Annotated in this window: 59 protein-coding genes (2 of these 59 only partly in view); 31 read left to right on the top strand and 28 right to left on the bottom strand. The window is 70.4% G+C overall.

Going from position 1 to position 52,401, the window contains the following annotated elements; translation table 11 throughout:
- Nucleotides 1-295 carry the start of an FtsH protease activity modulator HflK gene (hflK, locus tag ACK4YQ_RS13685; RefSeq protein ID WP_409611974.1) on the bottom strand. 875 nt of this gene lie to the left of the window's left edge, so the window shows 295 of its 1,170 coding nt (coding positions 1-295); it begins with the start codon at nucleotides 293-295; its stop codon lies off the left edge, out of view.
- Nucleotides 296-427: 132 nt separating this feature from the next.
- On the opposite strand from hflK, the gene ACK4YQ_RS13680 reads away from it, so the two are divergent.
- Complete coding sequence (locus ACK4YQ_RS13680; protein WP_409611973.1) at nucleotides 428-1,546, top strand: P-loop NTPase; 1,119 nt, start codon at nucleotides 428-430, stop codon at nucleotides 1,544-1,546.
- Here the strand turns inward: ACK4YQ_RS13680 and ACK4YQ_RS13675 are convergent.
- From ACK4YQ_RS13675 to ACK4YQ_RS13645, 7 genes are all read right to left on the bottom strand, one after another.
- Nucleotides 1,543-3,000: an MFS transporter gene (locus ACK4YQ_RS13675; RefSeq protein ID WP_409611972.1), complete on the bottom strand. Its 1,458-nt coding sequence runs from the start codon at nucleotides 2,998-3,000 to the stop codon at nucleotides 1,543-1,545. The genes ACK4YQ_RS13680 and ACK4YQ_RS13675 overlap by 4 nt on opposite strands.
- A gap of 139 nt (nucleotides 3,001-3,139) precedes the next feature.
- Nucleotides 3,140-4,591: an MFS transporter gene (locus ACK4YQ_RS13670; RefSeq protein ID WP_409611971.1), complete on the bottom strand. Its 1,452-nt coding sequence runs from the start codon at nucleotides 4,589-4,591 to the stop codon at nucleotides 3,140-3,142.
- Between the two features lie 109 nt (nucleotides 4,592-4,700).
- Entirely contained in the window at nucleotides 4,701-5,462 is a 762-nt protein-coding gene (locus tag ACK4YQ_RS13665) for a carbon-nitrogen hydrolase family protein (protein WP_409611970.1), read from the bottom strand.
- Nucleotides 5,463-5,589: 127 nt separating this feature from the next.
- Entirely contained in the window at nucleotides 5,590-6,495 is a 906-nt protein-coding gene (locus tag ACK4YQ_RS13660; protein WP_409611969.1) for an SDR family NAD(P)-dependent oxidoreductase, read from the bottom strand.
- A gap of 68 nt (nucleotides 6,496-6,563) precedes the next feature.
- Nucleotides 6,564-7,538, bottom strand: a complete 975-nt coding sequence (locus tag ACK4YQ_RS13655; protein ID WP_409611968.1) for an efflux RND transporter periplasmic adaptor subunit — start codon at nucleotides 7,536-7,538, stop codon at nucleotides 6,564-6,566.
- A 5-nt stretch (nucleotides 7,539-7,543) separates the two neighbouring features.
- Complete coding sequence (locus tag ACK4YQ_RS13650) at nucleotides 7,544-8,296, bottom strand: ABC transporter ATP-binding protein (protein WP_409611967.1); 753 nt, start codon at nucleotides 8,294-8,296, stop codon at nucleotides 7,544-7,546.
- Nucleotides 8,293-9,435, bottom strand: a complete 1,143-nt coding sequence (locus tag ACK4YQ_RS13645) for an ABC transporter permease (protein ID WP_409611966.1) — start codon at nucleotides 9,433-9,435, stop codon at nucleotides 8,293-8,295. Before ACK4YQ_RS13645 ends, ACK4YQ_RS13650 begins: the two co-directional genes overlap by 4 nt.
- Before the next feature lie 208 nt (nucleotides 9,436-9,643).
- Between ACK4YQ_RS13645 and ACK4YQ_RS13640 the strand changes: the two genes are divergently transcribed.
- Nucleotides 9,644-11,719, top strand: a complete 2,076-nt coding sequence (locus tag ACK4YQ_RS13640; protein ID WP_409611965.1) for a S46 family peptidase — start codon at nucleotides 9,644-9,646, stop codon at nucleotides 11,717-11,719.
- A 15-nt stretch (nucleotides 11,720-11,734) separates the two neighbouring features.
- On the opposite strand, the gene ACK4YQ_RS13635 is transcribed toward ACK4YQ_RS13640, so the two are convergent.
- Nucleotides 11,735-12,151, bottom strand: coding sequence for a hypothetical protein (locus tag ACK4YQ_RS13635; protein ID WP_409611964.1), 417 nt, complete (start codon nucleotides 12,149-12,151; stop codon nucleotides 11,735-11,737).
- A 218-nt stretch (nucleotides 12,152-12,369) separates the two neighbouring features.
- Here ACK4YQ_RS13635 and ACK4YQ_RS13630 point away from each other — a divergent pair, with 218 nt between their 5' ends.
- Nucleotides 12,370-13,362: an aldo/keto reductase gene (locus ACK4YQ_RS13630; RefSeq protein WP_409611963.1), complete on the top strand. Its 993-nt coding sequence runs from the start codon at nucleotides 12,370-12,372 to the stop codon at nucleotides 13,360-13,362.
- Between the two features lie 115 nt (nucleotides 13,363-13,477).
- Nucleotides 13,478-14,257 (top strand): EAL domain-containing protein, encoded by a 780-nt coding sequence (locus ACK4YQ_RS13625; RefSeq protein ID WP_409611962.1) that lies wholly within the window; start codon nucleotides 13,478-13,480, stop codon nucleotides 14,255-14,257.
- 34 nt (nucleotides 14,258-14,291) lie between these two features.
- Here ACK4YQ_RS13625 and ACK4YQ_RS13620 read toward each other — a convergent pair whose 3' ends face one another.
- Together ACK4YQ_RS13620 and ACK4YQ_RS13615 are read right to left on the bottom strand one after the other, a co-directional pair.
- The gene (locus ACK4YQ_RS13620; RefSeq protein ID WP_409611993.1) at nucleotides 14,292-14,762 is read right to left on the bottom strand and encodes a MarR family winged helix-turn-helix transcriptional regulator; all 471 of its coding nucleotides are present in this window, start codon (nucleotides 14,760-14,762) and stop codon (nucleotides 14,292-14,294) included.
- Nucleotides 14,746-15,189, bottom strand: a complete 444-nt coding sequence (locus tag ACK4YQ_RS13615; RefSeq protein ID WP_409611961.1) for an organic hydroperoxide resistance protein — start codon at nucleotides 15,187-15,189, stop codon at nucleotides 14,746-14,748. The genes ACK4YQ_RS13620 and ACK4YQ_RS13615 overlap by 17 nt, the downstream gene beginning before the upstream one ends.
- Before the next feature lie 125 nt (nucleotides 15,190-15,314).
- Between ACK4YQ_RS13615 and ACK4YQ_RS13610 the strand changes: the two genes are divergently transcribed.
- From ACK4YQ_RS13610 to ACK4YQ_RS13590, 5 genes are all read left to right on the top strand, one after another.
- Nucleotides 15,315-15,725 carry a rhodanese-like domain-containing protein gene (locus ACK4YQ_RS13610; protein WP_409611960.1) on the top strand — a complete coding sequence of 137 codons (411 nt, stop codon included), beginning with the start codon at nucleotides 15,315-15,317 and terminating at the stop codon, nucleotides 15,723-15,725.
- A gap of 122 nt (nucleotides 15,726-15,847) precedes the next feature.
- A complete protein-coding gene (locus tag ACK4YQ_RS13605; protein ID WP_409611959.1) occupies nucleotides 15,848-17,125 on the top strand; it encodes a NupC/NupG family nucleoside CNT transporter in 1,278 nt (425 codons plus the stop codon).
- 55 nt (nucleotides 17,126-17,180) lie between these two features.
- Nucleotides 17,181-17,801, top strand: a complete 621-nt coding sequence (locus tag ACK4YQ_RS13600; RefSeq protein ID WP_409611958.1) for a glutathione S-transferase family protein — start codon at nucleotides 17,181-17,183, stop codon at nucleotides 17,799-17,801.
- Complete coding sequence (locus ACK4YQ_RS13595) at nucleotides 17,798-18,310, top strand: molybdopterin-dependent oxidoreductase (protein WP_409611957.1); 513 nt, start codon at nucleotides 17,798-17,800, stop codon at nucleotides 18,308-18,310. Before ACK4YQ_RS13600 ends, ACK4YQ_RS13595 begins: the two co-directional genes overlap by 4 nt.
- A 45-nt stretch (nucleotides 18,311-18,355) precedes the next feature.
- Complete coding sequence (locus tag ACK4YQ_RS13590) at nucleotides 18,356-18,643, top strand: hypothetical protein (RefSeq protein WP_409611956.1); 288 nt, start codon at nucleotides 18,356-18,358, stop codon at nucleotides 18,641-18,643.
- A gap of 1 nt (nucleotide 18,644) precedes the next feature.
- Here ACK4YQ_RS13590 and ACK4YQ_RS13585 read toward each other — a convergent pair whose 3' ends face one another.
- On the bottom strand, nucleotides 18,645-19,106 hold the full coding sequence (locus tag ACK4YQ_RS13585) for a PaaI family thioesterase (protein ID WP_409611955.1): 462 nt from the start codon (nucleotides 19,104-19,106) through the stop codon (nucleotides 18,645-18,647).
- A 183-nt stretch (nucleotides 19,107-19,289) separates the two neighbouring features.
- Between ACK4YQ_RS13585 and ACK4YQ_RS13580 the strand changes: the two genes are divergently transcribed.
- Nucleotides 19,290-20,438 carry an acyl-CoA dehydrogenase family protein gene (locus tag ACK4YQ_RS13580; protein ID WP_409611954.1) on the top strand — a complete coding sequence of 383 codons (1,149 nt, stop codon included), beginning with the start codon at nucleotides 19,290-19,292 and terminating at the stop codon, nucleotides 20,436-20,438.
- The gene (locus ACK4YQ_RS13575; protein ID WP_409611953.1) at nucleotides 20,438-20,701 is read left to right on the top strand and encodes a DUF3253 domain-containing protein; all 264 of its coding nucleotides are present in this window, start codon (nucleotides 20,438-20,440) and stop codon (nucleotides 20,699-20,701) included. The genes ACK4YQ_RS13580 and ACK4YQ_RS13575 overlap by 1 nt, the downstream gene beginning before the upstream one ends.
- On the opposite strand, the gene ACK4YQ_RS13570 is transcribed toward ACK4YQ_RS13575, so the two are convergent.
- On the bottom strand, nucleotides 20,674-21,324 hold the full coding sequence (locus ACK4YQ_RS13570; RefSeq protein WP_409611952.1) for a hypothetical protein: 651 nt from the start codon (nucleotides 21,322-21,324) through the stop codon (nucleotides 20,674-20,676). The two genes, ACK4YQ_RS13575 and ACK4YQ_RS13570, sit on opposite strands and share 28 nt — an antisense overlap.
- 108 nt (nucleotides 21,325-21,432) lie before the next feature.
- Between ACK4YQ_RS13570 and ACK4YQ_RS13565 the strand changes: the two genes are divergently transcribed.
- The 3 genes from ACK4YQ_RS13565 to ACK4YQ_RS13555 all read left to right on the top strand — a co-directional run bounded on the left by ACK4YQ_RS13565 (nucleotide 21,433) and on the right by ACK4YQ_RS13555 (nucleotide 24,207).
- Entirely contained in the window at nucleotides 21,433-22,041 is a 609-nt protein-coding gene (locus ACK4YQ_RS13565) for a uracil-DNA glycosylase family protein (protein ID WP_409611951.1), read from the top strand.
- Nucleotides 22,038-23,078, top strand: coding sequence for an alpha/beta fold hydrolase (locus tag ACK4YQ_RS13560; protein ID WP_409611950.1), 1,041 nt, complete (start codon nucleotides 22,038-22,040; stop codon nucleotides 23,076-23,078). Before ACK4YQ_RS13565 ends, ACK4YQ_RS13560 begins: the two co-directional genes overlap by 4 nt.
- A 64-nt stretch (nucleotides 23,079-23,142) precedes the next feature.
- The gene (locus ACK4YQ_RS13555) at nucleotides 23,143-24,207 is read left to right on the top strand and encodes a Glu/Leu/Phe/Val family dehydrogenase (RefSeq protein WP_409611949.1); all 1,065 of its coding nucleotides are present in this window, start codon (nucleotides 23,143-23,145) and stop codon (nucleotides 24,205-24,207) included.
- Here ACK4YQ_RS13555 and ACK4YQ_RS13550 read toward each other — a convergent pair.
- A complete protein-coding gene (locus tag ACK4YQ_RS13550; protein ID WP_409611948.1) occupies nucleotides 24,204-25,541 on the bottom strand; it encodes an MFS transporter in 1,338 nt (445 codons plus the stop codon). The two genes, ACK4YQ_RS13555 and ACK4YQ_RS13550, sit on opposite strands and share 4 nt — an antisense overlap.
- Nucleotides 25,542-25,815: 274 nt before the next feature.
- Here ACK4YQ_RS13550 and ACK4YQ_RS13545 point away from each other — a divergent pair, with 274 nt between their 5' ends.
- Nucleotides 25,816-27,168 carry a UdgX family uracil-DNA binding protein gene (locus tag ACK4YQ_RS13545; protein ID WP_409611947.1) on the top strand — a complete coding sequence of 451 codons (1,353 nt, stop codon included), beginning with the start codon at nucleotides 25,816-25,818 and terminating at the stop codon, nucleotides 27,166-27,168.
- Between the two features lie 31 nt (nucleotides 27,169-27,199).
- The gene (locus ACK4YQ_RS13540; RefSeq protein WP_409611946.1) at nucleotides 27,200-28,033 is read left to right on the top strand and encodes a TIGR00266 family protein; all 834 of its coding nucleotides are present in this window, start codon (nucleotides 27,200-27,202) and stop codon (nucleotides 28,031-28,033) included.
- Here the strand turns inward: ACK4YQ_RS13540 and ACK4YQ_RS13535 are convergent.
- Nucleotides 28,030-28,785, bottom strand: a complete 756-nt coding sequence (locus tag ACK4YQ_RS13535; protein WP_409611945.1) for a VOC family protein — start codon at nucleotides 28,783-28,785, stop codon at nucleotides 28,030-28,032. The genes ACK4YQ_RS13540 and ACK4YQ_RS13535 overlap by 4 nt on opposite strands.
- A 93-nt stretch (nucleotides 28,786-28,878) precedes the next feature.
- Here ACK4YQ_RS13535 and ACK4YQ_RS13530 point away from each other — a divergent pair, with 93 nt between their 5' ends.
- Nucleotides 28,879-29,700: an enoyl-CoA hydratase-related protein gene (locus ACK4YQ_RS13530; RefSeq protein ID WP_409611944.1), complete on the top strand. Its 822-nt coding sequence runs from the start codon at nucleotides 28,879-28,881 to the stop codon at nucleotides 29,698-29,700.
- Between the two features lie 12 nt (nucleotides 29,701-29,712).
- On the opposite strand, the gene ACK4YQ_RS13525 is transcribed toward ACK4YQ_RS13530, so the two are convergent.
- The 3 genes from ACK4YQ_RS13525 to ACK4YQ_RS13515 form a co-directional block, all read right to left on the bottom strand.
- On the bottom strand, nucleotides 29,713-30,369 hold the full coding sequence (locus ACK4YQ_RS13525) for a TetR/AcrR family transcriptional regulator (RefSeq protein ID WP_409611943.1): 657 nt from the start codon (nucleotides 30,367-30,369) through the stop codon (nucleotides 29,713-29,715).
- An 83-nt stretch (nucleotides 30,370-30,452) separates the two neighbouring features.
- Nucleotides 30,453-31,628, bottom strand: coding sequence for a vWA domain-containing protein (locus ACK4YQ_RS13520; protein ID WP_409611942.1), 1,176 nt, complete (start codon nucleotides 31,626-31,628; stop codon nucleotides 30,453-30,455).
- 92 nt (nucleotides 31,629-31,720) lie between these two features.
- Nucleotides 31,721-32,719, bottom strand: coding sequence for an aldo/keto reductase (locus ACK4YQ_RS13515; protein WP_409611941.1), 999 nt, complete (start codon nucleotides 32,717-32,719; stop codon nucleotides 31,721-31,723).
- A 108-nt stretch (nucleotides 32,720-32,827) separates the two neighbouring features.
- Here ACK4YQ_RS13515 and ACK4YQ_RS13510 point away from each other — a divergent pair, with 108 nt between their 5' ends.
- Complete coding sequence (locus ACK4YQ_RS13510) at nucleotides 32,828-33,715, top strand: LysR substrate-binding domain-containing protein (RefSeq protein ID WP_409611940.1); 888 nt, start codon at nucleotides 32,828-32,830, stop codon at nucleotides 33,713-33,715.
- 21 nt (nucleotides 33,716-33,736) lie between these two features.
- Here ACK4YQ_RS13510 and ACK4YQ_RS13505 read toward each other — a convergent pair whose 3' ends face one another.
- Together ACK4YQ_RS13505 and ACK4YQ_RS13500 are read right to left on the bottom strand one after the other, a co-directional pair.
- Complete coding sequence (locus ACK4YQ_RS13505) at nucleotides 33,737-34,237, bottom strand: recombinase family protein (RefSeq protein WP_409611939.1); 501 nt, start codon at nucleotides 34,235-34,237, stop codon at nucleotides 33,737-33,739.
- Between the two features lie 170 nt (nucleotides 34,238-34,407).
- On the bottom strand, nucleotides 34,408-34,929 hold the full coding sequence (locus ACK4YQ_RS13500) for an N-acetyltransferase family protein (RefSeq protein WP_409611938.1): 522 nt from the start codon (nucleotides 34,927-34,929) through the stop codon (nucleotides 34,408-34,410).
- Between the two features lie 47 nt (nucleotides 34,930-34,976).
- On the opposite strand from ACK4YQ_RS13500, the gene ACK4YQ_RS13495 reads away from it, so the two are divergent.
- From ACK4YQ_RS13495 to dxs, 5 genes are all read left to right on the top strand, one after another.
- On the top strand, nucleotides 34,977-35,906 hold the full coding sequence (locus ACK4YQ_RS13495; RefSeq protein ID WP_409611937.1) for a histone deacetylase family protein: 930 nt from the start codon (nucleotides 34,977-34,979) through the stop codon (nucleotides 35,904-35,906).
- Nucleotides 35,907-35,954: 48 nt separating this feature from the next.
- Nucleotides 35,955-36,572, top strand: coding sequence for a phosphoglycerate mutase family protein (locus tag ACK4YQ_RS13490; RefSeq protein ID WP_409611936.1), 618 nt, complete (start codon nucleotides 35,955-35,957; stop codon nucleotides 36,570-36,572).
- Nucleotides 36,573-36,646: 74 nt separating this feature from the next.
- Nucleotides 36,647-36,889, top strand: a complete 243-nt coding sequence (locus tag ACK4YQ_RS13485) for an exodeoxyribonuclease VII small subunit (protein ID WP_409611935.1) — start codon at nucleotides 36,647-36,649, stop codon at nucleotides 36,887-36,889.
- Entirely contained in the window at nucleotides 36,889-37,776 is an 888-nt protein-coding gene (locus ACK4YQ_RS13480; protein WP_409611934.1) for a polyprenyl synthetase family protein, read from the top strand. The genes ACK4YQ_RS13485 and ACK4YQ_RS13480 overlap by 1 nt, the downstream gene beginning before the upstream one ends.
- 27 nt (nucleotides 37,777-37,803) lie before the next feature.
- The gene (gene dxs / locus ACK4YQ_RS13475) at nucleotides 37,804-39,720 is read left to right on the top strand and encodes a 1-deoxy-D-xylulose-5-phosphate synthase (protein ID WP_409611933.1); all 1,917 of its coding nucleotides are present in this window, start codon (nucleotides 37,804-37,806) and stop codon (nucleotides 39,718-39,720) included.
- Between the two features lie 6 nt (nucleotides 39,721-39,726).
- On the opposite strand, the gene ACK4YQ_RS13470 is transcribed toward dxs, so the two are convergent.
- From ACK4YQ_RS13470 to flgF, 5 genes are read right to left on the bottom strand one after another with little or no spacing between them, the layout of a single operon-like run.
- Nucleotides 39,727-40,230, bottom strand: a complete 504-nt coding sequence (locus ACK4YQ_RS13470) for a hypothetical protein (RefSeq protein ID WP_409611932.1) — start codon at nucleotides 40,228-40,230, stop codon at nucleotides 39,727-39,729.
- Between the two features lie 45 nt (nucleotides 40,231-40,275).
- The gene (gene flgH, locus ACK4YQ_RS13465) at nucleotides 40,276-41,013 is read right to left on the bottom strand and encodes a flagellar basal body L-ring protein FlgH (protein WP_409611931.1); all 738 of its coding nucleotides are present in this window, start codon (nucleotides 41,011-41,013) and stop codon (nucleotides 40,276-40,278) included.
- 16 nt (nucleotides 41,014-41,029) lie between these two features.
- On the bottom strand, nucleotides 41,030-41,791 hold the full coding sequence (gene flgA, locus ACK4YQ_RS13460) for a flagellar basal body P-ring formation chaperone FlgA (RefSeq protein ID WP_409611930.1): 762 nt from the start codon (nucleotides 41,789-41,791) through the stop codon (nucleotides 41,030-41,032).
- A 1-nt stretch (nucleotide 41,792) separates the two neighbouring features.
- A complete protein-coding gene (gene flgG, locus ACK4YQ_RS13455; RefSeq protein ID WP_409611929.1) occupies nucleotides 41,793-42,581 on the bottom strand; it encodes a flagellar basal-body rod protein FlgG in 789 nt (262 codons plus the stop codon).
- A gap of 13 nt (nucleotides 42,582-42,594) precedes the next feature.
- Nucleotides 42,595-43,332, bottom strand: a complete 738-nt coding sequence (gene flgF, locus ACK4YQ_RS13450) for a flagellar basal-body rod protein FlgF (RefSeq protein WP_409611928.1) — start codon at nucleotides 43,330-43,332, stop codon at nucleotides 42,595-42,597.
- Between the two features lie 226 nt (nucleotides 43,333-43,558).
- Here flgF and ACK4YQ_RS13445 point away from each other — a divergent pair, with 226 nt between their 5' ends.
- Genes ACK4YQ_RS13445 through ACK4YQ_RS13425 form a run of 5 tightly spaced genes read left to right on the top strand, consistent with a single transcriptional unit; the run spans nucleotide 43,559 to nucleotide 49,568 of the window.
- Nucleotides 43,559-44,167 carry a flagellar basal body-associated FliL family protein gene (locus ACK4YQ_RS13445; RefSeq protein ID WP_409611927.1) on the top strand — a complete coding sequence of 203 codons (609 nt, stop codon included), beginning with the start codon at nucleotides 43,559-43,561 and terminating at the stop codon, nucleotides 44,165-44,167.
- A 30-nt stretch (nucleotides 44,168-44,197) separates the two neighbouring features.
- Nucleotides 44,198-45,283 carry a flagellar motor switch protein FliM gene (fliM, locus tag ACK4YQ_RS13440; protein WP_409611926.1) on the top strand — a complete coding sequence of 362 codons (1,086 nt, stop codon included), beginning with the start codon at nucleotides 44,198-44,200 and terminating at the stop codon, nucleotides 45,281-45,283.
- On the top strand, nucleotides 45,280-45,783 hold the full coding sequence (locus tag ACK4YQ_RS13435; protein ID WP_409611925.1) for a DUF6468 domain-containing protein: 504 nt from the start codon (nucleotides 45,280-45,282) through the stop codon (nucleotides 45,781-45,783). Before fliM ends, ACK4YQ_RS13435 begins: the two co-directional genes overlap by 4 nt.
- Complete coding sequence (locus ACK4YQ_RS13430) at nucleotides 45,780-46,598, top strand: MotE family protein (RefSeq protein WP_409611924.1); 819 nt, start codon at nucleotides 45,780-45,782, stop codon at nucleotides 46,596-46,598. Before ACK4YQ_RS13435 ends, ACK4YQ_RS13430 begins: the two co-directional genes overlap by 4 nt.
- Nucleotides 46,599-46,601: 3 nt before the next feature.
- A complete protein-coding gene (locus ACK4YQ_RS13425) occupies nucleotides 46,602-49,568 on the top strand; it encodes an endoglucanase (protein WP_409611923.1) in 2,967 nt (988 codons plus the stop codon).
- Nucleotides 49,569-49,578: 10 nt separating this feature from the next.
- Here ACK4YQ_RS13425 and ACK4YQ_RS13420 read toward each other — a convergent pair whose 3' ends face one another.
- The 3 genes from ACK4YQ_RS13420 to ACK4YQ_RS13410 form a co-directional block, all read right to left on the bottom strand.
- The gene (locus ACK4YQ_RS13420; RefSeq protein WP_409611922.1) at nucleotides 49,579-50,097 is read right to left on the bottom strand and encodes a hypothetical protein; all 519 of its coding nucleotides are present in this window, start codon (nucleotides 50,095-50,097) and stop codon (nucleotides 49,579-49,581) included.
- 214 nt (nucleotides 50,098-50,311) lie between these two features.
- Nucleotides 50,312-51,109 (bottom strand): flagellar type III secretion system pore protein FliP, encoded by a 798-nt coding sequence (gene fliP / locus ACK4YQ_RS13415; RefSeq protein ID WP_409611921.1) that lies wholly within the window; start codon nucleotides 51,107-51,109, stop codon nucleotides 50,312-50,314.
- Entirely contained in the window at nucleotides 51,109-51,405 is a 297-nt protein-coding gene (locus tag ACK4YQ_RS13410) for a flagellar biosynthetic protein FliO (protein WP_409611920.1), read from the bottom strand. Before ACK4YQ_RS13410 ends, fliP begins: the two co-directional genes overlap by 1 nt.
- Nucleotides 51,406-51,499: 94 nt before the next feature.
- Between ACK4YQ_RS13410 and flgB the strand changes: the two genes are divergently transcribed.
- The 3 genes in view from flgB to fliE are tightly spaced (at most 32 nt apart) and all read left to right on the top strand, a layout consistent with a single transcriptional unit that may run on beyond the window.
- Nucleotides 51,500-51,925 (top strand): flagellar basal body rod protein FlgB, encoded by a 426-nt coding sequence (gene flgB, locus ACK4YQ_RS13405; protein ID WP_409611919.1) that lies wholly within the window; start codon nucleotides 51,500-51,502, stop codon nucleotides 51,923-51,925.
- A 32-nt stretch (nucleotides 51,926-51,957) separates the two neighbouring features.
- Nucleotides 51,958-52,380 carry a flagellar basal body rod protein FlgC gene (gene flgC, locus ACK4YQ_RS13400; protein WP_409611918.1) on the top strand — a complete coding sequence of 141 codons (423 nt, stop codon included), beginning with the start codon at nucleotides 51,958-51,960 and terminating at the stop codon, nucleotides 52,378-52,380.
- Between the two features lie 11 nt (nucleotides 52,381-52,391).
- Nucleotides 52,392-52,401 carry the 5' portion of a flagellar hook-basal body complex protein FliE gene (gene fliE / locus ACK4YQ_RS13395; RefSeq protein WP_409611917.1) on the top strand. It continues 296 nt past the right edge of the window, so only the first 10 of its 306 coding nucleotides appear in the window; it begins with the start codon at nucleotides 52,392-52,394; its stop codon lies off the right edge, out of view.

The following is a 52,401-nucleotide window of genomic DNA, read 5'->3' as shown; positions in this document are numbered from 1 at the left end:
CCTGCTCGTTGGGCTGGACGACGTAGAGGCCGCTGAGCGCCCAGAGCGCGAGGGCGGCGCCGACGACCACCGCGATCGCGCCGGGCCGCACGCCGCCGCCGCCCGGGCCGCCGAACAGGTCGCGCAGACGCCGGCTGAGGCGGTCGAACAGGGCCGAAAGGTCCGGGCCATCGGGCCGGCGGGGGCCGCGCGGGCCGCCCGGCGGGGGGCGTCGCGGTCCGCCAGGACCTCGGTCGCCGTCGTTCGGCGGCGGCGAACCCCAGGGGCCGGGGTTGGCGTTATCATTCCATGGCATTCGTTGGTCGCGTCGTCTTTTCGTTTCGCTTCGGCGCGGGTGCGTCGTTCCGTCCGAGGTCGGACTTGTAAACCGGCGCTGTCAGCCGGATATGAGGCTCGCGAGACGGCAAAGCAAGACAACAAAGGCGTTATGGACCAGTCCGCCCCCCCGGAACGAGCCGCGATCCTGTCGGCGCTGGACCGGATCGCCGATCCGAAGTCCGGCAAAGGCCTCGTCGAAGCGGGGCTGGTGAAGGGCCTGGCGATCGGCCCGGGCCGCGCCGGATTCATGCTGGAGGTCGCCCGCGGCGAGGCGGCGCTCTACGCCCCGGTGCGCGACGCCGCCGAGGCGGCGCTGGCCGCCGTGCCGGGCGTGGCCAAGGCCCAGGTGGTGCTGACCGTGGAGGCCGCCGCCGAGCCGCCGGCGCCGGGCGTGACCCGGGTGCGCCGCGGCGCGCGGCTGAGCGAAGACCCCCAGGCCGCGCCGGCGCCCTCGCCCCAGGCGGAGCGCCCCGCCCACGTGCGGCGCGTGGTCGCGGTGGCCAGCGGCAAGGGCGGCGTCGGCAAGTCGACGATTTCGGCCAACCTGGCCGTCGCCTTCGCCCAAGCCGGCCTGAGCGCCGGGCTGCTGGACGCCGACGTCTACGGGCCTTCGGCCCCGCGCATGCTCGGCGCCGAGGGCGAGCCGGCGTTCGGGCCGGAGAAGAAGCTCATTCCCCTGGAGGCCTGGGGCGTGAAGGTGATGTCGATCGGCTTCATCGTCGACGAAGGGGCGCCGATGATCTGGCGCGGACCGATGGCCAGTTCGGCGGTGCGCCAGATGATGCACGACGTGGCCTGGGGCTCGGCGGAGGCGCCGCTCGACGTGCTGGTGGTGGATCTGCCGCCGGGCACCGGGGACATCCAGCTGACTCTGATCCAGAAGATGAAGATCGACGGGGTGGTGATCGTCTCCACGCCCCAGGAGATCGCCCTGATCGACGCGCGGCGCGCGGCGGCGATGTTCACCAAGACCGCCACGCCGATCCTGGGGGTGGTCGAGAACATGGCCTGGTTCCCGGACCCGGCCACGGGGGCGAAGATCCCGATCTTCGGCCAGGGCGGCGCGGCCGCCGAAGCCGAGCGCCTGGGCGTGCCGCTGCTGGCCGAACTGCCGATCGACATCGCCCTGCGGGTGGCCTGCGACGAGGGCCGGCCAGTCGCCGCCGCCGCGCCGGAGAGCCCCGCCGCCAGGGTCTTCGCGGACCTGGCGGCGCGGCTGGCGGGCTAGGAGCTGCGCCGCTTCGGTTCGACCGACACGTCCGGCAGGGTCTGCGAGCCGGTGATCTGCTCGACGATGGAGCTTTCCAGGCCCTGGGCGTCGCGGATGTCCAGCGCCTTGCGGATCTCGGCGTGGCGCTCGGCGTCCAGGCTGTAGCCGAAGAAGCAGGCCCCGCCGACCAGCACGAAGACGATCGGGGCGAAAAGGTAGCACATCTCCAGGCCGCGAATGGCCTCGGGCGTGTTCACGGCGTTCTCGGCGGCGTTGTAGCCGACCGCAGCCAGCACCGGGAAGATGATCCCGACCGAGATCGCCGCGCCGACCTTCTGGGTCGAGGTGACCATGGCGTAGAGCAGGCCGAGCCGCTCCTTGCCCTGTTGCAGGCGCACCTCGTCGGCCACGTCGGCGACCATGGCCCGGATCAGCAGGATGAAGGCGCTGGCCACGAAGCCCACGCAGAACATGCCGACGGCCGTGGGAACCAGCAGGCCCTTGGGGATCGCCATCAGGATGGACTGGGCGACGGCGTAGCAGACGGTGGCGCCCATCAGGGTGCGGTGCTTGCCGAACTTCTGGGCGATGCGGGCCCAGATGGGCGCGCCCAGGATGCCGGCGCCGATGTAGGGGACCAGCAGCAGGCTGGTGACCGCGATCGGGAAGCCCTTGGCGTCGTGGAAGAAGAAGATGTAGATCGCCGTCGTCGTGCCGGGGCCCAGAGCCAGCGCCAGGTCGGCCAGGATCAGCCGGCGCATGGTCGGCCGCGCGATCATGTCCCAGTAGTCCTTGGGCCCGAAAGCCTCTCGGGTGCTGTCCACCGAGACCTTCTCTGGCGAAAAGCCCAGCATCAGCAGCATGGTCACCGGGACGGCCGCGATCAGCACCCAGCCGACCGCGCCCATGGACTGGCCGCGGCCCGGATCCACCGCGCCGCCGGTGAACTTGGGCAGGAACAGCAGGCCGACCGCGCCGACCACGCCGACCGCGTGCATCCAGCCGTAGACCCGCGAGCGGTCGTGGTAGCCGGCGGCGAGGGCCGCAGCCCAGGCCGCATGGGCGAGAGTCATGATCGAGATGCCGACGTAGAGCGCCAGAAGCCACAGGATCAGATAGCCGCGGTCCGCGTCCGCCGGCGGATTGAACAGCATGTAGATCGAGCCCATCAGCACCGGTGCGCCGATGATCATCCAGGGCCGGTAGCGGCCGATCGGCGTGCGCGTGCGGTCCATCACCGCCCCGAGCAGCGGGTCGAAGACGATGTCGATCAGCCGCACGATGGTGAAGGCCAGACCCACGGCCACGAGGCTGAGGCCGATGTGCCCGGCGTAGAAGCGCGGAAGGTAGACCCCCATGGCGAGGGCGAGCGCGGCCACTGGCAATGCGGCGCTGGCGAATGACAGAATGACGGGCGTCGGAAGCCGGCCGCCTTTGGCGGCGGTCCCCGCCTGAGCGGCGAGGGGAGTCATGGGCGTCTCCAAATCAGCAAAGTAAATCTTGTGCGCCTCTACGGGCGCTTATGAGGATCTGAAATCAGCGCCGCCCGGCGCTCGTCCGCAAGCAATTTCGAACGAACGCCGTTCGGGAAAGTCTCCGTTCCGGCAGGCCTCAGGCGCGCTTGGGCTCCACCAGCGGCGTCGGTACGGCCGCCTCGCCGGTGACGCTCTCGATGATCGGCGCCTCGTCGTAGAACGGCTGGTCGTCGGCGAGCGCGGCGTCGCGGGCCTCCAGCTCGCGCCGGATCACCGCATGGCGCTCGGCGGTGAGCTTGTAGCCGAGGAAGCAGGCGCCGCCGATGGCCACGAACACGATCGGGCCGATCAGATAGGCGAGCTCCAGATTGCGGATGGCTTCGGGCGTGTTCACCGCCCCGGCCCGGGCGTCGTAGCCGGTGCGCGCCAGCACCTGGAAGGTCAGGAAGATCGAGAAGGCCCCGGCGATCTTGTTGGTCAGGGTGGTCAGGGCGAACAGCAGGCCCGCCCGCTCCCTGCCCTGTTCCAGGCGCACCTCGTCGCTGACGTCGGCGGTCATGGCCCGGGTGAGCACGGTGAAGCCCGCGGCGAAGAAGCCGGCGATGAACATCGGCACCACGCCGATCAGCATGCTGCCCTTGGGGATCGCCATCAGCGTCACCAGCACGCAGGAATAGCCCAGGGAGGCGACGATGGCGGCGCGGTGCTTGCTGATGCGGGTGGCCAGGCGGCCCATCAGCGGGGCGCCGGCGAAGCCCGCCAGGATGTAGATCAGCAGCAGGACGCTGGCCTGTCCGGTCGTGTAGCCGCGAGAGTCGGTGAAGAAGAACAGGTAGAGGGCGCTCATCCAGCCCGGCCCCAGGGCCAGGCACAGGTCCGCCAGGAGGATCCGCGCCATCTCCGGCCGGGTGACGAGGCTGAGGTATTCCTTGAACCTGAAGTGGCTGCCGTGGACCTCGGGCGCGATGCGCTCGGGCGTGCGCCAGACCACCAGGGCCACCGCCAGGGGCGTCAGGAACAGCACGAACCAGCCCATGCCCTGCACGCCTTCGGCCTCGGACTTGCCGAGTTCGTTGAGCAGCAGCGGGGTCAGCAGCACCGTGGCCGAGCCGACCACCCCGACGGCGGTCATCACCCCGAACACCCGCGCCCGCTCGTTGTAGTTGGTCGCCAGGGTCGAGGCCCAGGCCGAGTGCGACAGATGCAGGATCGAGGTGCCCAGGTACATCACCAGGAGCCAGCCGATCAGATAGGCCGTGCCCACGCCGCTGGGCGCCATGAACAGCATGTAGACCGCCCCCATCAGGATCGGCGCGCCGATGATGGTCCACAGACGGTAGCGCCCCCACGGCGAGCGCGTGCGGTCCATCACCATGCCCAGCATCGGGTCGAGGGGAATGTCGATCAGGCGCACGATGGCGAAGGCGCTGCCCACCGCCGCCAGGCTGACGCCGATGTTGCTCGCGAAATACTTCGGCAGATAGACCGCGATGGCGATCGTCACCGCCGACAGCGGCAGGTTGGTGGCCGCAAAGGCCATGATGGTCGATAGCGCGAGCGGGCGCTTCGAGGCGGCGTCGGTGGCCAAGGGCGAGTCTCCCGTACAAGGCCGCGGGCCTCTTTCGGGCGCCTGCGGGTTCGACGCAGGTTACGCGCGATAACCTGCCCCAGCGCAAGCTGTTTCACCGCCGCAAAAATTAAGCCTTGGCAATCTGGAGCGGCGCCGCCGCCGGCAGGTCGAAGGCGAGGAGGCCCGGGGCGCCGAGGGGCAGCTGGGCACGAACCTGGCCGGCCGGATCGATCACTGCGGTGGGCCCCCAGCCGACGCGGCCGTGGCGCTCGCCGGTGACGTCGGCGCTGAGAGCCCAAAGGCCGGCTTCGCGGCAGCGTTCGGCGCGAACGGCGTTGTGGGCGTCCTTCCAGGTCTCCGCGACCGCGCGGGGCAGCATGTTGTTGGCCGGGCAGACGAGGAGCGAGGCGCCCAGGTCGGCGACCTGGCGCGCGGCCTGCGGAAAGTTGGTGTCGAAGCAGATGTTGAGGCCGAAGCGCAGGCCGTCGACCCCGAACACGGCGGGCTCGGTTCCGGGGGCGAAGCCCCGCTCAGCGCCGAGCAGGTGGGCCTTGCGGTAGCGCCCGACCAGGGCGCGGTCCTGGACCACCACGGCGGTGTTGAACAGGCGCTCGCCGTCGGCCTCCGCCAGGCCGAACACCAGCATCGGCCCGCGCGCGGGAAGACGGGCCAGGAGGGCGGCGAAGGCCGGCGAGCCCAGGTCCAGCGCCCAGGGGCGGGCCGCCTCGGCGTCGGTCTCGTAGCCGTGCAGGAAGCCCTCGGGAAAGCACAACAGCGCGGCCCCGGCGGCCTTCGCCCTTTCATGGAAGTCGGAGAGGCAGGCGAGGGCGGCCTCGACGTCGCCGCGGATGTCGGGGGTCTGGGCGGCGGCGATGCGCACGGTCCGCATGGCTCGGGACCCCGTTCAGTCAGGACGCCCTCCGCGCCGAACGGGTCTGCTCTGCGGCGGAGGGGACCCCAGAAAAGACGGGCGGCCCGAAGGACCGCCCGTCGTGTCGTCGGATTCTAGCCGAAGCTCAGCCGCCAGCCAGCTTGCGGAAGAACTTCTGGCCCTGTTCGCCGCCGGCGAAATAGGCCTTCTGGCCTTCCGGGTCGGAGATCTTGGACCAGTTGTCACGGATCTCCTCGACCGACAGGCCGCCCTCGCCGAGATAGACGCCCTCGGTCTCGTAGATCCGGGAGACGGCGAAGGCGCCGGCGCCGGCGGCCAGGATCGCCCCGGTCGGCGCTTCTTCCGAGCAGAGGTAGACCACGCCCGGGGTGACGTATTCCGGCTTGAGCTTTTCCAGCATTTCCGGCGGCATCAGGTTTTCGGTCATCCGCGTGGCGGCCACCGGGCTGATGGCGTTGACGTGGATGTTGTTCTTCTGGCCCTCGAGCTTGAGGGTGTTCATGAAGCCGATGATGCCGAGCTTGGCGGCGCCGTAGTTCGACTGGCCGAAGTTGCCGTAGAGGCCCGAGGACGAGGTGGTCACGACGATGCGGCCGTAGTTCTGGGCGCGCATGATCTCCCAGACCGCCTTGGCCGGCTTGACGGTGCCCATCAGGTGCACGTTCAGCACGAACTCGAAGTCGGAGATCTCCATCTTGGAGAAGGACTTGTCGCGCAGCACGCCGGCGTTGGCGATCAGGATGTCGATGCGGCCCCAGGCGTCCATCGCCTGCTTGACCATCAGCGCCACGCCCGCGTCGTCGGTCACCGAAGAGCCGTTGGCGATGGCTTCGCCGCCCATCGCCTTGATCTCGGCGACGACGGCCTCGGCCGCCGCCGACGAGCCGCCCGAGCCGTCCATGGAGCCGCCGAGGTCGTTGACCACGACCTTGGCGCCGCGACGCGCCAGCTCGAGGGCGTGCTGACGGCCGAGGCCGCCGCCCGCGCCGGTGACGATCGCCACTTTGCCGTCGAAGCGGATGTCCGCCATGTGTCTCTCCCGTTCCCGCTAAGGGTTTCCCAAAATCGCGCGGGTTTTGCGGCGCGGGAGAAGCGCCGTCAAGCGTTCGGGGGGAGCGCCTTCGCCGACGCCGTCTGGCTGCGCATGAACTTCACCAGGACGCGCTGACCCACCAGGAACGGCGTCTCGTCGGCGCTGACGACCACCTCCACCACGCGCTCGTCGGCGCGCTGGGTCGGGTCTTCGGACTGCAGCTTGCGCGCGCCGAAAACGCCGGCGCGGCGCAGGACCACGCCCTTGTAGCTCTTGTCGGGATCGGCCTCGGGGGCGATCTGCACCGCCTGGCCGACGCTGACGTAGGGCAGGGCGCCCTCGGAGATCTCGGCGCGGACGATGCGGCGGGCGGAGGGCTCCAGGTCGAACATGGTGGAGACGTTCAGGGTCGAAGCGCCGGCGCCGGGATTGGCGTAGCGGCGCACGATGCGCCCGTCGGCCGGGGCGCGAATGACGGTGAGCTCCAGGTTGTAGCGCGCCTCCTCCAGGCGGGCCTGGGCGGTGGCGATGTCGGCGCGCTGGACGGCGAGGTTGGCCTCGGCCTCGCGAATCTTGTCCTGGGCCTGGTCGAGCTTCTGGCCGGCGACGAAGTTGGACGAGGAGAGGGCCCGCAGGCGCTCGTACTCGCGGCGGGCGGAGGAGAGCTGGACCTGCAGCAGGCCGACCTGGGCGCGGGCCTGCTCGACCTCGGCGGCGGCGCGGCGGGCGGCCAGGCGGGGCTCGTCATCCTCCAGCCGCGCGAGAACCTGGCCCTTGACCACGTCGTCGCCTTCCTGGACCAGCACCTCGCGCACCACCCCGGCGCTGCGGGCGGCCACCTCGATCAGCCCGCCCTCGACGTCCGCCTTGCCGTTGGCGACGGCGAGGTAGGGGCTCTTGGGCGCGACGGCGGCGGCCTGGGCGGCCTTTTCCTTCTGGGCCGAGGCCTGGGTGGCGAACACGGCCCCGCCGGCGCCGATCAGGAGGACGGCGGCCCCGGCGAGCCAGAGGGTGCGGCGGCTGCGGAAGAGGGCGAACATGGTCTTCAGGCTCCCATGGGAACGGCTTGGCGGTCGGCCGCCGGCGCCGGCGCGCGGGTGCGCCGGTCGTCCAGGATGCGGCCGTCCTCGATGTGGATGATGCGGTCGGCGTAGGCTTCCAGCCGCGGGTCGTGGGTCACGCAGATCACCGCCGCCCCGTGGCTCTTCGCCGCCCGCTGGAGCAGCTTGATCACCACCTGGCCGTTCTCGCCGTCGAGGGCCGAGGTGGGCTCGTCGGCGAACAGCAGGCGCGGTTCCTTGGCCAGGGCGCGGGCGATGGCCACCCGCTGCTTCTCGCCCCCGGAAAGCTCTGAGGGCCGCTGGTTCATGCGCGGTCCAAGGCCGACTTCCTCGAGGGCGACGACCGCCTTGGCGCGCGCCTCTTCCGGGGAAAAGCCCTTGTACTTCAGGACGGTGGTGACCTGCTGCAGGGCGGTGAGGGCGCCGAACAGGTTGAACCCCTGGAAGATGAAGCCGCAATGGTCCAGCCGGAAGCGGTCGATGCGGCCGGGGCGGTGACTCCACAGGTCCTCGCCGAGGGCCTTCACGCCCCCCTCGTCCGGCCTCAGCAGCCCCGAGAGCGTGGCGACCAGGGTCGACTTGCCCGAGCCGGAGGGCCCCATGACCATCGTCACGTCCCCGTGCAGGGCGTCGAAGTCGACCCCCTTCAGCACCTCGATGTGGCTGCGGCCGGTCTTGAAGCGCTTGACGAGGCCCTTGGCCTCGATGGCCCGGGCTTGGGAGAGGGCGGGGTTCATCGCAGCAGGTCCGCAGGCTGGCTCTTCTTGAGGACGCCCAGGGCCATCAGGCCCGAGGCGAGCGAGATCGCCATGAGGAGGACCGCGACCAGGACCACCCAGTTCAGCGGAAAGCCCATGGGCAGGCCGCCGTTCTTGGCGAGGAGGGAGATGAGGAAGGTCAGCAGTCCGGTGGCCGCCAGGCCGACCAGCCCCACCCAGAAGGACAGCTCCAGCACGATCAGGCGCAGGGAGCCCATGGACACTCCGAGCGCCCGCAGGCTGGCGAACTCCTTGATGTTCGCCAGGATCGCCCCGCGCAGGGTCTGGGAGGTGATCCCGACGCCGATCAGGAAGCCGAGGAAGACCGAGAAGCCGATGAAGATGCCGATGATCTGCTCCTGCATCAGCGCCCCCTCGTTGGCCTTGGAGAGTTCGGCGCGGGTCCAGGCGCGATAGGCGCCGCCGGAGGCCGCGTTGAGCTGGTCGCGCACGATCTCGGCGCGGGCCGGGTCCTTCAGGCGCACCATCAGCGGACCGGTGCGGTCGTCCTGTTCCATCATGCCCAGCATGCGGAAGGTGTCGCGGGAGACGACGACCGTCGCCTGGTTGATGTCGGGATAGCCGTCGACCACCGCGCGCACCCAGACGGTCTTGTCGCGCAGGGTGGCTGCTTCGCCGACCTTGACCCCCAGGCGCTTGAGCGCCGAGCGGTCGACCACCACCGAATAGGGCTCCAGCAGCGCCGTGCGCACCTCGTCCGAATAGTCGACCGGCAGGGTCACCGCGCCGGGCCGCGGATCGACCATCATCACCGAGACGAACTGGGTGACCTGTTTGGCGCCCTTCTTGGGCACGTTGCTCCAGCGCCCGCCGTTGCCGTCCCAGCTGGCGACCTCGACCACGTCCGGGTTCAGGTAGATCTGCGGCTGGATCCGGGCCGGCAGGCTGGAGGGGCCGGAGTTGATCAGGCTCTCCATCTTGGGCGGCAGGATCATGATGTCGGCGCGGCTGCGGTCGACGGTGGCGGTGGCGCCCTTCACGATGCCGGTGAACATGCCGACCTGGGCCAGGATCAGCAGCCCGGAGAAGGCGAGCGCGATCACCGCCGCCAGATAGCGGCGCCATTCGTAGACCAGCGTGGCCAAGGCCAGCGACATCCCAGCTCCCTCGCGGACAACCCCTTGAAGTCCGCGGATGTGTCGCCGCTGAAACAGACGAAACCTAGTTACATCCCCGTAAGGCGGGGCCCTGGCCGATTAATTCGCGGTAAGGTGGCGCTGCGGGCGGTTGCCGCGGCGGGGCCGTTGCGCCGATACATCCCGTTACATTCCAGGCGCTTCGGAGCGCCGCAGCCGGGCCCATCCGATGATCCGATCCCTTCGCACCGCTTCCGCCGGCGTCGCCGCCCTTCTGGTCTTCGGCGCAGGCGCCGCACATGCCGACGAGGGCATGTGGACCTACGACAACTTCCCCGCCGAACGTGTGAAGGCGGCGCTGGGCGTGACCATCGACCGGCCATGGCTCGACCGGGTGCAGGCCGCCTCGGTGCGCCTCACCAACGGGTGCTCGGCCTCGGTGGTGTCGAAGGACGGGCTGGTGCTGACCAACGACCACTGCGTGATCGACTGCGTGCAGGCGCTGTCGAGCGCCGAGGCCGACTATGTGAAGGACGGCTTCCTGACCTCCGCGCGGAGCGAGGAGAAGACCTGTCCGGGGATGCAGGCCGAAATCCTGGTCTCGATCCAGGACCTGACCGGCCAGGTGAACGCGGCCACGAAGGGCAAGACGGGCCTCGATTTCGTCAAGGCTCGCGACGAGGTGACGGCCCGGGCCGAAGCGGAGGCCTGCGGCGAGGACCCGCGCCTGCGCTGCCAGGTGGTGACGCTCTACCGCGGCGGCCAGTACAAGCTCTATACCTACCGCAAGTACGACGACGTTCGGATCGTCTTCGCGCCGGAATACGGCGCGGCCTTCTTTGGCGGCGATCCGGACAACTTCAACTTCCCCCGCTACAACCTCGATATCGGCTTCCTGCGCCTCTATGAGGACGGCGCGGCGGCCAGCACGCCGCAGCACCTGACCTGGGTGGCCCGTGCGCCGCGGGAGGGGGAGGCGACCTTCGTCTCCGGAAACCCCGGCTCCACCGATCGGCAGATGACGGTGGCGCAACTGGAGACCCAGCGCGACCTGGTGATCCCGGTGGGCCAGCTCCAGCGCTCGGAGATCCGGGGGCGGCTGATCCGCTTTTCCGGCGAGAGCGCCGAGAACAAGCGCGTGGCCACCGACCCGCTGACCAGCGTGGAGAACTCCTTCAAGGTCTTCTTCGGCCGCCAGTTCGCGCTGAACGATCCCGCCTTCATGGACGCCAAGCGCGCGGCCGAAGCCGAGCTGAAGGCCAAGGTCGCCGCCGACCTGGCCTTGGCCGCTGAGATCGGCGACCCCTGGGGCGAGATCGCCACGGCCCAGAAGGCGCTCGCCGACAACTATGTGCGCTACCGCCAGATCGAACAGGGCGCCGGCTACATCTCCGAGCTGTTCCAATACGCCCGGGCCCTGGTGCGGGCGGCGCAGGAGCGCGAGAAGCCGGCCGCCGAGCGCCTGCCCGAATACGCTGACACGCGCCTGGCGCTGCTGCAGAAGGAGCTCCTGGACCCGCGCCCGGCGGAGCCGGCGCTGGAGGAGATGTACCTGTCGTTCTGGCTCTCCAAGACCCGTGAGTACCTGACCGCCGACGACCCGGCCACCAAGCTGCTCCTGGGCCGCGAGAGCCCCGAAGGTATGGCCGCGCGGCTGGTGTCCGGCACGAAGCTGGGCGACCCGGCCGTGCGCAAGGCGCTGTGGGAGGGCGGCCTGGGGGCGATCCAGGCCTCGGACGACCCGATGATCCGGCTGGCGCTGAAGATCGACCCGGCCGCCCGCGAGATCCGCAAGACCTGGGAGGACCAGGTGACGGGCCCCACCGACCGGGCGGCCGAGCGCATCGCCCGCGCCCGCTTCGCCGTCTATGGCGATCAAGTCTATCCGGACGCGACGTTCACCCTGCGGCTCTCCTACGGCAAGGTCGCCGGCTGGACGTGGCGGGGAACCAGCGTGCCGGCCTTCACCGACTTCGCAGGCCTCTACGACCGGGCGACCGGCGCCGAGCCCTATGAGCTGCCGCCCCGCTGGGTCGAGGCCAAGGACCGGCTGGACCCCAAGACCGTGTTCAACTTCGTAACCACCAACGACATCATCGGCGGCAACTCCGGCTCGCCGGTGGTGAACGCCAAGGGCGAGGTGCTCGGCGCGGCCTTCGACGGCAACATCCACTCCCTGGGCGGGGACTACGGCTACGACGGAACCATCAACCGCACGGTGGTGGTCTCCACGGCCGCGGCCACCGAGGCGCTGCAGAAGGTCTACGGCCGCACGGCGCTGGCGAAGGAGCTGACGGGGCGGTAGGGCGCCCCGGCGGAATCAGGCCCAGATGTTCACGCCCTCGAGGATGTCCTCGGGCGGCGTGACTCCGGCCTCCAGGGCGAACGCGCGCCAGCGGGCTTCGAGCTCGGCCCGGCGGGCTTCCGGCGTCGGGGGCTCCTCCTGCGGCTCGGCGAGCCAGCGGGCCAGGGCGGCCTCGCTGAGCGATCCCGGGCGGGAGTATCGCATCACCTCGGCGAGCGCCGCGTGCTGGGCGGCGACCTCATCCGGCGTCGAATAGGAGATGCGCACAGACCCCGGTGGAAGCGGCCGCCCAGGCTCGCGCCCGCGCGCCTTGGCCTCTGCGACCATCGCTTCGAACCGCTTCTGGTCGGCCGCTTGCTTCTCCTGGCGCGCCTTGACGATCTCGCGCGCCCAGACGGGGATGGATGAGTCCGCGTTGACGGGGATGGGCATTGGCGCCTCGAGGTTGTTTCGGTCGGCGTCCTGCAACTTATGGGCCGCGTGGGCGGCGGCTTGTAGTCCAAGGAAAACGCCTCGCCGATGCGAGGTGGCCGGCAATAGATGCCCATCCCCAGGCCCGGCCGGTGCGCCCGGAGCGTCCGACCCCTCGCGCAGCAGGCGGGGCCTCCCCATCTTCCAGGCCTGCCCCCATCGCTCGACGGAGATCGCCCATGAAGACGCGCAAACTCGGAACCCAGGGCCTGGAGGTCTCGGCGATCGGCCTGGGCTGCATGGGGATGAGCTGGGCCTATGGGCCGGGCCTGTCGCAGGCCGAGGCCGACGCCCTGGCGCGCCGGGCGGTGGACCTGGGGGTCACCTTCTTCGACACCGCCGAGGTCTACGGGCCCTTCGCCAACGAGGAACTGATCGGCCACGCCCTGCGCGGTCTGCGCGACAAGGTGCAGATCGCCACCAAGTTCGGCTTCAAGATCGTGCCCGAAAGCGCCCGTCCCGTGGGCGTGGACTCCCGGCCCGAGCACATCAAGGCCGTGGCCGACGCCTCGCTGAAGCGACTGGGCGTGGAGGTGATCGACCTCTTCTATCAGCATCGCGTGGACCCGGACGTGCCGATCGAGGACGTCGCTGGCGCGGTGGGCGACCTGGTGAAGGCCGGCAAGGTCAAATACTTCGGCCTGTCCGAGGCCGGCCCGGACACCATCCGCAAGGCCCACGCCGTCCATCCGGTCAGCGCCCTGCAGAGCGAATACTCGCTCTGGACGCGCGATCCGGAGAAGGCGGTGCTGCCGGTGCTGCGCGAACTGGGGATCGGGCTGGTGCCCTACAGCCCCCTCGGCCGCGGCGCCCTGACCGGAGCGATCACCAGCGCCGAATCCCTGGACGAGAGCGACTTCCGCCGCCGCCTGCCGCGCTTCCAGGCCGAGGCCCTGGCCAAGAACTTGTCGCTGGTGGAGACGCTGAAGGCGCTGGCAGCCGAGAAGGGCAGGACCCCGGCGCAGCTAGCGCTGGCCTGGCTGCTGCACCAGGGCGAGGACATCGTGCCGATCCCCGGCACGACGAAGGCCCACCGGCTGGAGGAGAACGCCGGCGCCGTCGACGTCGTCCTGAGCGCCGAGGACCTGGCCGCCATCGCGGCCGCCGTGCCGGAGGCCGAGGTCGCCGGCCAGCGCTACGACGAGAGCGGCCTGGCGATGGTGGGGCGCTAGGGGCCCAAGGCGCTGCTCTCGGAGTTCGCCGTCCTGGCGGCCGCGCGCTTATGAACCAATCCTTCAATCCCCTGCGGCTAGGGTGCGTCCAGGACGCGCCGCGCAGGGGAATCGAATGGCTTCAGCTTGCGAAGGCTGCCGCGACGGCGCCGATTTCGAGGTCCCGTTCTCGATGGCGTTTCAGCCCATCGTCGACATCGCGAGCGGGGACGTGTTCGCGCAGGAAGCCCTGGTGCGGGGCGTCAACGGCGAAGGCGCCTACTCCGTCCTGTCCGCGGTTGGCCCCGAAAACCGCTATGCGTTCGACCAGCAGTGCCGGGTCAGGGCGCTTGAGCTCGCCACCAAGCTCGACCTAGCTCGGGACGGGGCGCGCCTGTCGATCAATTTCATGCCCAATGCGGTCTATGAGCCCCGCGCCTGCATTCGACTGACGCTGGCGACGGCGATGCGCACCGGCTTTCCCTTGTCGCAGTTCATCTTCGAGTTCACCGAAGATGAGCGGATCGACACGGCGCACATCCTGAACATTCTGCGCACCTATCGCGACATGGGGTTCAAGACCGCCATCGACGACTTCGGGGCGGGCTATGCGGGCCTGTCGCTGCTGTCGAAATTCACCCCCGACATCGTCAAGCTGGACATGGATTTGATCCGCGGGATCGACGGCGATCCGGTGCGGCGCAAGATCGTGCGGCACCTCAAGCTGATGCTGGAGGATCTTGGCGTCACGGTCGTCTGCGAGGGCGTCGAGACGTTCGACGAACTCGCCGTTCTCACCGAACTCGGCGTTCGTTACGTGCAGGGCTACTTGCTGGCCCGCCCGGCCTTCGAAGCCGTCGTTCGCGCCGACGAGATCGACCGGGCCGCTCTATCGAAGTCGATCCGGGCGGCGTGACCGGCGCGGCGAGGCCCGTCCTCGGGCTCGCCGGCTAGATTCGTTCGACAAACCGCTTCAGCCGGTCGCGCAGGTCGGCGATCTCGGCGAGGTCGCAGCCGAGCTGGCAGGCGAGCGCAGCCGGGACGTGGGCGGCCCGGGCCTTGAGGGCCGCGCCCTCGCCGGTGAGGGAGACCGTCACCCGGCGCTCGTCGGCCGGATCGCGCGCGCGCTCGACCAGGCCCTGGCCCTCCAGGCGTTTCAGCAGCGGGGTCAGGGTGCCCGAATCCAGCCCCAGGGCTTCGCCCAGGGCGCCGACGGTGCGCGGGCTTTCCTCCCAAAGGGCCATCATCGCCAGGTACTGGGGATAGGTCAGGCCCAGCGGCTCCAGGATCGGCCGGTAGAGGCGGGTCACCTTGTTCGCCGCCGAATAGAGGGCGAAGCAGAGCTGCAGGTCGAGCCGGAGAGGGTCGAACTCTCCGGCTGCGCCCGCAGGGGTCTTGTCGGTGTCAGGCGTCCTGGCCAGCGGCTTGGCTCGTCTTCACGGTGATTCCGACGTCGATATTGCCCCGAGTTGCGTTGGAATAGGGACAAACCTGATGGGCCGCGGCGACCAGGGCTTCGGCGGCCGACGGGTCCAGCCCCTCGATCTCGGCCTCCAGCGCGACGCCGAGCTGAAAGCCGCCCGAGGCGTTGGGGCCGATGGAGACCTCCGCCGTCACGGCCGCGCCGGTCAGCGGCAGCTTCTGCTGGCGGGCGATGTGGCGCACGGCGTTCTCGAAACAGGCGGCGTAGCCGGCCGCAAAAAGCTGCTCGGGATTGGTCTTGCCGCCCGCCCCGCCCAGGGCCTTGGGCGGGGCGAGGTCTAGCTTCAGAAGGCCGTCGTCGGTTTCGACGTGCCCGGCGCGGCCGCCGACGGCGCGGGCGCGGGCGGTGTAGAGGACGGTGGTCATGGCAGGCTCCTTGTGATTGTTGACAATAAAATTGTGTACAATTGAATTGTTGTCAAGGGGCGTATCGCCGCTGGCGGCGGAGGGGGCGCTGAGCTAGCCTCGGCTCATCGAGGGAGGACGCGGCGATGGCGATGAAGAAGGGCTTCAAGGCGCTGCTGGCCGAGGCCGACGCCGAGGTCGAGGCGCTGGACGTGGCTGCGGCGAGCGCGCTCCTGGGCCGGGACGACGTGGTGTTCGTCGACCTGCGCGACCCGCGCGAGCGCGAACGGGAGGGCGGCGTGCCTGGGGCCTTCTCCTGCCCGCGGGGCATGCTGGAATTCTGGATCGACCCGGAAAGCCCTTACGCCAAGCCGGTGTTCGCCGAGCCCAAGCGCTTCCTGTTCTTCTGCGCCGGCGGCTGGCGCTCGGCGCTTGCGGCCAAGACCGCGCAGGACATGGGCCTGGAGAACGTCTGCCATCTGGCCGGCGGCTTCGGCGCCTGGAAGGCCGAGGGCGCGCCGGTGGAAGCGGTCGCCGCCAGGGGGCCCAAGGCCTAGGCGCGCGTCACCCGCCCGCGCCCAGGCGCGCGCGGCGCCTCGCCGCTTGCACTGGACGCGGCTGTCATGCGCAAGTGCCGCCGAGTCCGGGACGAGTCCGCCCGGCGGGGGATCTTCGTCGCATGTTCCGAGCGGAAAACGCCCAGAGCCTGGTGGGCCTCGCCCTGACGCTGGCGGTGTGCTGGGCGCTGTCGGAGAACCGGCGGGCGTTCCCCTGGCGTCTGGCGCTGGGGGCGATCGCGGTGCAGGTGGGGTTGGTGCTGCTGCTGTTCGGCCTGCCCGGCGCCCAGGCGGTGGTGAGCGGGGTCAACGACGCGGTGGACGGCCTGGCCGCGGCCACGGCCCAGGGCACCCAGTTCGTGTTCGGCTACATGGGCGGGGGCGTGCAGCCCTACGAGGTGACGAACCAGGGGGCGCTGTTCGTCTTCGCCTTCCAGGTGCTGCCGCTGATCCTGGTGATCTCCGCGCTGTCGGCCCTGCTCTGGCACTGGAAGGTGCTGAAGTGGATCACCCAGGGGTTCGGCCTGTTGTTCCAGAAGTCCATGGGGCTGGGCGGCGCCTCGGCCCTGGCTGTGGCGGTGAACATCTTCCTCGGCATGATCGAGAGCCCGATCGTGATCCGCGCCTACCTGGACAAGCTGACCCGCTCGGAGCTGTTCCTGATGATCGTGGTGGGCCTGGCCACGGTGGCCGGCTCGACGATGGTGGCCTACGCCACGATCCTGAAGGCGGTGCTGCCGAACGCGGCGGCCCACGTGCTGGTGGCCTCGATCGTCTCGGCGCCGGCCGGCGTGCTGCTCGCCCGTATCATGGTGCCGGAAAAGCCCGGGCAGGGGGGCTTCTACGCCGACTACGGCTCGCTCCTGAAGTACGACAGCGCCATCGACGCCATCTCCAAAGGCACCATGGACGGCCTGACCGTGGTGCTGAACATCTCGGCGATCCTGATCGTGTTCGTCGCCTTCGTGGCGATCGGCAATGCGGTGCTCTCGGTGCTGCCGCCGGTGATGGGGGCGCCGATCACCATCGAGCGGATCCTGGGGGCCGTGTTCGCGCCGCTGGCCTGGACGCTGGGCGTCGATTGGCGGGAGGCCGACAGCGCCGGCTACCTTCTGGGCGTGAAGCTGATGCTCACCGAGTTCATCGCCTTCATCCAGCTGGGTGCGGTTCCGGCGGCCGACATGAGCGAACGCACCCGGATGATCATGACCTATGCGCTGTGCGGCTTCGCCAACATCGGATCGGTGGGGATCACGGTCTCGGGCATGGGGGTGCTGATGCCCGAGCGCCGCTCGGAGATCATCGGCATGGTCTGGAAGGCGCTGCTGGCCGGGTTCCTGGCCACCTGCATGACCGCCGCCCTGGTGGGGGCGATGCCGCGCGAACTCTTCGGTCAATAGCCGGCTTGACCGCAGGCGCACGATCGTGCCCCGCTCCGGGCCACGGAGGAACGCGATGAAGCTTTACGACACGCCGCGGGCGCCCAATCCGCGCCGGGTGCGCTGGGTGATGGCCGAGAAGGGGATCGAGGACATCGAGATCGAGACCCTCAACCTGATGGAGGGCCAGCACAGGACGCCGGAGTACATGGCCAAGACCGGCCTTGCGCAGGTGCCGGTGCTGGAGCTGGACGACGGGACCTGCATCTCCGAATCGCTGGCGATCTGCCGCTACCTGGAGGGGCGCTATCCCGAGCCCAACCTCTTCGGCCGCACGCCGGAGGAGACGGCGGTGATCGAAATGTGGACCCGGCGGGCCGAACTGATGGTCGCCATGCCGTTCATGCTGGGGGTGCGCCACAGCCACCCGGCGCTGGCCGCGCTCGAAAAGCAGGACGCCGCCGTCGGCGCCTGGAACCTGGAGGCGGCCACCCGAGCCCTGAAGGTGTTCGATCGCCGGCTGGCGGACAGCGCCTGGATCGCGGCGGACCGGCTGACCATCGCCGACGTCGTCGCCTTCATCAGCTACGACTTCGCCCGCGGCATGCTGAAGTACGATGTCCCCGCCGAAATGACCCATGTCGCCCGCTGGATCGCCGACATGAAGGCCCGTCCCGCCGCGGCCGTGGCCCGATGAGGGCCGCAATCCTCCTGGCTGGCGCGGCCCTGGCGCTGGCCGCAGGCCCGGCGCCGGCGCAGTCGATCACGGTGACGGGGCTGGACGGCGCGGAAAAGACGCTGTCGGCGCAGGACCTCGCCGCCCTGCCGCGGGCCAGGGTCGAGGCGCCCTGGGGGGACAAGCCCCGCGTCTTCGAGGGGCCCAAGCTGACCTATGTGCTGCGGGCGGCCGGCGTGCCGGTGGGCGCGCGCATGCACGGCGATCCGATGATGTCCTACGTGACCGTCACCGGCGCGGACGGCTTCGCAGCCCTCTATGCGCTGCCGGAGCTGGACGACGGCTTCCACGCGGGGCCGGCGATCCTGGCGGACACGGCCGACGGCGCGAAGCTAACGGGCAAGGAGGCCCCCTATCGGCTGGTGATGAGCGGCGACCGCAAGCCCTGGCGCAGCGTCTATGCGGTGGACGCCATCGCGGTGCTCCCCGCCGGCAAGGCGGCGCCCATGGCCGAGGAGCATGGCCACTGACCTCCGGCGTTCCCATTCGCCGGAAAACGCTCTAGCACGTCGGCGATGGCGAGCGGCTGGATGATCGGGGTGATGGTGGAGCCGCCGGGCGAGCCCGGGCCGGTGCGCCACTTCTTCGCCGTCGGCTACGACGACCGCGCCCAGGCCGAATGGAAGGCGGTGGACCAGGCGCTGCTGGTTGGCCGCGTCGCCACCAGTCCCGTCAAGGGGCTGGAGCCGGTGCACGCCGTCGCCGAGCTGAGCGCCAAGGTGGTGGCGAACCTCGCGCTGCGCCCCGGCGAGGTGCGCCCGCTGGGCTGGAAATGGCCCAGGCGCTGGATCGGCGGCGCCTGACTTAAGCCCGTGGCCGCGTCTTCTTGACCACCGCCGAGAAGTTCATCACCGGCTCGCCGCCGGTGGTGATGAGGCCGCGCACGAACACCATGGAGCGGGCGTTCTTGACCACCTCGCCACGGCACTCGACCAGGGCGCCAAGGGGCACGGCGCCCACGAACTCGCCGTTGAAGGTGGCCGTCACGCTGTGGGTCTGCGCCAGGGCCTCGCGGGCGATGACGAACAGGCAGTAGTCGGCGAAGGTCATGATGCAGCCGCCGTGCATGAAGCCGCCGCCGTTCATGTGCTTTTTCTCGGCGCGGAAGGCGCAGACCGGGCGGCCGTCCTCGTCCATGCGGAAGTAGAACGGACCGGCGTGGTCCTCGAACGGGTCCTGGCCGCGCCACATGGACCAGCCGGCCCACTCGCCGTCGCCCTTCTGCAGGACGCCCCATCCGGTGTGCTGTTCGTCGCCGCCGTCCATCCGATCCCCCGAAAATCCCTCAGCGCGGTAAGCGTTTGCCCGCCGGCCCGCGCCCCACTAGTTTGCCGCCGCACTCAATCAGCCGCCGGGCGGACCTAGGCGGGCGCGCGCCGCGATGCAAGGCCGACTTGCGCGGCGCGCCCCTCTCCGGACCGCCGGCCCACCAAGGGACGCCGCCACGCCATGGCCCTCGACGCCGAAACCCGCGACCAGCTCGTCGACACCGTCCGCCGCTACGTCAGCGAGCGGCTGCGCCCGCTGGAGGCCAAGGTCGCCGAGGACGACGCGATCCCGGACGAGGTGATCGCCGAGATGAAGGAGATGGGCCTCTACGGCTTGTCGATCCCGGCCGAGTACGGCGGGCTGGACCTCTCCATGGAGGACGAGTGCCTGGTGGCGATGGAGCTCGGCCGCACCAGCCCCGCGTTCCGCTCGGCGTTCGGCACCAACGTCGGCATCGGCGCCCAGGGCCTCGTCATGTTCGGCACGCCCGAACAGAAGCAGAAGTACCTGCCCGGCGTCGCCTCCGGCGAGATCATCACCTCCTTCGCCCTGACCGAGCCGGAGGCCGGTTCCGACTCCGGCGCGGTGCAGACCCGCGCCACCCTGGACGGCGACGCCTATGTGCTGAACGGCGCCAAGCGCTACATCACCAACGCCAACAAGGCCGACCTCTTCACCGTGATGGCCCGCACCGATCCGTCCAAGCCGGGCGGCGGCGGGGTCTCGGCCTTCCTGGTGGAGCGCAAGCTCGAGGGCCTGTCGGTCGGCAAGCCCGAGAAGAAGATGGGCCAGCAGGGCGCCCACATCTGCGACGTGACCTTCGACAATGTGCGCGTGCCCGTGGAGAACCGCCTGGGCCGGGAGAACGAAGGCTTCAAGGTGGCCATGCAGGTGCTGGACCGCGGGCGCCTGCACATCTCGGCCGTGTGCGTCGGCGTGGCCGAGCGCCTGATCGCCGACTGCGTCGCTTACGCCACCGAGCGCAAGCAGTTCGGCCAGACCCTCAGCCAGTTCCAGCTCGTCCAGGGCATGATCGCCGACTGCAAGACCGAGGCCCTGGCGGCCAAGGCGCTGATGCTGGAGACCGCCAAGAAGCGGGACGCCGGCGAGAACGTGACCATGGAGGCGGCCGCCACCAAGTACTTCGCCTCGGAGATGGTCGGCCGGGTCGCCGACAAGGCCGTGCAGATCTTCGGCGGCGCCGGCTACATCGCCGACTACGGGATCGAGCGCTTCTACCGCGACGTGCGGATCTTCCGCATCTACGAAGGCACCAGCCAGATCCAGCAGGTGATCATCGCCCGCGAGACCCTGAAGCGGGGCGGCTGATGACCCGCGACGCCGAAGCGGTGATCCTCGACCTGCTGGCCGCCCTGCCGGCAGGAAAGTCGATCTCGCCCGAGGAAGCCGCCCGGGCGATGGATCCGGAGGGCTGGCGCCGCCAGCTCGGCCAGGTGCGCGCCACGGCCGTGGGCCTGGCCCGCCAGGGCCGGCTGGTGATCACCCGTCACGGCAAGCCGGCCGACCCGGACAGCTTCAAGGGCGTCTACCGCTTGCGCCTGCCTCAGGCCGGCGAGGCGCCCTCGGCGTAGAGGTGGATGTAGGGCACGAGGTTGGCGCGGAACGGCCCCGGGAAGTGCAGGGTGAACGCCCCCTCGACCGGGAACGGGCTCTGCAACAGCCGCCAGTCCGCCAGCCGCAGCGTCCCATCGGCGGTCAGCTCGGGCAGGAGCCGCGCATTGAAGGCGCCCTGCTCGTAGGAGGGGCCGGCCCATTCGTCCTCGCAGACCCAGGCGGTGGGGGTGCGCGTCCACTTCGTGCCGGCGAACAGGCCGCTCCAGCGGTCCATCAGCGCAAGGCCCCCCGGCTGACGCACGGCGAAGACGCCGGCGTTGAAGGGCGCGGTCCAGTGCGGATTGTCCGGCGCGGCGACCATGGTCTCGCCGCCCTCGAACAGGTCCTCGACGCGGCGGTCGAGGTCGTGGACGACCGCGTCGCTGTCCAGCCAGACGGCGACGTCGAAGCCGACCTCGAAGAAGCGGTGCAGGATCTTCGGCTTCTGCCAGTAGACCGGCAGGTCGAAGTGAGCCTGGTTGATGAAGTGGTATTCGTAGCCGTGCCGGACCGCGTACTGGTGGTTGCGATGCAGCAGGACGGCCATGGCGCCCAGCTTCTCGATGGGACGGTTGTCGAACTGGACGATCGCGACCTTCATGCCGGGCTCCCCGCCGGGACGCCCGAGCGCCCGCCGACCGGCTTCCCATTCGCGGTCGCCGCTGTCCAGCCCCGAAGGGTGATGGCGCAGGCCCGTCCCTGAGCCTACATGGCCGCCATGGCTTCCGCCCCGCCCTCGCTCGACGCCCTCCTGGCCGACATCCGCGCCTGCCGGGCCTGCGCGGGCGAACTCGAGCACGAGCCGCGGCCGGTGGTGTGGGTGCGCCCGACGACGCGCGTCCTGATCTGCGGCCAGGCCCCCGGCCGGCGGGTGCACGAGAGCGGGCTGCCGTTCGACGACGCCTCGGGCGACCGCCTGCGCGACTGGATGGGGGTGGACCGCAAGACCTTCTACGAGCATCCGGCGATCGGCGTGGCGGCCATGGCCTTCTGCTTTCCCGGCACCAACCCGAAGGGCGGCGACTACCCGCCGCCGGCGCGCTGTGCGGCGCTGTGGCGACCGCGGCTGCTGGCGGCGCTGCCGCAGGTGGAGCTGACCTTGCTGGTCGGCGGATACGCCCAGGCCTGGGCGCTCGGCGCGGCGGCGAAGGCCAACATGACCGAGACGGTGCGCGCCTGGCGCGAATATTCGCCGCAGCGGCTGCCCACGCCGCACCCGTCCTGGCGCAACACCGCCTGGCTGAGGCGCAATCCCTGGTTCGAGGCCGAGGTGACGCCCTATCTTCGCCAAAGGGTTCGGGAAATTCTGCGCCGATGAGCCGCTTTCTGATCGTCCTGGCCGCGCTGGCGCTGAGCGCCTGCTCGCCCCTGATGGTGCAGCAGGCCGGCGTTCCGAGCGCGGCGTTCCAGGGGCCGCGGCTGACCCAGGACCAGTTCGTCAGCTTCGACGGGGCGCGGCTGGGACTGACGCGCTGGTTGCCTGAGGGCGAGCCCTGGGCGGTGATCGTCGGCGTCCACGGCATGAACGACTACGCCAACGCCTTTCACCTGGCCGCGCCCTGGTGGGCCGAGCAGGGGGTGGCGACCTACGCCTATGACCAGCGCGGGTTCGGCCGCTCGCCCCAGCGCGGGGTGTGGGGCGGCCAGGCGCTGATGGACGAGGACCTGCGGGTGATCACCGCGCTCCTGCGCTCACGCTATCCCGACGCCGTGATCGTGGTGGCCGGCGAGAGCATGGGCGGCGCGGTGGCGATCGAGACCTTCGCCTCGGACCGCCCGCCGGCGGCCGACCGGCTGGTGCTCTTGTCCCCGGCGGTGTGGGGCTGGCGCGAGCAGCCGCTGCCCAACAAGCTGCTGCTGTGGATGGCGGCGCGGTTCACCGGCTCCAAGGTCTACACCCCGCCCGGATGGCTGACCGACCGGGTCACGCCCACCGACAACCGCGCCGAACTGATCGCCATGGGCCAGGACCCGCTGATGATCTGGGGCGCGCGTTCCGACACGCTCTACGGCCTGGTGAACCTGATGGACCGGGCCTGGGCGGACGTTGGCCAAATCCGCGCGCCGGTGCTCTATCTCTATGGCCGCAACGACGAGATCATCCCCAAGACCGCGGCCCTGGACGCGGTTTCGCGCCTGCCCCAGGGCGCGCGCACGGCCTATTACGCCGCGGGCTGGCATCTTCTGACGCGCGACCTGCAGGGGCCGAAGGTCTGGGCCGACATCCTGGCCTTCATCCGCGATCCGCAGGGCCCCCTGCCGTCCGGCGCGCCGCCGATCCCCGGCGCGCCGGCCCGCGTTCCGGCGACGCAGGCGGCGCAGGGCGATGGGCGACAGGTGGCGGCGGGGTTGTGATCGGCGTCCGGTAGGCGTAGAGCCGGGCGCGAAAACTGATGCCTCGGACCTGAGCAAAGCCAGAATGAAGATGTTCGATTCCGCCGCCTTCGAGGCACATGAAGACGTTCATAGCTTCTATGACGAAAAGTCCGGCCTCAAGGCGATCATCGCCGTGCACTCCACGGCGCTGGGTCCGGCGGCGGGGGGCTGCCGCATGTGGCCCTATGCGGACTTCCAGGCGGCGCTGACCGACGCCCTGAAGCTGTCGCGGGCGATGTCCTACAAGAACGCCATGGCCGACATCGGCCTAGGCGGCGGCAAGTCGGTGATCATCGGCGATCCTCGCACCGGCAAGACGCCGGAACTGTTCGAGGCCTTCGGCCGGGCGGTGGAGAGCCTGGGCGGGCGCTACTGGACGGCCGAAGACGTGGGCGTCTCCCCCGCCGACCTGGCGCATGCGCGCAAGACCACCCGCTATGTGGCCGGGCTGGAGGGCCACGCCGCCGCGTCCGGCGATCCGAGCCCGGTGACGGCCGAGGGCGTGTTCCGCGGGGTGCGCCTTTGCGTGCGGCGGGCGCTGGGGCGCGAGCTGGACGGGGTGACCGTGGCGATCCAGGGCGTGGGCCATGTGGGCGCCTATCTGGCCGAGAAGCTCGCCGCCGCCGGGGCGAAGCTGGTCGTCGCCGACGTGAACGAGGCGGCCCTGCGGATGGTGGCCGAGTGGACGGGCGCGCGGATCGTGGCGCCGGACGAGATCTTCGACGTGGAGGCCGAGGTGTTCGCCCCCTGCGCCCTGGGCGGGGCGGTGAACGCCCAGACCCTGCCGCGGCTGAAGGCGCGCATCGTGGCCGGGGCGGCCAACAACCAGCTCGCCGGCCCGGAGATCGGCCAGGCGCTGTTCGAGCGCGGCGTGCTCTACGCCCCCGACTACGTGATCAACGGCGGGGGGATCATCAACGTGGCCGGCGAGATCCGGGCGCTGGAGGCAGGAACCGCCTTCGACGCCCACTGGGTCGCGGTCAAGCTGGATCGGCTGACGGAGACCCTGGAGGAGGTGCTCGATCGCGCCGCCGCCGAGAAGCGCCCGCCGCACGAGGTGGCCGACGCCACCGCCCGCGCCCGCATCGCGGCGGCCAGGGCCGCCTAGACCCGCCCGGTGCGGACCTTGCGCGGCTCCTTGACCATGAAGGTCAGCAGCAGCAGGGCCGCGGCGAGGAAGCCGATCGAGACGCCGAACACCATCTCGTAGCCCAAGGCGGTGGCCATGATGCCGCCGACCAGCGGGCCGATGGAGGCCATGATTCCCTCGGCCGTAGCCGAGAAGGCGATGCGCATGGGCATGTCGTCGCGATCGCCGAACTCCAGGATCATGGTCTGGGCGCTCATCATGTAGCCGGACTGGGCCGCGCCGAGGCCGAAGAACGCCGCAAAGGTCCAGGCCAGGTCGTGGAAGCTCATCAGCAGTACGGTCGAGCAGATCCAGGCGATCAGCGACAGCAGCAGGATGAGGCGGAATCCAGTCTTGTCGCCCAGATAGCCCCAGATCAGGTTCGACAGGGTGTCGGCGCCCAGGAACGCCAGCGACAGCAGGCCGAGGTTGCCCCCGGTCAGCTCGATCGTGGAGCCGGCGTAGATGATGTAGAACGGCACGGCCAGGCGGCTGGCGGTCGCCAGCATCTGCACGATCAGGAAGTACTTGTAGCTGGGATCGTCCGCGATCAGCCGCGGGAAGTCCGACAGCCGTTCGCGCAGGCGCGAGCGGGGGCGGGTGGTCGGCGGCTCCGGCTCGCGCAGCAGCATCTGCAGGGCGCTGAGGCCGAGGCTCGTGAGCACGAAGGCGAAGACGAAGGTCACGCCGTAGCCGTTGCCGAACAGGTTGGGCTCGATGAACCATCGGCCGGCGAAATAGGCGAGGATCGCGGCGATCAGGCCCCCTGTGGCGTTGCGCCAGGCCTGCAGGCGGCCGCGGCGGCTGATCGGGATGACCTTGGCCATGAGCAGGCCGAAGACCACCCGCTGGGCGCCCATGAACAGGCCGAACAGGAACATGAAGAGCAGGATCGCCGTGACCAGCGGCTGGCCGCTGAGCAGCCAGCCGGAGGCGGCCATGCCGAGGATCTGGATCCGCGCCAGGCTGCCCATCCAGACGGCGGCCGGCATCACCCGGGTGCGGTGCTCGATCTGGTTGGCGCCGACGATCGGGGAGACGACGCTGCCCACCTGCTGGAGCGCGAGGCCGAGGCCGACGATGGTGTTCGAGCCGGAGATGGCGTGCAGGTAGGCCGGCAGGAAGGTGGGGGCGTTGACGAGCCGGAAGCCGGTCATCCCCAGCATGCCGTGCAGATAGTTTCCCAGATAGTTGCGTCTCAGGTTGTCCCAGACGAACTTTTCGTAGGCCGCTTCCTTTTCGGCGAGGGTCTCGCCGACCGGCGCGACCTCGTCCGTGGCGACGGGGCCGCCGGTGTCAACTCGTTCTTCCAACAGCATCCCGCCCGCGCGAGGGCCGAAAATTGAGCCGCGCGGCCGGCTCCCTAAGACATTGGTTTAATCAATACGAACCCTCCTAGCAGAGTCCTTCGGCGGGGAGAATTGCGCCGATGGCGCCCGGCGCGCCCCGGCCTGGGCGAAGGCCCGCCGTTCCGCGGCCCGTGTCCACAGGGGCGCTGCGCGTCCGCTTCGGCGAGGCTTGAAAAGAACAAAACAAGAACAATAAGATGGAGGGAGTTCGATCCGGGACCCCGACCTCGCCATGGAGATGAAGACCGTCCGCCTCGCTGCGGAAACCGATTTCGAGGGATGGCGCGAGGCCGCCCGTCGGCTGAGGGTGCAACGGGTGGAGCCGGCGCGGGTGGTCTGGACGGTGGACAAGGCGGCCGACCCGCCCGGCGGCGGTCATGAGCGGCCGTTCACCGCGCCGCGGGCGTTCCTCGGCCTTGCGCGGGACGTGGTGCTGCACCGGTCGGACGAGCGGTTCGCCGTGCTCTACCGGCTGCTCTGGCGACTGGAGGCGACGCCGGAGCTGCTGCGTTACGACGCCGACCCGGACGTCGCGCGGGCGCGGACCCTGGCGCGGGAGGTGGACCGCGCAGCCCAGCGGATGAAGGCGTTCACCCGCTTTCTGCCGGTGGACGCCGCCGGGGGACCGCCGACCCACGTGGCCTGGTTCGAGCCGGCGCATCGGGTGACAGAGCGGGTGGCGCCGTTCTTCGCCCGGCGCTTCGCCGGCGCCCGCTTCGCCCTGCTGACTCCCGACGTCTGCGTGTTCTGGACCGGCGAGCGCCAGGTCCTGCGGCCCGGGATCGACCCGGCGGACGCGCCGCGTGAGGACCAGCTCGTGGACTACTGGCGGAACCTGACCCGCGCCCGGTCCATTCCGCCCTATGGGGCGGCGACGGAGACGAACGTCGAATCCATGGCCGAACACCAGACCCGCAGCGAGCCTCCCCGCCGCGTCGTGCGCGCCGTCCGCACCGCCCTGCGGGACGGCTCCTTCGAATCCCACGCGCCGACGAACCTGGAGGAGGTCAGCGCCGGGGTGGACGCCTGCCGGCGCTGCGACCTGTGGCGGGGCGCCACCCAGGGCGTGGCCGGGGAAGGGCCCGGGACCGCGCCGCTGATGCTGGTGGGCGAGCAGCCGGGCGATCACGAGGACGTCGAAGGCCGGCCCTTCGTCGGCCCCGCGGGCCGGATGCTGGACAAGGCGCTGGAGGCGGCGGGGATCACCCGGGCCGAGACCTACGTGACCAATGCGGTCAAGCACTTCAAGAACGAGCCGCGGGGCAAGCGGCGGCTGCACAAGACGCCCGAGGCCGGCGAGGTGCGGGCCTGCCGCTGGTGGCTGGACGCCGAGCGCCGCATCGTGCGGCCTCGGGTGATCTTGGCCCTGGGCGCGACGGCGGCGGTGTCGGTGTTCGGCCGGCCCATGCCGATCGCCCGCTCGCGCGGCCGGGCCTTCGCCCTGCCGGATGGGGCTCAGGGGGTGGTGACCTACCATCCCTCGTACCTGCTGCGGGTTCCCGACGCCGCCGCGAAGGACGCCGCGTTCGACGCCTTTCTGGAGGACCTGAGGTTCGCCTGCCGGCTGGCGAGGCAGGGGGCGGCGGCCTAGATTCGGCGCGAATCCCTCAACGGAGTCCGCCATGACCTCTGGCCCCTGGAGCCACCACCGCAGCGCCGCCGTCGCCGACGACATCGACTTCGAGATCAAGGGCCAGGAGCTGCAGTTCCTCGAGATCGAGCTCGATCCCGGCGAGAGCGCGATCGCCGAGGCCGGGGCCATGGTCTGGAAGGACGCGACGGTCGGCATGACCACTGTGTTCGGCGACGGCTCCGGCGGGGCGGACGCCGGTTTCATGGGCAAGCTGCTGGGCGCCGGCAAGCGGCTGGTCACCGGCGAGAGCCTCTTCACCACGGTCTTCACCCACAACGGCCAGGGCAAGGCCAAGGTCGCCTTCGCCGCGCCGACGCCGGGCTCGATCCTGCCGCTGCACCTGGGCCAAGTCGGCGGCCAGCTCATCTGTCAGAAGGACAGCTTTCTGGCGGCGGCGCGGGGCGTGTCGATCGGCATCGCCTTCCAGCGGCGGATGATGACCGGCCTGTTCGGCGGCGAAGGCTTCATCATGCAGCGCCTGGAGGGCGACGGCTGGGTGTTCGTGCAGATGGGCGGAACCGTGGTCGAACGGGAGCTGGCGCCGGGTGAGCAGCTGCACGTCGACACCGGCTGCCTGGCCGCCTACACCCCCAGCGTCGATTTCGACCTGGTCGCCGCCGGCGGGATCAAGAGCGCGCTGTTCGGCGGCGAGGGCCTGTTCTTCGCGCGCCTGACCGGCCCCGGGAAGGTCTGGATCCAGTCGCTGCCGTTCTCGCGCCTGGCGGGCCGGATGCTGGCCGCCGCCGGCTCCATGGGCGGCCAGAACCGCGGCGAAGGCTCGGTGCTGGGCGGCCTGGGCGACCTGATCGGCGGGAACAACTAGGGCGCGGCTCTCACCAGCCGCATGCGGGTTCCGCAGAGGACGACGTCGCCCGCTTGGTCCAGGGCGCCCCGGGCCCGGGCGCGCGTGCGGACGGCGTCGGGATCGCGGACAGCGACGTCGAACGCGCCCAGGCCCTCGCCGCGGCCGTCCTGAACGGAGACGAAGCGGAGTTCCCCGCCCTCCAGGGGAATGCGCCAGCCGCCATCGACCGCGTCGCTCTCCAGCCCCAGGACCGCAGCCCATCGGCGGGACATGGCCTCTGGGTCCGCGCCCTGCAGTTCGGCGCCGACGATCGAGACGGAGGTGTCGGTGCGCACGTTCTCGCGCCAATGCGGTCCGCCCCATTCCCACCGCTCCTTCGGGACCATGGCGTCGATGGAGATGATGGCGCCGCCCAGGTCCTTGGGATGCAGGTGGGTCATGTGGACGCCGTCGCGATCGGCCTGGTCCACCACGCGCACGCCCTCGGCGGCCGCCCGGGCCCGGGCCGCTGCGATGTCGTCGGTCTGGAAGATGGCCATGTAGCCGCCGTCGCCGCCGCGCTTCTCCAGCAGCCGCCCGGCCGTCGTGCCCGAGGTCGTAGGCGAGACCACCTCCAGGAAGGTGTCGCCCACCGGCCAGACGGCGTTCTCCAGGCCGTACTTGCCGACGCCCGGGTCGGCGTAGGCCTCGCCGAGGCCGAGGATCGCGACGATGTCCGCGCGGGCGGCGGCGAGGTCCCTGCCCACCAGGGCGATCTGACGAAGGCGCATGAGGTTTCCTCCCGAACTGGCCTCTGGCGCTGGGCGGGCGCGGGCCTAAGAATTGGCAGCTTGGCGCCGCGTTCGCTGGGAGGAAACAGGACCATGGCCGAAATCGACACCGGAACCGCCGACCTTCTCGCCCGGCTGGAGGGCGGAGTGCTGACGCTTACGCTCAACCGCCCGGAGGCGCGCAACGCCATGAGCGGGGAGATGAACGCGGCCCTGGCCGAGCAGCTCGCCTGGGCCGAGCTGGCCGGCGAGGTCAAATGCGTGGTCCTGACCGGCGCGGGCAATGGGTTCTGCGCCGGGGGCGACGTTAAGGGCATGGCCAGCCGCGGCGACGGCACGGTGGGCGACCAGACGATCGACGCGGCGATCCACCGCCAGCGCGTGAACCAGCGGGCCACGTCAGGCAAGCTGTTCAAAATGCCCAAGCCGACCCTGGCGGCCCTGCCGGGGCCGGCGGCCGGGGCCGGCCTGTCGCTGGCGCTGGCCTGCGACATGCGGATCATGTCGCGCACGGCCTTCATGACCACCGCCTTCGCCCGCGTCGGCTTCTCCGGCGACTACGGCGGGACCTATTTCCTGACCCAGCTCGTGGGCTCGGCCAAGGCGCGCGAGCTCTACTACCTGTCCGAACGGGTGAGGGCGGAGGACGCCCTGCGCCTGGGGCTGACAAACTGGGTGTGCGAGCCCGAGGAGCTGCAGGCGAAGGCCGCCGAGATCGCCGCGCGGCTCGCCGCCGGTCCGACGGTGGCCTACCGCTACATGAAGGAGAACCTGAACCGCGCGATGGCCGGCGAGGTCGATGACTGCCTTGACCTCGAGGCGACGCACCACGTGCATTGCGGCCAGACCGCCGACCACCGCGAAGCGGCCCAGGCGTTCGTGGAGAAGCGCGAGCCGGTGTTCACGGGGCGCTAGCCGCCGGTGCGGTCAGGCCAGGAAGCCCGCCTCCGCGAAGTCGAGCATGCGCTGGAGCAGGGCGTCGACGTCGCCTTCGCGGGTGAGGCCGTCCGACAGCACGTGCAGCCGGTCGAACTCGGCGAAGCGGTTGTTGTGGACCATGCCGAGGCAGAAGTGCAGGCGCCAGTAGACGTCCTCGCGCGGCAGCTCGGGCCTGGCGGCGATCAGGGCGTCGGCGAAGCGCGCCAGGTGCGAGACGTCCTTGGCCAGGGCCTCGCGCATCTCCTCGGTGCCTTCGCTGCGCGAGCGGATGATGAACTGGACCGAGATCCGACGCTCATTGTCCGGCGAGCCCCAGCGCAGGGGCGGGGCGAACAGCGCCTCGAGGATCTCCCGCACGGGCGGCTTGCCGTCGTGGCGGTCGTTGGCCTCGTGCAGCATCCGCGCGCGCTCGCGGTTCAGCTCGGCCGTGCGGCGGCGGAAAATCTCGAAGAGCAGGGCGTCCTTGGACCCGAAGTGGTAGTTCACTGAGGCCAGGTTGACGCCGGCGGCGGCGGTGATGTCGCGCACCGAGACGTTCTGGAAGCCGTGAAGGGCGAAGAGCCGTTCGGCCGCGCAGAAGACCGCCGCCTTGGTGGCGGCTTCGGCCTCGCCGCTCGCCTGGTCCTGCAACAGGGGATCGGTCATGCGAATCCCTTCAACGACCTGCCCAGTCTAGGCGCCGCCGACGAGCCGGCAAACGTCCGTTCGCGGAGGGCGCGCCCGGCCGATCAGCGCGCCAGCTCCCGCATCGCCTTTTCGAGCCCCTCGAGGGTCAGCGGATACATCCGGTCGTTGACTAGCTGACGCATCACGTCGATCGAGGGGGTGTAGTCCCAGTGGCGCTCGGCGGTGGGGTTCAGCCAGACCATGTGCTCATAGATCTGGCTGACGCGGTCCATCCAGATCGCGCCGGCTTCCTCGTTCCAGTGCTCCACCGAGCCGCCCGGATAGGTGATCTCGTAGGGGCTCATCGTCGCGTCGCCGACGAAGATCACCTTGTAGTCGCTGGAGTACTTGTGCAGCACGTCCCAGGTGTTGATCTTCTCGGAATGCCGGCGGCGGTTGTCCTTCCACACGCTTTCATAGAGGCAGTTGTGGAAGTAGTAGAACTCCATGTTCTTGAACTCGGACCGCGCGGCCGAGAACAGCTCCTCGCAGACCTTGATGTGGCTGTCCATCGACCCGCCGATGTCGAAGAAGATCAGGACGCTGATCTTGTTGCGGCGTTCCGGGCGCAGGTGGATGTCCAGATATCCCTTCTCCGCGGTGCCGCGGATGGTGTTGTCCATGTCCAGTTCTTCGGCGGCGCCGTCGCGCACCCATTTGCGCAGGCGGCGCAGGGCGACCTTGATGTTGCGGGTGCCGAGCTCGACGGAATCGTCAAGATTCTTGTACTCGCGCTTGTCCCAGACCTTGATCGCCTTGCCGTGGCGGCCCTTGTCCTGGCCGATGCGGATGCCTTCGGGGTGGTAGCCGTTGGCGCCGAACGGCGAGGTGCCGCCGGTGCCGATCATCTTGTTGCCGCCCTCGTGGCGCTCCTTCTGCTCCTTGAGGCGCTCGGCCAGGGCTTCCATCAGCTTGTCGAAGCCGCCCATGGCCTCGATCTGCGCCTTCTCCTCCTCGGTGAGGAACTTCTCGCTGATCTTGCGCAGCCATTCGGCCGGGATGTCGGCCGTGCCGACGCCCTCGATCTTCTCCAGCCCCTTGAAGACGTGGCCGAAGACCTGATCGAACTTGTCGATGTTCTTCTCGTCCTTCACCAGCGCCGAGCGGGACAGGTAGTAGAAGTCGTCCACGCGCCGGTCGATGACCGACTTGTCGAGCGCCTCCATGAGCATGAGATACTCTTTCAGCGTCACCGGGACCTTGGCTTCGCGAAGCTCGGTGAAGAAGCGCATGAACATGGGCGTTTCCCGCGGACGAACGATTGTTTGACCGCAGAGGATGGGGCCGCGTGCACCCAATGTCCAGTGCGCGCGGCCTTGCGCCGCGCCGATCAGCCGCGCCGTTCGCTGTCGAGCATGGCCATCTGCGCAGCGGCGTAGCGCTCGCCCGCGGCGGCCCCCTTAGGCGCTGCGGCCTCCAGGGCGGCGAGGTCCTCGGCCGAAAGGGTCGCCTCCAGGGCGCCGAGTGCCTCGGCCAGTCGGTCGCGCCGGCGTGCGCCGATCAGGGGCACGATGTCGGAGCCCTGCGCGGCCACCCAGGCGATCGCCGCCTGCGCCACCGTCACGCCGCGGGCCTCGGCGACCCGGCGCATGGCCTCGACCAGGGCGAGGTTGCTGTCCAGGTTCTCGCCCTGGAAGCGGGGGGCCATGCCGCGGAAATCGCCCCGCACGTTGCGCTCCGCCGACCAGTGGCCGCTGATCAGCCCGCGGGAGAGGACGCCGTAGGCGGTGATCCCGACGCCGAGCTCGCGGCAGAGCGGGAGGATCTCGTCCTCGATCCCGCGGGAGATCAGCGAATACTCGATCTGCAGGTCGGCGATCGGGTGGACGGCGGCGGCCCGGCGGATGGTCTCGGCTCCGACCTCGGAGAGCCCCACGTGTCGGACATAGCCTGCCTTCACTAGGTCGGCGACGGCGCCGATGGTGTCCTCGATGGGCACGGCCGGATCCAGGCGCGAGGGGCGATAGACGTCGATGTGATCGACGCCAAGCCGCTTGAGCGTATAGGCGCAGGCCGTCTTCACCGCCGAGGGCCGGGCGTCGTAGCCGAGCCAGCCGCCGTCCGGGCCGCGCTGGGCGCCGAACTTGACGCTGAGCACGAAATCGTCGCGCCGCACGCCCTTCAGCCATTCGCCGATCAGCATCTCGTTGTGGCCCATGCCGTAGAAGTCGCCGGTGTCCAGGAGGGTGATCCCGGCCTCGGCGGCGGCGGAGAGCGTGGCCAGGCTCTCGGCCCGGTCGGCGGGGCCATACATGTCGCTCATGCCCATGCAGCCGAGGCCGAAGGCGGAGACGTGGGGGCCGGTGGTTCCAAGCTGGCGGGTGATCATCGCCGGACTCCTTGGGAAGGAAGGGGGAAGGGACGGCCCCTAGATGCGCCCGTGCGGGTCGTGCGATAATCCGGATAGTTTCGAACAGGCTGTGCGGAACTTCGAACAATGCGCGGGCTGAACCTCGACCTGCTGGACGCCTTCGCCGCGGTGGCCCGGCGGCGCAGCTTCCGCGCGGCGGCGGCCGAGCGTGGGGTTTCGCCGTCCACCTTGAGCCAGTCGGTGCGTGACCTGGAGGCGCGGATGGGCGTGCGCCTGCTCAACCGCACCACCCGCAGCGTCGCGCCGACCGAGGCGGGGATGCGGCTGCTGGAGCGGCTCTCGCCGGCGTTCGCCGAAATCGCCTCGGCCGTGGACCAGGCGCAGGCCGCCCAGGGCGAGCCGGCGGGCCTGTTGCGCATCAACGCGCCGGAGCCGGCGGTCGAGCTGGTGCTGGCGCCCCTGATCGCCCGCTTCCTGCAGCACTATCCCAAGGTCCGCCTCGACGTCGTGGGCCAGACCGCGCTGGTCGACATCGTCGCCGAGGGCTTCGACGCGGGCGTGCGTTGGGACGAGAGCCTGGCGCGGGACATGGTCGCCGTGCCGCTGAGCGGACCGCAGCGCTACGTGCTGGCGGCGAGCCCTGCGGCGATCGCCCGCTGGGGCGCGCCCGCCCATCCGAGGGACCTGCTTTCACGCCCCTGCATAAGGGTGAAGTTCCCCAGCGGCTTCATGCCCCCGCTGGAGTTCGAGCGAGGTCCGGAGGTGATCCGGCTGGAGCCGGAGGGCCCGCTCATGTCCAGCAGCCCGCGGCTGATGATCGAGGCGGCGCTCGCCGGGGCTGGCTTCGTCTGCACCTTCGAGGGATATCTGGAGGCGCACCTGGCGTCCGGGCGGCTGGTGCGCCTGCTGGACGAATGGCTGCCGCCGTTTCCCGGGCCGAGGCTCTACTACCCCAGCCGGCGACAGACCCCGCCGGCGCTGCGGGCCTTCATCGACTTCGTCAAGACGGGGTGAGGGGCCGGGCGAGGGGGTGGATCAGCCCGCTTCCAGGGCGCGCAGCTTGCGCCACACCGTCATGCGCGAGACGCCGAGGCGGCGGGCGATCTCCACGGGCCCGACGCCGGCGTCCTGCAGCGCCTTGATCTCCTCGGCGGCCGGGGCGCTGCGGCGGCGGCGGCCCGCCCAGGCGGGCTCGACGGCGGCGACGGCCTGAAGCGCGGCGCGAAGGGCGCGGCCGCAGGCGCCTTCGCTGGAGAGTTCCGGTTCGACCACGAAAAGGGTGGCGCCCCGCTCGTCGAGCCGGTCGATCACTTCAAGGACGCTGCGGGTGGAGTGGGCCAGATGCTCGAGGCGCATGACGACGAGCTGGTCGCCCTCGCCGATGAAGTCGAGGATCGAGGTGAGCACTGCGGATTCGTCCGCCGTCAGCGACGCCGGTTCCTCGGCGCGCACGACGTGGCAGCCGAACGCCTTCAGCGCCGCGGTATCGTCCGCGGACCGCGCGTCGCGCAGACTTACATAGCCGATCCTCAACATCCCACCCGTCGCTCTCAAGCTACTGCGATGATTGTCCTCAAGGTCCCAAAACGGACATCGTTCGTCAAAGCGTGACGCGTTAAATCTCTGCAATAATTTTCTGTGACTACGTATCGAACAGCGGAATCAGGGGGCAGCAGGCGCCGCTTCTGACAGGCTTGTCAGAAAAACTATGCCCTTCGCCTGCATAGGATGAACTCGTGGTCGACCACGCGGCCAACGGGAAATCCGTACTCTCCCACCTTCTCGAACCCGGCGCGGCCGTAGAACCGCTGGGCGCCGTGATTCTGCGACCAGACGCCGATCCACAATGTCCGTGGTCCCTCACGTTCCAGCCAGGCCATGACCTCCTCGAAGAGCCGACGTCCAAGGCCCCCGTTCTGCCAGGGCTTGAGCAGGTAGAGGCGCTCCAGCTCGCCGCACTGCGGCGTCACCTGCGGGTGCGGCAGCTTGCAGGGGCCGGCGAGGGCGTGGCCCACAGCCTGGCCGCCCGCCTCCACCAGCCAGGCGGCCTTGGCCGGATCGGCCAGGTCCGCGGCGGTGCGCTGCGGCCCGTAGGCGTCGGCCAGGAAGCTCGCCAGGTCATCGGGCGGATAGAGATGGCCGAAGGTCTCGACGAAGGTCCGGCGGCCGATTTCGGACAGGCGGTCGGCGTCGGCGGAGGTGGCGCGGCGAATGGTCGGCTGGTTCATGAGCTTAAGGCGTTCGGATCGGGACGTTCAGGGTCTAGACTGATGCGATGGACATCGCCCTCTACACCCACGCCGACATGTACGACCATCGGCCGGGGGCCGACCATCCGGAGCGGCCGGAACGCCTGGCCGCCGTGATGGAGGCGCTCGGCGAGGCTTCGGACCTGGACCTGGACATGCGCGAGGCGCCGCTGGTCGAGACCGCCGACCTCCTGCGCGTGCATGACGAGGCCTATGTCCAGACGATCCTGAAGCTGGCGCCGGCCAGCGGCCTGCTTCGCCTGGACGATGATACGGCCATGTCGCCGGGAAGCCTGACGGCGGCGCGGCGGGCGGCCGGCGCCGTGGCCCTGGCCGTGCGCGACGTCGCCGCCGGCCAGGCCGAACGCGCGTTCTGCGCCGTGCGCCCGCCGGGACACCACGCCGAGCCCGGCACGCCGATGGGCTTCTGCATCTTCTCCAACGTGGCGATGGGCGCGAAGATCGCCCAGTCGGCTGGCCTGGCGAGGGTGGCGGTGGTGGATTTCGACGTCCACCACGGCAACGGCACCCAGGCGATCTTCGCCGGAAAGCCGGGCCTGTTTTTCGCCTCCATGCACCAGTGGCCGATGTGGCCCGGCACCGGCCACCCGGGGGAACAGGCCGGCGGCAACATCGCCAACGCGGTGGTTCCCCCCGGCGCGTCACCGGCGATGTGGCGCAAGGGATTCGAGGGCCTGCTGGACCGGGTCGACGCCTTCGCCCCGGATCTGATCATCATCTCGGCCGGCTTCGACGCCCACGCGCGCGATCCGCTGGGGGGCTACGAGGGCCAGAGCCTGGAGGAGGACGACTTCGCCTGGGCCACCCGGGCCATCGTCGAGATCGCCCGCGGCCGCTCGCATGGCCGGGTTGTCTCCTCGCTCGAGGGCGGATACGACCTGCAGGCCCTGGGCCGCTCGGCGGTCGCGCACGTTCGGGCCTTGCAGGAGGGGTGATGAGGCTTGGTGAAGCGCGCGCCGTGCGGCTCCTCGCCCGTGGATGACATGGCCGACGCATTGACCGCAGATCCGCCTGTCGTCACGGCTGCGCGCCCCGGGGCGATCGTCCTGGCGCGGCACGGCGAGCCTGCGATCTCACGCAAGGTCAAGCTGACCGCCGAGGGCTACCGGCTGTTCTGGGCGCGCTACGAAGCCCTGGGCATCCGCGCCGGCCAGACGCCGCCCGAAGACCTGAAGGCGTGCGTGGCGGCCGCCGGGACGGTGATCGCCTCTACGCGCCTGCGTTCGATCGAGACGGCCGAGGCGGTGGTCTGCGGTCGGGCTTTTGCGCGCGACCCCCTGTTCATCGAGGCGCCCCTGCCGCCGCCGGACCTGCCGCGCTGGATCAAGCTGCCGCCGTCGATCTGGGGGTTCCTGGCGCGGGTGTGGTGGTGGCTGTTCAACCATCACGAAGGCGGCGAGACGCGGGACGAGGCCCGGGCCAGGGCCGAACAGGCCGCCGCCCTGCTGACCGACCTCACCGCCTCGGGCGAGGACGTGGTGGTGCTGGCGCACGGCTTCTTCAACTATATGGTCGGCCGGGCCCTGAAGCGCCGCGGCTGGCGGCTGACGGCGAGCCAGGGCTACAAGTACTGGTCCTGTCGGCGCTTCGAGCGGATTTGACGCGCGCTCGCGCCTCGCCCGTTGCGACCCCGCACAGCCGCCTCTAGGTTTCACCCTTTCCTGCGAGGAGCATCATGGCCGAAGCCGCCGAGATCGAGACGCTGTCGTTCGAAGCGGCGCTCGCCGAACTGGAGCAGATCGTCGGCAAGCTCGAGAGCGGACAGGCGCCGCTTGAGGATTCCATCCGCCTCTATGCGCGCGGCGCGGAACTGAAGGCCCATTGCGAGAAGCGCCTGGAGGCCGCGCGCCTGCAGGTGGAGAAGATCGTCAAGGGCGCGTCCGGCGGTCTTGGGGTCGAGCCGGCCGAGTTCAGCTGATGAGCGCGCTGGCCTCCCGTCTGGCCGAGGCGGCCGACCTGGTCACCGTGGCGCTGGACGAGCTGCTGCCCAGGGCCGACGGGCCCGAGGCGCGATTGACCGAGGCGATGCGCTACGCCGCGCTCGGGCCCGGCAAGCGCCTGCGCCCCTTCTTCGCCATCGAGACCGGCAAGATGTTCGACCTGGACGACAGGCCGGTGCTGCGCGCCGCCTGCGCCCTGGAGTGCATCCAGGCCTACAGCCTGATCCACGACGATCTGCCGTGCATGGATGACGACGACATGCGCCGGGGCCGGCCCACCGTGCACAAGGCCTACGACGAGATGACGGCCGTGCTCGCCGGCGACGCCCTGCAGACCGTCGCCTTCGAGATCCTGGCCCATCCCGACACCCACGCCGACGGAGCGGTCCGGGCCCAGATGGTGCTGCGGCTGGCCCAGGCCTCCGGCGCCAGGGGCATGTGCGGCGGCCAGATGATCGACATGCTCGGCGTGCGCGACGACCTTGGCGCGGTGGCCCGCATGCAGCGGATGAAGACCGGCGCCCTGATCGCCTGCGCCTTCGAACTGCCGCTGGTGATGGCGCACATGGACGAGGACGACCGGGAGCACCACGCCCTGATGGCGTTCGCCCAGGACCTGGGCCTGGCCTACCAGATCGTCGACGACCTCCTGGACCTGGAGGGCGACGCCGCCGAGCTGGGCAAGAAGGCCGGCAAGGACGCGGCCATGGGCAAGGCGAATTACGTGACCCTGCTGGGCGCCGAGGCCGCGCGCGAACGCTTGAATCTGCTCAAGGAACAGACCAAGGCCCATCTCGACCCGTTCGGTCCGCGAGCCGAATTCCTGAGGGCCGCCGTCGATTTCGTGCTAGAGCGCCGAAACTGAATCTCCCGATCGCCACTTGCGTCTTTCATGCCCCCAGTCACGCCCCTGCTCGACAAGATCCATTCGCCCGCCGACATCCGCCGGTTGCACCAGGGCGAACTGCGCCAGCTCGCCGACGAGCTGAGGGCCGAAACCATCGATGCGGTGTCCACCACCGGCGGCCACCTGGGCGCGGGCCTGGGCGTGGTCGAGCTGACCGTGGCGCTGCACTTTGTGTTCGACACGCCCGAGGACATCCTGATCTGGGATGTCGGACACCAGGCCTATCCGCACAAGATCCTGACCGGGCGGCGCGATCGCATCCGCACCTTGCGCCAGGGCGGGGGCCTGTCCGGCTTCACCAAGCGGGCGGAGAGCGAATACGACCCGTTCGGGGCGGCTCACGCCTCGACCTCGATCTCCGCGGCCCTGGGCTTCTGCGTGGCCCGCGACCTGGAGGGCCGCGACAACCGGGTGGTGGCGGTGATCGGCGACGGCTCGATGAGCGCCGGCATGGCCTATGAGGCGATGAACAACGCCTACGGCGCCACCAAGCAGCTCACCGTCATCCTCAACGACAACGACATGTCGATCGCCCCGCCGGTGGGCGGGATGAGCGCCTACATGGCCCGGCTGGTGTCCGGCGGCGGCTACCAGACCCTGCGCAACATCGGCAAGTCGATGGCCAAGGCCTTCCCCAAGCCGCTGCAGGTGGCCGCGCGCAAGGCCGAGGAATACGCCCGGGGCATGGTCACCGGCGGCACCTTCTTCGAGGAGCTCGGCTTCTACTACGTCGGGCCGATCGACGGCCACGACCTGGACGCCCTGGTCCCGGTGCTGAAGAACGCCCACGAGATCACCGACCGGCCGGTGCTGGTCCACGTCGTCACCCAGAAGGGCAAGGGTTACGGCCCCGCCGAAAAGGCCGAGGACAAGTACCACGGCGTCGTCAAGTTCGATGTGGTCACCGGCCAGCAGGCCAAGGCCCCGGCCAAGGCGCCGCAGTACACCAAGGTCTTCGCCCAGGAGCTGGTCCGCCAGGCCGAGCGCGACGAGCGGATCGTCGCGGTGACCGCGGCCATGCCCTCGGGCACCGGACTGGACGTCTTCGGCAAGCGTTTCCCGGAACGCACCTTCGACGTGGGCATCGCCGAGCAGCATGCGGTGACCTTCGCCGCGGGCCTGGCCGCCGACGGCATGAAGCCGTTCTGCGCGATCTATTCGACCTTCCTGCAGCGCGGCTACGACCAGGTGGTGCACGACGTGGCCATCCAGGGCCTGCCGGTGCGCTTCGCCATCGACCGGGCCGGCCTGGTCGGCGCGGACGGGCCGACCCACGCCGGCTCCTTTGACATCGGTTTCATGGGCGCCCTGCCGGGCATGGTGGTGATGGCCGCCGCCGACGAGGCCGAGCTCGCCCGGATGGTGGCGACCGCGGCGGCGATCGACGACCGCCCCTCGGCCTTCCGCTATCCGCGCGGGGACGGCGTCGGCGTGCCGATTCCGGAGCTCTCCGCGCCGCTGGAGATCGGCAAGGGGCGGATCCTGCGCGAGGGCTCGACCGTCGCCATCCTCTCGCTCGGCACGCGCCTGGGCGAAAGCCTGAAGGCCGCCGACCTGCTGGCCGCCCGGGGCTTCTCGGCGACCGTCGCCGACGCCCGTTTCGCCAAGCCGCTGGACCTGGACCTGCTTCTGCGGCTCGCCCGCGAGCACGAGGCCCTGATCACCGTCGAAGAGGGGGCGATGGGCGGCTTCGGCGCCTTCGCCCTGCAGGCCCTGGCCCAGCACGGCGCCCTGGACCGCGGGCTGAAGGTGCGCACCCTGGTGCTGCCCGACATCTTCCAGGACCAGGACAAGCCCGAGGCGATGTACGCGCAGGCCGGGCTGGACGCCGACGGCATTCTGCGGGCCGCGCTCTCGGCCCTGGGGCTCAGCAACGTGGACGTGGCCGGCCGCCGCGCCTGAGGCGGCCTATCCGCAGTAGCCCAGGAACCGGCCGATCAGGCTCTTCCGGGCGGGGGGCGGCTCGACCGCCGAGCCCAGCGACTCCAGCCGCAGGACGGCGCTCTTGCGCCAGGCCGCCAGCACAGGGGCGCGGTCGGAGACCTCCACACTGACAGTGGAGCCGCCTGCTGGGCTCGGTCGCGCCTGGCCGCGCAGGGTCGTGCGCTCCGGTCCGGACACGACGGCGACGCTGACCGCCCACGGCGCGGGACGGCCGATGCGGTCGATCCAGACCTCGCCGCGGCGGCCGGAGGCCAGATTCTCCGGGGCCTCGAAGGACGCGGCGATCTGGCCGGTGTTCTTGCGGCAGCTCAGGGCCAGGATCGGCCGCCCGTCGGGACCGGCGTGGATCAGGTGGGCCACGTCGAGCGGCGCCTTGGGAATCTCCAGGGTCCAGCCGCCCGGCGTCTGGCCGGCCGCGGGGGCGGCCAGGGCCAGGGCGAGGCCGGCGGCGATGGCGACGGTCTTCATAGGGTCAAGCTAGCACGGGGCCCGGCGCGGTCTCCACCCGCCGCATCAGAACGGCGAGAAGCGCTCCACCAGGGACTGGCCGGCGGGAACCTTCTGCACCCGGCTGATGTCGCCGCGGCCGCCGTAGCTGATGCGGGCCTCGGCGATCTGGGTGTGCTTGATGGTGTTGGCCGAGGAGATGTCCTCGGGCCGCACGATGCCGGCGACCGTGAGCTGGCGCAGCTCTGCGTTGGTGCGCACCTCCTGGGTGCCCTGGATGACCATGTTGCCGTTTGGCAGGACGGCGGTGACCACCGCGGCGATCGTCAGGCTGATCTTTTCCGACCGCGTCACCGAGCCGGCGCCGGAGTTGGAGCTGGACGAGCCGGTGTTCACCGCATTGGCCGGATCGAAGCCGCCCGGCAGGAATTTCCCGAGGCTCGATTCCAGGCCGAGGAAGTTGTTCACGCCCGCCTGGGAGCTGGCGGTGCGGCTGGAGGTGGAGTTGTTCGAGGTCTTGGCGCTGTCGTCGATGTCGATCTGCACCGTGAGGATGTCGCCCACGCGGCCGGCGCGCTGGTCGATGAAGAAGGCGCGCGCGCCCGTGCGCCAGAGGGAGTTGGCCGAGGCCGGCTGCGGCGACGGCTCGCGCGCCGAGGCCAGGGGCATGACCTCCTGGCTCTGCGGCACGAGGGCGGCGGGATAGCCGACCGGCGTCAGGTCGGGACCGCGGACCGCCTCCTGGACGGTGGAGCAGGCGGCGAGCGGGGCGAAGATCAGGGCGAGGGCGAGCGTACGGCGCATGGACTGCGGACCTTGTCTAGCGAAGCGCATAGCGGGTGGGGGAGGCCTTGAGCTGATCGGCGGCCGGGCCGACGATGGCTTGACCGGGGCCGACCGCGACGGCCTGGAGGATCTTCTTGGAGGCGGTGTTCTGCACCGTCAGCGTCTCGCCCACGCCGGCGGCGGCCATGGCCTTGGCCTGCAGGGCGAGCGAGATTCCCTCGTTCTCGTAGACCACGGTGATCATCTCCCCGGCCTTGATCACCTGGGGAGCGGAGACGTCGCGGGCGGCGACGGCCGCTCCGGCGCGAAGGGGACGGCGGGCGGCCATGCCGATCACCTGGTCGGCGTCGGCGGGCGCGTCGGCCGGCGCGGCGGCGGCCTTGCCCCAGACTAGATCCTGCGGCTGGACGATCTCGCCGGCCGACAGGTTGCGGGCGTAGGTGAGCACCTCGACATTGCCGCGGGCGGCCGCGGCCGCCGGAGCAGCCCCAGCGCCCGCCGGCCCGCCGGAGCCCGCGGCGGAGACGACGATGGTGGTCAGGCCCTCGGCGTTCGCCCAGTCGAGGCCGGAGCGGGCGGCGGCCAGCTGCACGGCGCGGGCGTTGAGGATGGCCGCGCGGCCATTGCGGGCCGCCACGGGAACGTTGGAGGCTTCGCCCGCACCGGTGAAGAGGTCGCCCAGGGTGATGACGCCGTCGGCGTCCGAGGCGTTGGGGCGCAGGGTCACCGGCTGGCCGGCGATGGCCGGGCCGGCGGCGAAGGCGGCGACCGCGAGGGTGAGGAGGAGGCGCTTCATCTTACGACTTCACGTTGTTGGCGGCCTGCAGCATCTCGTCGGAGGCCGAGATCACCTTGGCGTTCATCTCGTAGGCGCGCTGGGCCACGATCAGGGCGGTGATTTCGCTGACCGCATCCACGTTCGAGGCCTCGGTGTAGTACTGGGTCAGGCTGCCGAAGCCGACCGAGCCCGGGGTGCCGACGGTGGCCGGGCCGGAGGCGCCGGTCTCCTTCAGCAGGTTGTCGCCGATGGCTTCCAGGCCGGCCTCGTTGACGAAGGTCGCCAGTTCGAACTGGCCGACGATGTCCGCCTCGGTCTGGCCGTCGCGCACCGCCTGGACCTGGCCGCTGGGCGAGATCACCACCGAGACCGCGTCGGCCGGGACGGTGATGGCCGGCTCGATCAGGTAGCCGTCCTCGGTGACGAGCTGGCCCTGGTCGTTGACCGACAGGTTGCCGGCGCGGGTGTAGGCGGTCTCGCCCGAAGGCAGCAGAACCTGCAGGAAGCCGCGGCCCTGGATGGCCACGTCGTACTGGTTTTCCGTCTTGGTGAGCGAGCCCTGCTCGTTGATGCGGTAGACCGAGCCGGCCTTCACGCCGCCGCCGATCTGCACGCCGGTGGGCACGATGTTGCCCTGGTCGGACGACTGGGCGCCCGCGCGCTCCAGCGTCTGGTAGAGCAGGTCCTGGAACTCCGCCCGCTGGCGCTTGTAGCCGACGGTGTTCATGTTGGCGATGTTGTTCGAGATGACCTCGACGTTCAGCTGCTGGGCGGCCATGCCCGTGGCGGCGGTGCGAAGAGACTGCATCGGGGGCGTTCCCTTAGTTCACGCGGCCCAGCCGCTCGATCGAGCGGCGGGAGAGTTCTGCGGTTGAATCCATCATCTTCGTCACCCGCTCGTAGGCGCGGGTGACCTCGATCATCCGGGTGATCTCGAGCACCGGATTGACGTTGGAGCTCTCCAGCATGCCCTGGTGGATCACCGCGTCGGGCTGCGGGGCGGGCTGGAGGTTGGAGGTGTTGCGGTAGAGGTTGCCGCCGTCCTTGCGCAGGACCGACAGCTCGGCGAACTCGACCACGCCGATCTTGCCGATGCGCTCGGTCCCTTGGCTGACGACCCCGTCCTTGGAAATGGTGACCGGGCCCTTCTCGGGATCGATCACGATCTCCCCGCCGCCCTCGCCGGCCAGGGGATCGCCGTCCTCGGTGACGAGGCGGCCGGTCGGGTCCATCCGGAAGCGGCCGTCGCGGGTGTAGCGCTCGCCCTCGGCGGTGTTGACGGTGAAGAAGCCGTCGCCCTCGATGCCAAGGTCGAAGGTCCCGCCGGTGGTGCGCAGGGTGCCCTGGCCGAAGTTGCGGGCCACGCCGTCGTCCAGAACGAACTTCACCGGCCGCGGGCCCGGCGCGGTGTTCGCCGGGTTCTTCGGCTCGGTGCGGGCCATCAGCGACTCGACCTTGAAGCCGGCCGTATCGGCGTTGGCGATGTTGTTCGCCACGATGTCCATCTCGCGCCGAAGCACCATCTGGCGCGACAGTCCGACGAAGAGGGCGTTGTCCATCCGGCCGGCCCCTGAAATCCCTAACTGCGACAGAATCGTCGTGGATTTCCCTGCAAGCTTCGGGCCAGAAAAATAGCTAAATAAAATCAGCAGTTAATAAAGTTAACGGCAGCCCGGCGGCGGATTTTGCCGGGCAGGGTTAGCCCCCGTTAAGAAGCGTTAAAAACCGATCCTTAACCAAGCACGCGGCAATGGGGAGGAGGCTAGAGTCTAAGGAATCGCGCGCGTGTCGAAGGACAAGGTCAAGGAAGCCCCCGCCGAGGGCGCCGAGGACGGCGAAGGCGAGGAAGGGGCCGGCAAGAAGAAGCTGCCGCTGAAGCTGATGATCATCGCCGGCGCGGCGGCGGTCGTGGTGCTGGGGGGCGGCGGCACGGCGGCGTTCCTGTTCCTCAAGCCCAAGCCGGCGGCCGAGGGCGAGAAGGCGGCCGACCACGGAAAGAAGAAGGAAAAGAAGAAGGAAGAGAAGGGCGGCCACGGCGGCGGCAAGGAGGGCGGCGAGACCCTGGGCCAGGTGCGCGAGGGCCCTGACGGGGTGGTGTTCTACACCTTGCCTGACATCGTCGTGAACATGCAGACCGCCGACGGCAAGGCCACCTTCCTGAAGCTGAAGCTGACCCTGGAGCTGCCGGACGAACACCTGACCGAGGAGCTGGAGCCGAATCTGCCCAGGCTGCAGGACATGTTCCAGACCTTCCTGCGCGAGCTGCGGCCCGAGGACCTCTCCGGCAGCCAGGGCAGCTACCAGCTTCGCATGGAGATCCTGCGGCGCGTGAACCTGGTGATCGCCCCGTCCAAGGTCAACGCGGTGCTCATCGAGGAGATGCTGATCAACTAGGCCCCGGTACGGGCCTGGCGGCTTGCACGCATGAACGACGAACTCGATCAAGCCACGGAAGATCAGGTCGCCAAGCTGGCGGCGGCGGGCGGCTGGGACCCGGCCGAGCCCGACGCCGAGGCGCTGATCGGTTCGGAGCGGATCCTGAACCAGGACGAGATCGACAGCCTGCTGGGCTTCGACCTCACCGACGACGAGGCCGCCGAGCGCACCGGCATCCGGGCGATCATCAACTCGGCGCTGGTCTCGTACGAACGCCTGCCGATGCTGGAGATCGTCTTCGACCGCCTGGTGCGGTTGATGACGACTTCCCTGCGCAACTTCACCTCGGACAACGTCGAGGTCAGCCTCGACAACATCTCGTCGATCCGCTTCGGCGACTATCTGAACTCGATCCCGCTGCCGGCCATCCTGTCGGTGTTCCGGGCCGAGCAGCTCGACAACTACGGCCTGCTGACGGTCGACTCAAACCTGATCTACTCGATCGTCGACGTGCTGCTGGGCGGGCGTCGCGGCACCGCGGCCATGCGCATCGAGGGCCGCCCCTACACCACCATCGAGCGGGTGCTGGTGCAGCGGATGGTCGAGGTGGTGCTGGCCGACGCCAAGGCCGCCTTCGAGCCGCTGACGCCGGTGACCTTCACCCTGGACCGGCTGGAGACCAATCCCCGCTTCGCAGCCATCGCCCGGCCGGCGAACGCAGCGATCCTGGTGAAGCTGCGCATCGACATGGAGGACCGTGGCGGGCGCATCGAGCTCCTGCTGCCGTACGCGACCCTCGAGCCCATCCGCAAGATGCTGCTGCAGCAGTTCATGGGCGAGAAGTTCGGCCGGGACAACATCTGGGAAGGCCACCTGGCCACCGAGCTCTGGACCACCCAGGTCGAGGTGCGCGCCGTCCTGGACGAGCTGCAGATGCGGCTCGAGGACGTGCTGAACTTCAAGGTCGGGGACACGGTGATGCTGAACGCCACCCCCGACAGCCTGGTGCAGCTTCGTTCCGGCCAGGTGCCCCTGACCCACGGCCGCATGGGCCGGCGCAACCACCACATCGCCGTTCGCGTGGAGGCGCCCCTGTCGCCCGCGGCGCGCAAAGCCGTCCAGAGGATGAAATGAGCGCCATCGCCATCGGCCTGAACCTGCTGCTGGCCGTGCTGCTGGCTGCGGCCCTGTTCATGGGCTGGCGGCTGAACGTGCGGCTGAAGGCGCTGCGCTCCAGCCAGGACGGCTTCGCCCGGGCGGTCGGCGAGCTCAACGCGGCGGCCCAGCGGGCCGAGCGCGGCCTGGCTGAGCTGCGCGCCGCCAGCGAGGAGGCCAGCGAGCTCCTGGGCGACCGGGTCGAAAAGGCCCGGGCTCTTGCCCAGCGGCTGGAGCGGCTGGTCGAGTCCGCGCCCCAGGGCGGCCCCACCGACGCCGACGAGCGCCGGGCCGAGCGCCTGGGCGCCCTGATCGCCGCCGCCCGCGAGCCGCGCGCGCGGCCCGAACCGCCTGAACGTCCCGCCGAACGCGCCGCCGAGCGGCGCGAGCCGCCGGCCCTGCGCCGGGCGTCGCGGCTGGACGACGACCTCTTCGACGAGCCCGAGCCGCTCGTCCTTGGCCGCAGAGACCGCTCATGAGCCAGATCCCGCGCATCCTGCCCCTCGTGGGCGTCGCCATGGGCGGCGTCCTGGCGATCAACGCCCTGGCCGGCGCCGAAGGGCTGCCCGACCTGATGTCCGGCGCGCGCGCCTTCGCCGAGGAGGCGGCGGCCAAGGCCGCGCCGGAGAAGGGCGGCAAGCCGGCGGAAAAGGCCGAAACGGGCGAGGCCGGTGACGCGGCCGCCGTGCTGCCGCCGGAAAAGCCGGCCAAGCCGCTGGCCCCCGTCTGCGCGCCCACCGCCGCCGAGCTCGCCAAGGAGGCGGGCCTGTCGCCGGCCGAGCTGCAGGTGCTGCAAAGCCTGGGCGCGCGCCGCGGCGTGCTGGACAAGCGCGAGCAGGACCTGGACGTTCAGCTCGCACTGCTGGCCGCGGCCGAGGCCAAGCTGGACGCGAAGGTCAAGACGCTTAACGGCCTTAAGACCGACATCCAGGGGCTGCTGGCCCAGGCCGACGCGCGCGAGGAGGCCGAGCTCGCCCGCATGGTCAAGGTCTACGAGAGCATGAAGCCGAAGGACGCGGCCGCGCGGATCGCCGTGCTGGACGACGCCGTGCGCCTGCCGATCGCGGCGAAGATGAAGGAGCGCGCCCTGTCGGCGGTGCTCGCCGCCATGCCGGCCGACGAGGCCAAGAAGCTGACGGAATCCCTGGCCAAGCGCTACACCGACGCCCAGGGCATGGCCGCCAAAGCCCAGGCCGCCGCCAACGCCGCCGGGGCGGGCGCCGCGCCTGGCCAGAAGGCGGCGGCCGCCCCGCCGGCGGCGGCCCCTGCGGCGCCTCCGGCCAAGGCCGGCTGATCCATGAAGCTGGCGCGGACCCTGCGCTGCGGCGTCGTGGCGATTCTCATCGCCGGACTCGCTGCGCCCGCAGGCATGGCTGCGCCGGCGGCGGGGGAGGCGCAGATCGGCGTCGCGCGGGGCCCCGATTTCGTGCGCCTCGACATCCGTTCCGGCGCGGGGGCCAAGGCGTCCGTCCGGCGCGAGGGCCAGGCCGTGATCCTGGCGTTTCCGCGGGGGGCGGACCCTGACATCGCCCGCCTGCGGGTCGACCCGCCGAAGGGCGTCGCGGCCGTCGACGTCCGCCGGGCCGCCTCGCGCCTGGAGGTGGTGCTGACCCTGGCCGACGGCTACGAGGCCAAGAGCGGCGCGGCGGACGGGACGACCTACGTCAACATCTTCGAGAAGAAGGCCGAGCCCGAGCCCGAGACGATGGCCGCCGCCGAGGCCGAGGCGCCGCCGCCGGCGCCGGTCGAACGGCCCAACCCGACGCCCGCCGGCGGGGTCGTGCGGATGGAGGCCAGGGTCGAGCCGGGCAAGGTGGCGCTGGTGTTCCCCTGGGCGCGGCCCAACGGCGCGGCGGTGTTCCGCCGGGGCGAGGCGGTGTGGGTGGTGTTCGACGCCCCGGCCACCCTGGACGTCAGCCGTGCGCCCCGCGGCCTTCGTCAGTTCAAGAGCCTGAAGGCGTACAAGGGCCCCGACTATTCCGCGGTCCGCATCGAGGCGACGTCCTCAACGCCGGTGTTCGCCGACAGCGAAGGCGCCGCCTGGACCGTGACGCTGGGATCGGCCGCCTCCGGCCGGCAGTCGGCGGTCAAGGTCGAGCGCGCTCCCGGTGGCGGTCCGGCCGCCCTGAGCGCGGCGGTGGCTGGCGTGACCCGGGTGGTGACGGTGGACGATCCCGCCGTGGGCGATCAGTTGACCGTGGCCACGGCCCTCGGCCCGGCCAAGGGCCTGCCCTCCCGGCGCGAATTCGTGCAGATGGCGCTTCTGCCGTCCGCCCAGGGCCTGGCGGTGGAATCCTACACCGGCGACGTCGAGATGACCTGGGCCGGCGATCTCGTCAGCATCGGCCGGCCCAAGGGGCTGACGCTCTCGCCCCAGGCGGCGTTCGCCGAACGCGAGACGTCCGAGCCGGGCGCGCCGCAGCCGGCGGGCCTGCCGGCCCTGATCGACTACGAGAACTGGCCCAAGACGGGTTCGGGAGGGTTCATCGCCCGCTACGACGCGCTCTTGGACGCCGCCGCTGAAGAGGCCGCCAAGGGCCGGGACTCCGGCTACGGCGCCCGGCTGGCCCTCGCCCGGTTCCTGGTGGGCTCTGAGCTCAGCTACGAGGCCATCGGCGTGCTGAACGCCCTGGCCCGCCAGCATCCGGAGGCCATGGAGCTGGCCGAGTTCCGCGGCCTGCGCGGCGTCGCGCGGGTGATGGCGCGGCGCTACAAGGAGGCGGAGGCCGACTTCTCCGCGCCGGTGCTGTCGGACGATCCGTCCAGCGCGCTCTGGCGTTCGTACATCGCGGTCAACGACAACCAGTGGGGCGAGGCGCGCCAGCAGTTCACCGCCGGCGCCGAAGCCTTCAGCCGGTTCTCGCCGGTCTGGAGGGCGAGGTTCGCCCGGGGCGACGCCACCGCCGCCCTGGCGCTGGGCGATCTGGAAGGGGCGACCAAGCGCATCAACGTCGCCCTGATGAGCAAGGTCGAGCCCCGTGAGGAGCTCGCGACCCGGCTCGTCCAGGCCCGCATCCTGGAGGCCCAGGGCCAGCCCGCCTGGGCGCTGCACATCTACAACGCCGTCTCCCGCTCCTCGGCCGAGTTCCTGCAGGCGCCGGCGCTGCTACGGGCCACCGAGCTGCGCTATCAGCGCGGCGAGATCCCCCCGGCCAAGGCCGCCGCCATCTTCGACGGCCTGCGCTATCGCTGGCGCGGCGACGCCACCGAGTTGGAGACCATCCGGGCGTTGGGCAACCTCTACCTGGGCCAGGGCCGCTATCGCGAGGCGCTGGAGACCCTGCGCGCCGCGGGCCAGCGGATGGCCTACATGCCCCAGGCGCTGGACCTGCAGGCGGACCTGAATTCCGCCTTCCGTGGCCTGTTCCTCGACGGCCTGGCCGACGGTCTGGAGCCGATCCAGGCGCTGGCCATGTTCTACGACTTCAAGGACCTGACGCCGCCCGGGGCCGACGGCGACCTGATGGTGCGCAACCTCGCCCGTCGCCTGGTGGACGTCGACCTCCTGCCCCAGGCCGCCGAGCTCCTGCGCTACCAGGTGGACAACCGCCTCGACGGGGTGCCCCGCGCCCAGGTGGCCACGGACCTGGCGCTGATCTATCTGATGGACCGCAAGCCCGAGAAGGCGCTGCAGGCGATCAACGGCTCGCGCACCACCATCCTGCCCACCCAGCTCAACGCCGAGCGGCGGCTGATCGAGGCCCGCGCCCTGATGGGCCTCAATCGCCTGGACTTCGCCCTGGAGGTCCTGGGCAAGGACAACTCCGCCGAGGCCCAGGACCTGCGGGCCGAGATCGCCTGGAAGCAGAAGGACTGGCCGGCGGCGGGCGCGCAGTTCGAGAAGACCCTCGGCGAACGCTGGAAGAAGCCGGACCCGCTGAGCGCCGACGAGGAGGCCAAGCTGCTGCGGGCAGGCGTCAGCTATAGCTTGGCCGGCGACGAGGCCGCTCTGGCGCGGCTGGAGCAGCGCTACCAGGGCTTCTACGGCCAGGCGAACAATCCCGAGGCGCTGAAGGTGGCGCTGACCGGGGTGTCGACCGAGCGTCTCAGCGTCTCCGACTTCAGCCGCTCGGCGGCCAACAACGAGGCCTTCTCGGGCTGGGTGGAAAAGATGAAGAAACGCTTCCGCGAAAAGCCCGCGCCGGTCGGCGCGCCGACCCCGAAGACCGCCGCGGGGGCCGCGCCCGCCAAGCCGGCGGCGCCGGCGGCGCCTGCGCCCGCCACCCGCCAGGCCGCCGCCGCCCCGCCGGCCAAGAGCGGGTGAGGGGCGCGGCTTAGTCCGCGACCGCGGTCAAGGTCTGTTCCGTGCGGAGCACGACGGCGGCGACGTGGTCCGTCACGGTCGCGCGAACGCGGTAGGGACCCAGGGGGTCCTTGTCTTCGACCTTCAGGCCCAGGCCGCCCACGGACAACTGAAGGGCGCCTTTCGGCGGCGCCTTGCGGCCCACCCAGACTTCAGCGCCTTTCGCCTTGTGATAGAGCCTGCCATTGGGAGCGGTGACCTCGAAATCCGCGGTCACCTTGCAGTTGCCCGACGCGTCCGGCTTGCATCCCTGGAAGATGATGAAGGTGACGATCGGCTGATTGCGCCGGACCCTGGTGGCGTTCGTGACAGCGACGCCTGGCGTCGGTTTCGCCCATTCGACGAACAGGCGTTGCGGATCGGTCGTGGCGATCTGCAAGACGCCGAAGGTCCCGGCGCGGGCGACGTTCCGCTCCGGCGCCTTCGCCGAGGCGGCGGGCCGCCCGGGCTGGGCCGTATAGCCAGAGACGGCCGCGACAGAAAGCGCCACGACGAGCCAAAGCGCCTTGGCGCTCCTGAATGTCCTCAAAGCCATGAGTTCTCCCCAGCACGCCTGACCATGCCCCGGGCCGATCGGCGAGACAGCCTTCAGTGGCGTCGCGCGCCGTCTGCAGCTTCGTGCGGAAGGTGGGGGAAGCGCCTCACCCATGCCGGGCGCAGGCCATGGACGGGCCATGCGCCGCGATCTTGCGCGGCAGGCCCGGCTAGCCGGCGCCCGCCCCGCGCTGGAAGCTCTCCACCAGGCTTCCGGCGACGAGCCGCCAGCCGTCCACCAGAACGAAGAAGATCAGCTTGAAGGGCAGGGACACCACCACCGGCGGCAGCATCATCATGCCCATGCTCATCAGCACGCTGGCCACCACCAGGTCGATCACCAGGAAGGGGATGAACAGGAGGAAGCCGATCTCGAAGGCGCGCTTGAGCTCGGAGATCATGAAGGCCGGCGTGACCACGCGCAGGGGCAGCTCCTCGGCCGTCGCCGGCCGCTCGACACGCGACAGGCGCACGAACAGCGCCAGGTCCTCCCGGTCCACCTGGCTGAGCATGAAGGTCTTCACCGGGGCGCCGGCCGCCTCGAAGGCCTGGGGCAGCTCCATCTGCTGGTCCAGCAGCGGGCGGATCCCCTCGTCGTAGGAGCGCTGGAAGGTCGGACCCATGACGATCGCCGTGAGGAACAGCGCCAGGCTGATGATCACCGCGTTGGGCGGGCTCTGTTGCAGGCCCAGGGCGGTGCGCAGCATCGAGAGCACCACCACCATCCGCACGAACGAGGTGGTCATGATCACGATGGAGGGCGCCAGCGACAGCACCGTCAGCAGGCCGACCAGTTGCACGACGCGCTCGGTGAGGCCCGCGCCGGTGCCCAGGTCGATGTTCACCGCCTGGGCGAGGGCGGCGGCGGGAAAGAGCAGGCCGGCCAGGGCGGCGAGGACGGACAGGGCGGCGGCGCGGCGCCAGTCCTCGGGCCTCAGGGCGCCGACGGCGGAAAGGAGGGCGCGCATCAGTGCAGCTCGCGGTCGGAGACGGGGGAAATGGTCGGCGGCGGCGGCGGGGAGATCACCCTTCCTTCGCCGAGGAGAAGCAATTGTTCCTCGCCGTCGCAGGAGACCAGCACCAGCCTGCGGGCCGGATCCAGGACGAGGGTTTCGACGACCGTCAGGCGGCGGGCCTTGCGCTCGCGGGTGAAGCGGGCGAGGGCGTCCGGCCCGAAGCGGCGAAGCGCCACCGCGCCCAGCCCCACGAGCCCAAGGGTCAGCAGCAGGGCGAAGACGGCGCGGGCGAACTCGGACAGGTCCATCGGAGGCGATCGGCAGGCGCGGCGGCGGACGCCGACGCTGGCCGCAGGGTGTGCGCCAAGGGTCTTAAGACGCAGTTAACCCTGTTTGTTCACCATGTTTCGCATGAACCTGGCGGACATCCCCCTGTTCTCGATGCTGCGCAACCGCCTGGGCTACCTGGGCGACCGGCAGCGCGTGATCGCCGAGAACATCGCCAATTCCGACACCCCGCTCTACACGCCCAAGGACCTCAAGCCGTTCAGCTTCCAGGCGTCGGTCGAGGCGGTGCAGATGTCGGCGGCCAGCGCGCCGGCGCGGACCCAGGCGGGCCACATGGCCGGCACCGTCAGCAAGACGAACTCGGGCTTCCGGCCCATGCGCAAGAAGGATTCGGAGACCACGCTCGACGGCAACTCCGTCGTGCTCGAGGAAGAGACCATCAAGATGGCCGACGCGCGGATGAACTATGACGCGGCTATCAGCTTCTATCAGAAATCGCTCGGCCTCCTGCGGATGGCCGCCCGCGCGCCGGGCAAGTGACCGGACCGCTCATTCCAGGGGGAGCGCGCTAGATGCCCGACATCAAGACGCCCGCGGCCAACGCCACCATGTCGGTGGCCAGCACCGCCCTTCGCGCCCAGCAGGCGCGCATGCGGATCATCGCCGAGAACCTGGCCAACGCGAACTCCATTTCGCGCACGCCCGGCGGCGAGCCCTATCGCCGCCAGATCCCGGTCTTCGCCCCGGTGAAGATCGACGGGGCCGAGGGGGTGCAGATGGCCAAGGTCGAGGCCGACCAGAGCGACTTCAAGGTCGACTACGAGCCTGGCCACCCGAGCGCCGACGCCCAGGGCTATGTGAAACTGCCCAACGTCGATCCCCTGGTCGAAGCGCTCGACATGCGCGAGGCGCAGCGCGCCTACGAGGCGAACCTAAACGTGATCGAGACGACGCGCGCCATGCAGATGCGCACGCTCGATCTCCTGAAGAAATAGGGGCTTAAGCCATGGTCTCCC

The sequence above is a fragment of the Phenylobacterium sp. genome (assembly GCF_046291545.1).
GTDB lineage: Bacteria > Pseudomonadota > Alphaproteobacteria > Caulobacterales > Caulobacteraceae > Phenylobacterium.
This window is presented reverse-complemented; position numbering and strand designations above follow the sequence as displayed.

Bases quoted from the DNA above. Each gene is read 5' to 3' on its own strand.
- ACK4YQ_RS13680 (WP_409611973.1), top strand. From the start codon at position 428: ATGGACCAGTCCGCCCCCCCGGAACGAGCCGCGATCCTGTCGGCGCTG.
- ACK4YQ_RS13675 (WP_409611972.1), bottom strand. From the start codon at position 3,000: ATGACTCCCCTCGCCGCTCAGGCGGGGACCGCCGCCAAAGGCGGCCGG.
- ACK4YQ_RS13665 (WP_409611970.1), bottom strand. From the start codon at position 5,462: ATGCGGACCGTGCGCATCGCCGCCGCCCAGACCCCCGACATCCGCGGC.
- ACK4YQ_RS13660 (WP_409611969.1), bottom strand. From the start codon at position 6,495: ATGGCGGACATCCGCTTCGACGGCAAAGTGGCGATCGTCACCGGCGCG.
- ACK4YQ_RS13655 (WP_409611968.1), bottom strand. From the start codon at position 7,538: ATGTTCGCCCTCTTCCGCAGCCGCCGCACCCTCTGGCTCGCCGGGGCC.
- ACK4YQ_RS13650 (WP_409611967.1), bottom strand. From the start codon at position 8,296: ATGAACCCCGCCCTCTCCCAAGCCCGGGCCATCGAGGCCAAGGGCCTC.
- ACK4YQ_RS13645 (WP_409611966.1), bottom strand. From the start codon at position 9,435: ATGTCGCTGGCCTTGGCCACGCTGGTCTACGAATGGCGCCGCTATCTG.
- ACK4YQ_RS13640 (WP_409611965.1), top strand. From the start codon at position 9,644: ATGATCCGATCCCTTCGCACCGCTTCCGCCGGCGTCGCCGCCCTTCTG.
- ACK4YQ_RS13635 (WP_409611964.1), bottom strand. From the start codon at position 12,151: ATGCCCATCCCCGTCAACGCGGACTCATCCATCCCCGTCTGGGCGCGC.
- ACK4YQ_RS13630 (WP_409611963.1), top strand. From the start codon at position 12,370: ATGAAGACGCGCAAACTCGGAACCCAGGGCCTGGAGGTCTCGGCGATC.
- ACK4YQ_RS13625 (WP_409611962.1), top strand. From the start codon at position 13,478: ATGGCTTCAGCTTGCGAAGGCTGCCGCGACGGCGCCGATTTCGAGGTC.
- ACK4YQ_RS13615 (WP_409611961.1), bottom strand. From the start codon at position 15,189: ATGACCACCGTCCTCTACACCGCCCGCGCCCGCGCCGTCGGCGGCCGC.
- ACK4YQ_RS13610 (WP_409611960.1), top strand. From the start codon at position 15,315: ATGGCGATGAAGAAGGGCTTCAAGGCGCTGCTGGCCGAGGCCGACGCC.
- ACK4YQ_RS13605 (WP_409611959.1), top strand. From the start codon at position 15,848: ATGTTCCGAGCGGAAAACGCCCAGAGCCTGGTGGGCCTCGCCCTGACG.
- ACK4YQ_RS13600 (WP_409611958.1), top strand. From the start codon at position 17,181: ATGAAGCTTTACGACACGCCGCGGGCGCCCAATCCGCGCCGGGTGCGC.
- ACK4YQ_RS13595 (WP_409611957.1), top strand. From the start codon at position 17,798: ATGAGGGCCGCAATCCTCCTGGCTGGCGCGGCCCTGGCGCTGGCCGCA.
- ACK4YQ_RS13590 (WP_409611956.1), top strand. From the start codon at position 18,356: ATGGCGAGCGGCTGGATGATCGGGGTGATGGTGGAGCCGCCGGGCGAG.
- ACK4YQ_RS13585 (WP_409611955.1), bottom strand. From the start codon at position 19,106: ATGGACGGCGGCGACGAACAGCACACCGGATGGGGCGTCCTGCAGAAG.
- ACK4YQ_RS13580 (WP_409611954.1), top strand. From the start codon at position 19,290: ATGGCCCTCGACGCCGAAACCCGCGACCAGCTCGTCGACACCGTCCGC.
- ACK4YQ_RS13575 (WP_409611953.1), top strand. From the start codon at position 20,438: ATGACCCGCGACGCCGAAGCGGTGATCCTCGACCTGCTGGCCGCCCTG.
- ACK4YQ_RS13570 (WP_409611952.1), bottom strand. From the start codon at position 21,324: ATGAAGGTCGCGATCGTCCAGTTCGACAACCGTCCCATCGAGAAGCTG.
- ACK4YQ_RS13565 (WP_409611951.1), top strand. From the start codon at position 21,433: ATGGCCGCCATGGCTTCCGCCCCGCCCTCGCTCGACGCCCTCCTGGCC.
- ACK4YQ_RS13560 (WP_409611950.1), top strand. From the start codon at position 22,038: ATGAGCCGCTTTCTGATCGTCCTGGCCGCGCTGGCGCTGAGCGCCTGC.
- ACK4YQ_RS13555 (WP_409611949.1), top strand. From the start codon at position 23,143: ATGAAGATGTTCGATTCCGCCGCCTTCGAGGCACATGAAGACGTTCAT.
- ACK4YQ_RS13545 (WP_409611947.1), top strand. From the start codon at position 25,816: ATGAAGACCGTCCGCCTCGCTGCGGAAACCGATTTCGAGGGATGGCGC.
- ACK4YQ_RS13540 (WP_409611946.1), top strand. From the start codon at position 27,200: ATGACCTCTGGCCCCTGGAGCCACCACCGCAGCGCCGCCGTCGCCGAC.
- ACK4YQ_RS13535 (WP_409611945.1), bottom strand. From the start codon at position 28,785: ATGCGCCTTCGTCAGATCGCCCTGGTGGGCAGGGACCTCGCCGCCGCC.
- ACK4YQ_RS13530 (WP_409611944.1), top strand. From the start codon at position 28,879: ATGGCCGAAATCGACACCGGAACCGCCGACCTTCTCGCCCGGCTGGAG.
- ACK4YQ_RS13525 (WP_409611943.1), bottom strand. From the start codon at position 30,369: ATGACCGATCCCCTGTTGCAGGACCAGGCGAGCGGCGAGGCCGAAGCC.
- ACK4YQ_RS13520 (WP_409611942.1), bottom strand. From the start codon at position 31,628: ATGTTCATGCGCTTCTTCACCGAGCTTCGCGAAGCCAAGGTCCCGGTG.
- ACK4YQ_RS13515 (WP_409611941.1), bottom strand. From the start codon at position 32,719: ATGATCACCCGCCAGCTTGGAACCACCGGCCCCCACGTCTCCGCCTTC.
- ACK4YQ_RS13510 (WP_409611940.1), top strand. From the start codon at position 32,828: ATGCGCGGGCTGAACCTCGACCTGCTGGACGCCTTCGCCGCGGTGGCC.
- ACK4YQ_RS13505 (WP_409611939.1), bottom strand. From the start codon at position 34,237: ATGTTGAGGATCGGCTATGTAAGTCTGCGCGACGCGCGGTCCGCGGAC.
- ACK4YQ_RS13500 (WP_409611938.1), bottom strand. From the start codon at position 34,929: ATGAACCAGCCGACCATTCGCCGCGCCACCTCCGCCGACGCCGACCGC.
- ACK4YQ_RS13495 (WP_409611937.1), top strand. From the start codon at position 34,977: ATGGACATCGCCCTCTACACCCACGCCGACATGTACGACCATCGGCCG.
- ACK4YQ_RS13490 (WP_409611936.1), top strand. From the start codon at position 35,955: ATGGCCGACGCATTGACCGCAGATCCGCCTGTCGTCACGGCTGCGCGC.
- ACK4YQ_RS13485 (WP_409611935.1), top strand. From the start codon at position 36,647: ATGGCCGAAGCCGCCGAGATCGAGACGCTGTCGTTCGAAGCGGCGCTC.
- ACK4YQ_RS13480 (WP_409611934.1), top strand. From the start codon at position 36,889: ATGAGCGCGCTGGCCTCCCGTCTGGCCGAGGCGGCCGACCTGGTCACC.
- dxs (WP_409611933.1), top strand. From the start codon at position 37,804: ATGCCCCCAGTCACGCCCCTGCTCGACAAGATCCATTCGCCCGCCGAC.
- ACK4YQ_RS13470 (WP_409611932.1), bottom strand. From the start codon at position 40,230: ATGAAGACCGTCGCCATCGCCGCCGGCCTCGCCCTGGCCCTGGCCGCC.
- flgH (WP_409611931.1), bottom strand. From the start codon at position 41,013: ATGCGCCGTACGCTCGCCCTCGCCCTGATCTTCGCCCCGCTCGCCGCC.
- flgA (WP_409611930.1), bottom strand. From the start codon at position 41,791: ATGAAGCGCCTCCTCCTCACCCTCGCGGTCGCCGCCTTCGCCGCCGGC.
- flgG (WP_409611929.1), bottom strand. From the start codon at position 42,581: ATGCAGTCTCTTCGCACCGCCGCCACGGGCATGGCCGCCCAGCAGCTG.
- flgF (WP_409611928.1), bottom strand. From the start codon at position 43,332: ATGGACAACGCCCTCTTCGTCGGACTGTCGCGCCAGATGGTGCTTCGG.
- fliM (WP_409611926.1), top strand. From the start codon at position 44,198: ATGAACGACGAACTCGATCAAGCCACGGAAGATCAGGTCGCCAAGCTG.
- ACK4YQ_RS13435 (WP_409611925.1), top strand. From the start codon at position 45,280: ATGAGCGCCATCGCCATCGGCCTGAACCTGCTGCTGGCCGTGCTGCTG.
- ACK4YQ_RS13430 (WP_409611924.1), top strand. From the start codon at position 45,780: ATGAGCCAGATCCCGCGCATCCTGCCCCTCGTGGGCGTCGCCATGGGC.
- ACK4YQ_RS13425 (WP_409611923.1), top strand. From the start codon at position 46,602: ATGAAGCTGGCGCGGACCCTGCGCTGCGGCGTCGTGGCGATTCTCATC.
- fliP (WP_409611921.1), bottom strand. From the start codon at position 51,109: ATGCGCGCCCTCCTTTCCGCCGTCGGCGCCCTGAGGCCCGAGGACTGG.
- ACK4YQ_RS13410 (WP_409611920.1), bottom strand. From the start codon at position 51,405: ATGGACCTGTCCGAGTTCGCCCGCGCCGTCTTCGCCCTGCTGCTGACC.
- flgB (WP_409611919.1), top strand. From the start codon at position 51,500: ATGTTTCGCATGAACCTGGCGGACATCCCCCTGTTCTCGATGCTGCGC.
- flgC (WP_409611918.1), top strand. From the start codon at position 51,958: ATGCCCGACATCAAGACGCCCGCGGCCAACGCCACCATGTCGGTGGCC.